Genomic DNA, 57,083 nt, shown 5'->3' on the forward strand with positions numbered 1-57,083 from the left:
CGCGCCCGATGGACGATGCGTTGGAAACCCGTGATCAACGCATTCGCCATCACCTTCGGTGACCGCTGGCCGGCCGCCGAGACCTACTGATCAACAACGCCGGAAACACCGATCATGAGATAGACCCTCCTACTCGGCTGGGACTGGTTGACGATGCAGAGCGCGAACTGGTGGGGCGCGGCGGGCCAGTGGGTCGGTGGACTGGGAACAGCAGGCGCCACCTTGATTGCCGCATACGTCCTTCTTGTGCAACAGAGAGACAAGCGTCAGGCTAAGGCGGAGGCGGTCAGCGCCTGGGTTGAAGTCAACGCAGGGTTCGTCAACCACGTCGTGATCGGAAACGGCGCACCGACACCGGTGTTCGACGTGATCGTGCGGGTGGTCTACAACGGCGCGACGATCGCGGTGACGTCGCCCGATTCTGTTCCACCGGGAGGACGCACAGTCGAACTACCAGACGGCGGTCCGGAGGTGTGGGCCTGCGCGGCGGATCTTGCGACGATGCAGCAAGGCCCCAAGGTGGACTTGCTGTTCCGCGACGCCGCCAACCTGGTGTGGCATCGACACGCGGATGGGCGCATCGAACTCCATCGCCGCCCCTATGACTGGTCAGCCGAGTACGCCACCGCCATTGAGGAAACCGACAGGGCTGAAGATCATGATGAAGCCACCAGTCGACCCATTTGACGATCCACGTTTCGACCTGACTCGCCCGTACCCCGGTGGCGATGCCGCCCGTGAACGCGACTACGAGGCTGCTCAGGAGGAGTACGAGCGAGCTGATCACCAGTACGCGCTTGCCGGTGGGCACGGGGAACACCGGCAGTACTACGCGCATCGCACCGAAGTCAGCCGAGCAGTCGACGCCCTCGCTGAGGAAACCCGGCACCACGGGCGCACCATTTCCTTGTGGCTGGTGTTGGATCACGGATTCCCGTGGCGGGACGCCTGTGACCTCGCAGATCTTCAACGGATTCTTGCGTTCCTTGCTGACCCGAAGAACAGGAATGAAGCCATGTTCATCGCCGAAGCACCACCTCGCCGCATCGACCGTTACGGGTCGAGGTGAGCGTACGAAGGCGATGAAGCCCAGTGGTGCAGACGTCTTGCGCGTGGGGAGGTAAACCGTGTGGACGTTGGGGTGTCAGTCAAGGAGGAGCTTCAGGATGTTCACTCCGAGACCAAGTACCGCGATGAAAGCCGCCCCCGAGGCACCTAGCACCACGGCGACGGGGCTCGCAGCACTGGCTGCCAAGAGGCATGTCGCGGCGCTCACGATCAGCGCCAGGAGCACGATCATCGCCAGCCATATGCTCCGTAGAGCCAGCCTACTGATTCCCATCGCTGTCGCACAGGAGATCGTGTCGAACGAGGGTTCACCGGCCGGTCCGTGCACACGATTTTCACTCATGATCCGAGGTTGACAGACAGCAAAGTACCTGGTCAAAGTTGGTGCTCGACGTTAGCGCAGCAACGTAAATGCGAACTCAGCGGTACTAAGAGACTGTGGTGCAGTAGTATCAGAACCACTGCACAGCAACATGGGAACGCTTGGGCATCAATGGGAAGTCCGACCCGGCGGCATGGAAAAGACCGCTGACCCCCATACCCCGTGACGCCACTACTCCACTACCTCCGGTCTCTCCTGCACAAAGGCCTAGGAACTTCATGGACGCCCCCGATCGGGACACTGCCCTCCTCCACCTCCGCACCGCCGTTGAACGTTCAAAACGTCAGCAGCAAGTGCCCTTCGCCAGGAACTTCCTCAGCTCCACCGACGACACCACGCCGCCGCTGGCACGGCTCATCCGAGGCGGGCGAGGAGGCGGAACCCGCCTCAAGCTCTACTTGACGATCACGATGATGGTGACCCGCAGCCCCCACGACATTCATCAGCCCCCGAGTTCTCGCCTCTGGGCACGCACCCTCGCCATGGCAGATCCTTCTGCGCCACGACGGATCACCAGCAACCTGAAATGGCTACACAACAACAAATTCATCGCCCTCACCCCACGGGCGGGAGCCATCCCAAAGATCACTTTGCTGGACCCAACCGGGACCGGCGACGCCTACGTTCGCCCACTGCTGAGCGGTGACACCTACGTCACCCTGCCGCTCGACCTGTGGAATCAGGGATGGATCTTGAAACTGTCCCCGACCGCCCTCGCGCTTCTGATGGTGATCCGCGACGTACAGCAAACAAAAGACGCCCCCCGCTACGCGAACCGACAGCTCCACGATTCCTACCAACTCTCGTGGGACACCTGGACCAGAGCCAGCCAAGAACTCGTCGGCCACGCCCTCCTGGAAACCACCCGTGTCCCACAAGGCGGCGACTTCGACTACCAGCGGATGCGAAACCTCTACCGCATCAACCTGGAACGGTTCACGAGTCAGCCCACCTGGTGAGCAACTGAGTCGCTGCCACAAAAGGTTATGGGTCCCGTCAAACGAACCACTCGAACACTTATCTACAACCGATACATGTGGTTTTTCCGATACCCATATGTGCAAGAATCACGTCCAGACCGACAGCAGTTCGTCACAGAGCTTCACCCGACGACGAGCACCACTCCATTCTGCTTCACTAGCAGCCCCAACCAGTGATCGGCGACGAGCGCCCCAGGAACAGCCTGCGCAAATACGGCTGCGTTACAGCGATCGAGTTGCAGGTGATTTACACTGTCAGGAAGACTCCCTAACAGGTCCGCTACCTGTATCCGTAGCTGGTCATGCACAGACGAGCGCCCGGTAAGTACAGAACTGGTGCGGTCGGCTATGTGTTCTCCGACAATAGTGGCGACGACGTTATGCCGGTGGTCTTCGCGGTGCAGCCCCTTGAGAAGTGGGAGCGTGTGCTGATACGGCGCCATCAGTTCAAGCACATCCTGGTAGGAAGCGGTGAAGGTAGCCAGACGCCAGAATTCGTCATCAGACTCCCTGAGCGATGCACGAAGGATTTCGAACGCTGGAGGGTTGAAGGCCCATCCTTCGAAGTCCGCTAGCGCCTCCTCGATCGCGCGAGAGTGTTCGGCACTCACTTGAAAAGAATCGATTTCGTGGACTGTCTGCCACGTATCATCTGGCTGGGCAGAAAGAAAGGAGAACTCGGTTTCGCCTTGAGCGAACCAATCATAAATTGCACAAACGATACGTCTGCGGCGAAGTCTCTCCGGGGCAGGGTCAATCACGTGCGGAACACAGTCGGGAAGCTCATCTACGGCGTCAGCTAACTGCACAATCGCGTCGAAGATGCAACCGAACTCGTGACCAGGTGATGCATCGTGCTTATCGGCGTTCGCGGCCTTCCTGATTACGTTAAGGGAATTAGTATGCGCCCACCCTCGCTGTCCCAGTTTCTGTGTCATCTCGTATAGACTGGCCTTTGCAACAGACCACTCACTCTCACTCGCCTTCAGGGTTCGTTCCCAAAGCGCTGCCGCATCCCGCGCCGCAGCGCCTATATCATCCGCGTCATACCCGTTGACCCGAAGCTCGTTCATCCGCTGAATGATCTCGCGAGTACCGTTCTCCAGATAATCTACGAGACGCATGGCACCTCCATCACTAGCAGGCGGGTCGGGGCGTACGTTCTACCGTCAGCGCGCGTAGTGCACATAGTCCGCACGTCCTTTCGCCTCTCAGGTTTGGGCACATTCCAGTACCCGTTTGTGTAGACCCTTGCTTTGACAGGTATGTTCACCTGACACTCTCGTCGTCGTATGTGGAGGGCACGTGTGCGTATCCCCGGGGCCACCTTCGGTATGACACGTCTCCCGGATCTTGGCGCACTCAGCGACCAGGAACGGACGCCGGGAACACCAGCACATCACAGTCTTGTGGCATTCATTCTTCGCTGGACTGTCGCATGGAATGTTCGTTGCGGGATGGAACAGCGCGGCTGGCTCGACGGGCGAGGCGGCGCACCAGCCTACGACAAGGCAGCGCGACGCAGCCCCAGCCTGTCTCGCACCACCGTGAAGAACATCCTTGCTGGGACCACCACGCCGGACACCGCGTCGTTGGTCGCCCTATCGACAGTCTTCGAGTTCTGGGTACTTACGGGGTTCGAGCGCAATCTAGAGGTCCTTGGGGTTCATTTCGTCTAATAGATTGGTCCAACAGATTGGTCCAATCTATTGACATACACGCTGTTCCACGCACACGTGTTTACACGTGGAATATGGTTTACTGGTCGTGGAGGTGATCCACGTGTCCGACACGTCGCTGGACCGCACGGTCCACGAACATGAACAGCGCGCTGTTGAAACACTCGGCGGACTAGTCGACCTAGCGCGGGTCGCGTCACGGCTCGGTGTGACGTGGCGTCCATCCGACGCACTCATTTCCACGTGCCGCGACCTTCTTGCGCTAGCCCCCCAACATGAACCCACGTACCACCACGAAGCCGACGACCACACCGCCCATGCCACAGCAGCGCCTTCGCCTCCGGTTGCCGAAAACACGACACGGCCGAACGGCCGCGCCCGACGTGGCGCGGTGACCGGAATGCTCCTAGAGATTTTGAGTGAGCATCCAGACGAAGACATGCGTGCCGTCGAACTGGTAGCCCCCATGAAGGAACGTGGATGGGTGCCTGGGACCAGGCCAGAGAATCAAGTCGGCAACGCGCTGGACCGTATCGCAAACGATGAGAGCAATCCGGTCGAAAAGGTCAGCCGTGGCCGCTACCGCTACGTCGTCCATAAGCCTCCCCGCATCAGCGGGGGTACCTCGGACGTCGTGTCCGAGGGCAGATACAACCCCACGGGCACAGATGACCAGTGGGGGTCGTCGACACATGAAGGAGCGGCTTATGAGCCCGCCCCGGAAGAACAACTCCGCACCTAAAGCACCTAGGAATCGTTCCCAGACAAGCAAAAACCCCGCCAAGTCGTCCAAACCATGCGGGGTCATGCAGAGTAAGTCAGCTAAAGGCTGGCTTCAACTGCACTATAGCAGCTTTTTGCCGTACGGCAAAAAGCTGCTGATCTGGGTGGTGGTCCGGCTGCTGCTGATCGTGCTGGAGCAGGCCCTGCCCGCGCCGCTGAACGTCCCCTTCACGCTCCTTCGGGCGTGGGGTGACCGCCAGTCCGGCACCTGAGGTAGGGACCTGATGGGTAGCGCAACAGTCGTCCTGTTGCGCTACCCGCACACTTAGATACCACCAGCCTTGGCTTGTTGACACTTACATCGCCGAGCTGGATTACACGTGCGCCCGGCGAACCTCCACCACAGGTTCTCCCTCGTTGCGAAGGAACTCCTCGAATTCGGCGCGTAAAGAGGAGAGCTCCACGGGGCGGCCTGCGGCACCGTCGAGGAGATCCTGGAGGTTCCAGATGGCGAGGTGTCCGAAGCGTGCGTTGAACAGCGCGACTTCGCGGATCGTGAACTCGTCGTGGAAGTCCAGGAGGGCGTAGCCGAGGATCTGGAACAGCACCTTAGCGTCCAAGGTCGCGTACCTGCTGCCGTCCGCCCGCTTACTGCCTAAGACTGTCTTGATTTCCACCAGGGTTCCGGCTGCGATCAGATCAGCGTCGGCGTTCATCAAGACAGAGCCGGTGAACGTCGGGCCAACCGACCACGTCCCCGTGCGGGTGGCTAATGCGGGCACAAGCACAGCCTCGGCTTGCTCGCGTAGGGCGGCAAGCTGGTCGAGCGCGGCGGGTGAGGCGAGGCTGAGCAGGTCATCACCGGACACCGTGGCCGGGTCGAGCATGGCGAGCACGGAACGCTCGGGTGACACGCCTCGACCGAGTTCAGTCAACAGTGACAGGGCCCAACATCCGCGAGCGACCAGTTCGGGGTCACGGGATGTGGGCTGGTGGGCGCCGTCGAACACGGGGACTGGACGGTCGTGATCCAACTCATCAAGAGCGGGAGTCGGTATGCCGAGGCGGGCGGCGAGTTCAGCCAGCGCGGTCGGCATTCGCCCACCGAAACGTTGGGCACCGACAGCGGGCAAGTCCACGTCCGGGTGGGGATCGACGAGGAAGCGAACCAGGTGATCGAAGCTGCCACCGATCGCACCAGTCCCCGCGCCCGTGGGTTCGGTACTCGCCGGGACCCGAATGGGGCCAACCGCTTCTTTGTATCGCTGGAAGATGGTCTTGGTGTGCTGGGCCGGGAAGCGTTCGACCAGCCACGGTTTCAGCGGGCAACCCTTCAGCTTCAGCGCCTCAGTGAGTGCTGGCCATCCGCTGGTCATGTGGATCTCAAACTCATCGGGCACGTGTTTCACCGTCCGTATTCGGCGTCGTAGCGCTGCTTCAGTTCGGCGGCGCGGTGTTCGTCGCAGGTGTGGCTGGGTTGTTCGGGGTCGGATCGGAGCTTGAGCAGCCGGGATCGGATCGCGTCAGGGGAACGTCCGTGATGCTCCGCCAACTCGGTGCGCAGTGCCGCAGCCTCTGCCGTGGGGGCGGCGGAAAGCCATTCGTCTCGAAGCGCAGCTTCCTCCTGCGGGGTCCAGGTGGCGTGCGATTGCCGTGGCCCTCCGGGACGAGGAGGTAGACGACGGCGAGGCGGATGTGTCCCAGCGGTGGTCTCGGGGACGAGGGGCCAAGTCTTCGCGGCGGCGCGAACATCGGTAGCGCGTGCCCGCAACTGAGTTACCTGCGTGGGGTTGCGGCGTTCGCCTTCGAGGTTGCGGGCCCGCCAATCAAGTTTGTCCGCGAAACTGTTTTCGTGGTTTCGGAACCAGTGGGCTTGTTGTCCGTGAAGGTCTTGCGGCGCGATCAGACCGATCTGGTCCGGGTGGTTCTTCGCGAGTTTCCAGGCCAGGCGTGCTGCTGCGAGAGCGTCCTCAGCGCCGTCGTGGGCCTTGTCATGGCGGACGTCGTAGTGCGCGCATAAGGCACCGAGGTTGGCCTTGCCTTGACGGCGAGGTGCGAGGTGTCGGTGGATGCACAGCGGGTCGATTACCGGTCCGCTCAACGGAAGGGTTCGATCGTGGTGGCGGCGTAGCTCGGCGTCGAGCATGGTCAGGTCGAAGGCTGCGTTGAACGCGCACAGTGGTGTCGTCGGTGTCCACACTTCACCCAGATAGGCCGCTATTTCCGTAACGACGTCGGCGGCTGGACAGCCTTCCTGTCGTGCTTGCTCCGTGGTGATGCCGTGGATGGCAGTCGCGTCCGCCGGTATCTCGACTCCGGGGTCGGCAAGCCACGTGCGGATGCGCACGACGGACGCGGTGACCACGCGGTCCCGGAGTGGGTCGACATTGGTGGTCTCTAGGTCCAACGCGGCGATCTGACCATCTCTCCATGACGTAGCGAGTTGAGTCATGCGCGAAAAGTAGCAACTGGGGCCGACAACTTTTGCCGATTCGCGAACATCGTTGATCGACATCGCCCGGATGGACGCTTCAGCCTCGGCATGGAGGTGCCGTTGATCGAAGTGTGCCTGTGACATTGCGCTTCCACTCGTTGGCGATCCAAACCGACACTGGATGGCACGAACGGGACCTCAATGCGCAAGTGTTGGGCGTGGTCGGGCCGGTCAACACCGGCAAGAGTTCGCTGCTGGACTCCTGCATGTACTGCCTGGGGCGCAAGGTGCCATTTCGTAAGGCGATGCGCCGACACGTCCGTGCGGTCGAGCTGACCGCCCGCATCGGCGACGAGGTCGTGCGGCTGCGGCGTGGACGCGGTCACCGGGCGAACCTGGTCGAGGTACGTGATCAAGGCGGGACCCTGGTGCGTCGGCTACCGGTGCGTGCAACCAAGGGCAGTTCGGAGACCCTGTCGGATTGGTTGCTGAGTTTGCTCGGGCTACGTGGCGGTCTCGCTTCCGTTCGACTCGGACGCGGTGCGGCAACACAACTCACCTTCGACGACCTCTTGGGCTACCTATATCTGCCGCAGGACTCGCTGGATCAGCACATCCTGTTCCCCGAGGCGCAGGAGGATCGGCGCAAGGCGTTGTTCGAGTTGCTGTTCGGGCTGACCAACCCAGAGTGGGAAAGACTCCAAGGTGAGAAGCGGCAGCTACAAGGACAGATACGGACCCTGCGGACGACTGTGCGCCGCCACACCGACTTTCTCGCCGAATCCGAAACCACCAATGCTGACGCGCTCGCATCCGAACTGGCTGGTCTCAAACGCCAAGAAGTCGCCGCCGCAGCCCGCCTCGCACGGCTACGAACTGACGCCCGCACGACGGATAGCGCTGGGGACAGCCTGCGCGGCCAACTGGAAGCCGCCCGGCACCGTGCCGACGCCACCGAGAAACGAGTGGACGATCTCCGCGACCAGGCACGCGAGGCACGCCGGGCGCTGGCCACCCTCGACCGCCAAGTGGGGAAACGCACCTCCTCTATCACCGTCACGTCGTGCCCTGCGTGCTCAACCGATCTCACCGCCCGGCCCACGTCCCCAGCTCATTGCCATCTCTGCACCGAGCCGATCGCCGACACGGACACCGTCGACGACCAGACATTACGAGCGTCACGCCAGCGGGCGACCGAAGCGCTCGCGGCGGCACAGTCTCGTGTCGAGCACGCCCGCCAGGAAGCCAAGGCAGCCCACAGTGAGGTGCGACGGGTACGTAACGCACTCGATCAACGGTCAGCGTCGATCTTGGCCCCGTTTACCGAAGCCATAGCGCAAGCCACTGCTGACGTGGAAGCAATCCGTGCCCGGCTGGCCATGCTCGGCCGCCTCCGCGAACCACACGACCGAATCCGGGCCATGCAACACAACATCCTGACTCTAGAGGCCCAACTAGAGGAACTGAACGCGCGCGAAGCCGACTTCGGAGAGGCGGTCGTGGCGAACCCCGACGACCTCTTCGAGTACCTGGACGGCGAGTTCCGCAAAGCCATTGGTGAGCAGGAGCTGCCGTGGTACGCCGGACGTGCGCGCCTTGACCCCACGACCTACCTGCCCCTGGTCGATGGCCAGTCCTTCGGTGATCTGGGCGGAGGCGTGAAATGCGCCGTGGCCGTCGCCTACAGCGTTGCCCTCATTTCCTACGCCATCAACTTCGGCCCCTGCGACCTCCCGATGCTGCTGGTCATCGACTCGCCCCGCAAGAACGTCGGCAACAACGCCGAAGACCGAGCCCTCGCCCACCGCATCTATCGCAACTTCCTCACCCAGATCGGCGCACGCGAAGGTTTGGTTCGCCCCTTCCAAGTCATCCTCGCCGACAACGACCTCCCTGAAGACATCGCCAAACAGATCAAGGTCATCAACTTCGACTACCCCAATGAGCCCTTCATCCCCGGAATCGACGACCCACACGGCGAAGACGACGACGAGATCGAACAGCAACACCACGACTCCGCCGACTAGATCGGCGGCCACAGCGGGCTCCTGCCTTCTGCGCCGTGTCGGCGAAGCAACGGCAGCGATGCCGCAGGTTCTGTCGGTGATGGTCGCTACGGTGCCCTCCGCACGCCACGAGACCGGAGGAACGCCGAACGTGATTACACCTGACGTCCTGAACATTAGCGTTGATCTCCGTGCCCTGACTGTCTCGATCATGGCGGTGGGTCGGTGAGTGAGCGCAAACGCAGCTACGGGCGCGGGGTGCGGGAAGCTCTGTTCATGCTCAGCAGGGGCCGCTGCTACGCACCCAACTGCCCGCAGCAGGTGCTACGCATGGTCGACGACGACCCGAGAATCAACATTCAGATCGCGCACATCCACGGACTGAAGCGCGGCAGTGCCCGGTTCGACGAGACCATTTCGGTCGATGCGCTGAACAGGTTCACGAATCTTCTCTTGCTCTGTCAGGCACACCACGGCCCAGTCGACGACAAGTCTAAGGCGGCGAAGTACCCGGTGAAGCTGTTACGGCAGTGGAAAAAGGACCGTGAAGGGGACTTCTACGACCAACTCGCCGAACTCGACGGCATCAGTGAGAACGACCTGCAGCAGATGCTGACCTCCACCGTCACAGAGGCGAAAGACGAGCTACTGGACGCGATCAGGGAAGGCACCACCATCAGCAAGGGCACCGCAGCGATGTTGAAGAAGCTGGTTGCGGAGAACTTCGATCGGCCTTATCTCGACTTGGATGCCATCGCGCTCCTGTCAGATTCCGCCAAGTCGCTGCGGCACCTTCCGGACTCGGCCGGACTGCTCTATGAAGCGTCCCGGCGGCTGCCTGACCTCGACAACGCCGCGACATTGCATAGCGCGGCCATGAAGTTGGCCAACGTGGTGGACTACGCGGGGATGCTGCGGTCGGCCGCGACCGACCTCAATGCGGCGGCCATGTCAGCGAACGAGAGCAGCGGCACCGCATACGAGATCAAGCAAGCAAGTTCAGCACTAGATGCGGCGTCGGGCGAGCTGTCCCGGGTGGTGGCGGCCATCAACGAGGCCACCCGACAAGCCAGCGCCATCGATCCCGGCAGCGGCGGCGTTCCGCATGCCGACGACAGTAGTCACTGGCTGTTTTTCAAGTGGGGCTTGGGAATTGGCGCAGGAGTCGTGGCCGCCATCGTCTTCGCGGTGCTCTTTTACCAGAACAAGGGGACCCCGTAGCTGGCAAGCGTGATGCGCCGAGGCCCCGAGCTTCCCGGACGAACGCCGCAGCTTGCGTGAGCACTCAATAAGCGCTAACTTGATTGAGTACTTATTGAGCGCTCACATTGGAGTTCCATGGCGATCCCGGCCACCGCCGTCAAGCAACGCCGCACCGAACTGAAACTGACCCAGCAGGAAGCCGCGCGACGCGCAGACGTGTCCCTCGCGACCTGGCGACGCTTCGAAAACGACACCCACGACCGCGACGACTTCGACGGATTCCGAGCTGACAAACGCAAAGGTTTCGCCCGCGCACTCAAACTCAGCGACACCTCACTCCGTCAACTCATCACCGGCACCCTCGACGACGACCCGACAGACGAGGAACTGAGCCCTGGCGCGGCCAAAATAGTCACCTTGTTCAACACGTCGTTCACCGGGAACCCACTCACCCCAGCCGACGCAATGGCCTTGTCCAACACCGTCGACTTCTCCGACTTCTGCCCCACCCGTGACGGACTCTTTCACGCAGACACCCCACTGGGCGACGAGTTCGTCTCATGCCTCAAAGGCGAAATCAGCATCCGCGACGTTCCCCTGCTGTGCGATCTGCCCGAGTTGGCCCTGACCCACGTCAACAACCACTGGCTGACGCGCATGGGGGAACGCATCATGCGGGTTGGAGCCGAACTGGGCGAAGGGCGCATCCCGCGACCGGTGTGTTTGGCCGACGAATACGCGATATGGATTGTCATCACGAACACCGACGCACCCCAGCTCGGTGGTGTCCACGACCTCTTCCCAGGGGTTCTCAGTGCCGAAGACGTGTTCGGTTACGACCCCGACTTCGACGATCCCGACGACGAATCCGAAGGGCAGCACGAGTGGATGAACCGCATGGCGGGCGCACTGCTGCCACCGGAGAAGGATCACGACTTCCGCCGCCACGACTTGACGATCATGGAGCACTACGGGCAAGGCGTGTACGACCCCACCGACCGCCGCCATCCGTTCCGCTGGTTCGACCGTGACGACCTTCGCGAGCGATGCGAATCCGAGATCGCCTTCGTTCGACTGCCCAAAGACGAGCAAGACGCTCGCACAGTGGAGGCACTCAACCGAGCATTCCCGCCGCAAGACACGTGACACGAAGCTGGATCAGCAGCCCGCTAGTGGCAATCAGGATGGTTCGCGATCGTATCCGGGGCGCACGGTTCCGCCCGGCCCACGCAACGACAACGTGTTGTTGGCACGATCGGTGACGTCGGCCCCGTTGGCGACCGAGTGGAACACGCCGAGGTACACGTAATCCCAGACACCAGGGGTGGTTTGCGCATCGCGGAGTTGCACTGCGATGGCCGCGCCGGACTTGTCGGTCAGGTGGAGGGTGGGGCCAAGGATGCTGGGTTTGATGTCGACCTTGGTCAGCTCGTAGACCCGGACGTTGCGTTTTCCTAGGGTTAGCCAGCGGGCTCCGGCTGCAAGTTTCCTGGGGCGAACCTGGATCAAGCCCATGACCGTGCCGGTACCCGCCGCGAGCCAACCGTATGTCGGACCGGAGGACGGAATGTTGAGTGCTTGCAACACAGATCCCGCGAGGGCACCGAGGACGACAGCGATGACGACCAGCTTCAGGAACGTCGTGGTACTGGTGTAGTCCCAGACGAGTGTCGGTTGGCCGGTCACGGGCGACACGGGGGCCTTCGCGGGATCGCGTGCGTGGTGAGGTTCCGCGTCGGCGGCCCATTCGGGCATCACGGGTGCGCGGGGCGGTGCCGGTTTACCGGTTCTCCCGTTCGGGATCGGGGGAAGCGCGGACGCCGCGTTCGTCGTCTCGTCTGGTTCAGACATCAGGTGATGGTGGCCTCCTTCGTGACGGGATGTCCGGCGATCTTCTGCCGGTTGAACATTCGCTGGAGTCGCACGGCCTTGTCGCGTATGCCGGTTACGCGGGGCGTGAGGTGGGCACTGTGCCAGCGAACGTCACCGGTTCAGCGCTGTGAGCCGGGGCCAGTACCAGCTTCAAGTCGCCGGACGGTGCAAGTACGTAAGCGTCGGTGAAGGTGAAGTCCTGACCTGGTGGGACCTTTTCGTCAGGGACGAGTGGGGAATCGCAGGGGCCCGCCGGGTCTTCCAACAGTTTCGCTGCGCCTGGTGCCCGTTCGGGACTGCTGACGGCCAGGTCGCGGACCCGGTAGTCGGTGGTGCTGCGGTTGAGGATTTTGATGGAGACGATCGCTCCGTGGCTGGTGCCGGTCGGGTAAGCATTTGAGCTGGGTGTGCATGGTTGCGCTCCGAGCACCTCGATGCTGATGCCGTCTGGCCAGGTGTTGTGTCCCCATGCGGTGTAGTCGGCGCTGCCCTCGGTGGTGCTGGCGCAGCCTGCGACGACCCCGGCGATCGTCGCCAGAGCCAGGGCGACGGTTGGGTGGCGCATGCGGTCAGTGTTCACGACGGTAGAACCGTCCCCAACGCTCGTCCTCGGGATCACCTTCCGGCTGCTCGCGGGGTGCAGTGTTTCCGTCGAGGGGATCGGGGTGGTCGGCGAACCAGGCAGGGTTGGCGGGGTTGCGCAGCACGTTCTCTGGCCAGGTGGGGTACGCCTCGCGGAATTGGGCGGCGGACATGTCCGCCATCCCGGACTTCGCCATCGTCTCCTGAAGCAGCGGGTCGGCCATCAGCTCCCACACCTGGATGTCGCTGAGTCTGGTCACGTCGATGTCGCGGGGACCGTCCGGGAAACGGAGCTGCGGCACCTGGTCCAATTCCAGCAGGTCCCGCGCATTCGGGTCGACCCTGGCACCGGCCGCTACGGAGTGCAGGATGCCGTTGTAGACGAGGTCCCACATCCGCCGGTCGGACTGCCACTCCCGAAGGGCCAGGCCGATGTTGTCCTCGTCGTCGGCCAACCCGAGGGTCATGACGGTGGGGCCGCTCCCGAAGTTGATCTGGCGAAGCCGGTAGAGCTTGATGACGTGGTTGCGTTTGTGGATGCCGTACCAGTAGTAGTCGTACTGGAACCAGTCCGCCCCAGCGGAGAGCACTTTGTACGTGAACGGCCCGGTGATCAGCCAGGCCACGACGACGAACACCAGCCACACCGGCCAGGCGGTGGCCCATTCGAATGGCGGGTCCCCGTCGAGGACCCGGATCAGTGTGAACCCACCGGCAAGGAGTGCGAGGCTGACAACGAAGAGCGCGACCTTTCCGCGTTTACTTTCCTTGTGCCACGCCAAAATCGACCCCAAGCCCGGGGGCTGATCCGGCTTGTGCGATCCCCGGATTTCCCGGTCCGGATCGCGCTCTGGGTGACGGTCCGGGCCTGCGTATCCGCGCCCGTGCGGGGGGAACGGCTCACCCGTGTCCCGGTCCGGACGTGGCGGTAGCCCACCGGATCCCGGTGGACCGGGAGTGTGGGTCACCTGCCCATGCCCTCGTACTCGATCTTGTCGATCTGCTCGGGCATCGGCTTCTCGTCAGGCATGTAGTAGTCCACCACCTCGCCACCGGCGAATCCGCCGATCAGACTCCCGATTCCACCGCCCAGGACCGTACCCCAGGGCCCCAGCGGTGTGCCGATAGCGCCGCCGACGACGCTGCCCGCCGCGCCCCCGCCCACAATTCCGGCCGAGCTGGCGACAGCCTTGCCCCACGTCTGCTCCCCGGTCGCCGCACCCCAGATTTCGTTGCCGACCACCAGGCCGGTCCCGATGTAGGGCAGCTTCTTCAGGGTGCTGCTGACCGCTTTAGTGCCGAGCGCGGCATCGTCGACCGGCGCGGCAATGTTGGGGTTGCCCTTCCCCGGGTATGCGGCGGATGCCGTCCGGACGTTCTCCGGGATGTGCTTCAGCAGCTTGTCAAGCGAGTCGATCTTCTCCCGGTACCGCTTCTCCTCCAGCCCCGATTTGGCCGCGTCGACCAGCGCGCGGGATCGCTCGGGGGAGGGGAGTTTCCCGGCGGCGAGTTGCTGGAACGCGAGCGCGTTCTCCCCGGCGCGGGTGGCTTTCAGCAGCGAATCGTGGCGCGCGTTTTCGGCGGACCCGATCCGCCCGATGACCGCCGACGCGCTGGTCCTCCCGATCGTCCAACTGTCGATGTTGGCGCTCTTTTCGGGGTTCAACGCATCCCACAAACGCTGGTGGGCCTCTTTTTCCTTGTTGCGGGCGTCGGTGAAGATCGACAGGCACGTGTTGTAGACGTCGACCTTGCGGTTGAACTCCCCGACCAAAGCTTTGTAGCCGTCGATAGCTGCCTGCTTCGCGGTGATCTCGCCGCCGGAGTCGCCGGGCATCATCGGGCCCATCGTCAACTCCGGCGGCACTCCCGGGCTGTCCGGCCGCCGCACGATCGGCCCCTCAATTTCGAGTCCACCGGCCGCCGCTTTCCCTAGCACGTCGTCCATTTGCCGGTAGACGCCTTCGAGTCCGTTCGCGAACTCGTCGAGGGCCCTGGAATACAGGGGCAGCGTGTAGCAGAGGTCGTGCAGCGGGTCCAACGTGTCCGTCACCGACCCGGCGAACGCATCCCGCGACGGACCGCCCCAGGTGGCTTCGGTGCCGTCCCGGCTCTGCCGGTAGAAATCTTGAGCGCTTTCGGCGTACCCGGCGTTGGTTGTGAGGCGGCCAGCGGCTTCCCGGCACATGTCGATGGAGCCGTTGACGGTGGTGTTGAGGTCCTGCGCGGTCATCACTCTCTCCCCTGGATGGACGACGGTCAGCCCGGCGCGGGCGGTTCAGGTGTACGCCCCGGAGTTGCCGCCTTCGGCTCCGGTGGCTGCTCCGACGGGGCCGGAGCTGGCGCGTCCTCGAACGGGTTAGCCTGCGCCTGTTGCTGCTGCTCACGGTTGACCTGGTCGATCGTTTTCACCGCAGCTTCCGAGTTCGCACTATCGAGCCGGAGGCGACCCTCATTCGAGTTCTCGATGTCGGCGTAGGACCCATCGGCGGCATCGACCTTGGCCGCGATCTCCTCACCGATCTGCGCCAGCGCGGCACTGCCCTGAGAGATCCGCACCAGGGCGGCCCCGACGACTTCGGAGGAGAACCCTGCATCCACAGCGTCCGGAAGGTTATCGGCCAGCAAGTCGAGGTAGCCGACACCGACCCGTAAATCTTGTGCGGCCTTCGTCAGCGCGCCTTCGTCGTGGTGGAAACCGCCACTCATCGTGCTCCCCGTCTGCGATCGTTGGCCATCAGATGTTCCTTCGGCTCCAGTCGCGCACCGGAGCGCTGTGCTGCGCGTCCTCCGTGAACGGGACGTCGAGGACGATCCCGGACGCGCCGGACTGGACGGCGACTTCGTCAAGGCGGTGAGCTTCGATCGCCGCCGCAGCCTGATGCGGGCCACACGCCGCCACCAGCGCAGGCAACGACGAGTACGCCAGCAGCAGCGGCTGCCCGGGTTTGCGGCAGTACAGCTCGGCGTCGACCTGACGGTCACCTTCCTGGACGGGGCGGGTCGCGATCCACAGCAGACCAGTGGTGGCCATGTCGTCGCCAGTCAGCTCCAGGTGCTCCATCGGCTCGATCTCACTCGGATCCGGCGCTGGGTAGCGGACGCCGTCCGGATGCCACGCATCCAGCGCGACGAGGACAGCGCTGTCGAGGGTTTCACCGAACTCGATGATGTCGTCGGCCGTGGCACGCACATACGGTTGCCCTTCGCCGCACGACGCGACCAGCCCTGCCATGTGGGAATAGGCCCACAGCACGATCTCGTTGCGGGCGGTCTGGTACAGCTCCAGCGGACCTTCCGGGACGGTCAGTACGTAGAGTCCCTCGTTCGGGTGTTCGGTGAGTTCGTCGAGCGAGAGCATCGCGGCCCGGTTAAACGCACGCAGCTCGCCGGTCCGGCGGGCTGCCGGTCCGCTGCTTGGGTCCCCCAAGGCTGTCCCTCCCTGTGGTGCTGCTCGGTCATCCCCCGAGTGCTCAGTGTAGCGACCACGCCGGACAGGCAAGCCGTTTCTGCGAGCATCGCTCCGACGAAACCCCGTTGCTTGGAACGGGGTTTGCGCAGCGTGTCCCCAATCGGGGCAAACCCTCCCTCAGCGCCACCCGAGTGGAGTAGCGCTGCCGATCGCGCACCACCTCCCGGTAGAAAACGGCTCCTCGCTGCCCAGCGGCACCTTGAACGACCCTGCTGGTTTCCCAGCGATCCGATCGTTGACTCGCCTCCGTCCGCTTCGTCACCAGCGCATGCGCAACTCTTCCCGCAGATCATGGAGTTCGTCGGCCACGACCTGGGTGGGGGTGCGCATCGCGTTGGCCTGTGCTCGGCCGACGTGTTCGCGTTCCCGGGCAGCGACGGCAGCCGGATGCCAATGCCTGGCGCGCACTTTGCCGTAATGCCGGAGGCGTCCGATGATCGCGCCCAGGCCGAGCCCGACGCCTGCGGCGAGCACCGCCAGAATTGCGACCCCGAACGCGGTGGCCCCGGCGCTACCGGTGGCTCCGTACAGGGATGGCCACCAGATGGCGATCGTGGGGAGGACGCAGGCGGGGACGGTCCACGCCTGCGCCCCGGTGACCAGACTGCGCCGGTCCGGTACCTCGGGCGGTTGCGGTGGCGTCGGTGGGCCCCACACCGCTTGAGCAGGCCCCGGATCTGCCGGTGTCTGTGGTGGGGCCGTCGCGGGTTGCGGAGACACGGTGTTGCCTTGGGCGCGGGCACAAGCACGGCGGTATGCCCCAACTGCCGATGCCACGAACTCGATGTCATCGTCTCCTACGCCTCCCGCAGGGGCGGCTACCTGCATCCGCTCCCGATAGCTGGGGTCATCCGCCCCGGGCATCCCAGCCTGAATCCATCCCGCGATCACGTGCGCTTCCGCCTCGTCGACGGGTGTGGGCTGGTAGTAGGAGGCACGGGGTGACCCCGGATCGTCCAGGCAGTTCTTCGTCTTCAGTCCGGTCGAGATCGCCCTTCGGGCTGCGGGCATGTACTGCCCGTCGCGGCGCACCACGGCCATCGCCACAGCCAGCACCTCCACGGTGCTTGTTCTCGGTACGTCCATCCCCAGGCCCCCTCAGTACCCGGTGGTCGTGGTCGGTGGTGCGGGCGGCACACCACACAGGACGGTGCCTTCGACCGACACGGCGGGGTGGATGTCACCTTCATCGTCGGTCCACACCGACAACCCCTTGGCGTCGATCTGGACGGCTTGAGGCGTCCACTGCCCGCTGTTCTGCACGGGCTGCATGGTTTGTCCCTCGGCCGCGACAGTGACTTGGCCGTCCCTGGTGACGGTGACACTCGTGTCGCTGGACGGGCTCTTGATGACCACCTGGGTGTTGGTGCAGGTCACCTCGCCGCCGATGGTGGTGTTGCGCCCGTTCCCCACTTTGTTGTGTCTGGTGCTTAGCTCGCCCCAGTTGAGGTCGATGCCGTCAGCGACTCGACCGATTTTCGGCGGGCCCTCGTCAGCGGCCGGGGAAACCCCCTGTTGGGGAAGCTCCTCTGGTTGGTCGTTGCCGCATCCGGCGATGGCGAGTGCGGTTGTGAGTGCGGCGAGGGTTGTGACGGTCCCACTGAAAGCCCCTTGTGTCCTTAGCATCTTCACCTCTTTGGGTTCGGGTTCGTGGCCCCGGCGAGGTTACTAGCACGTAGTCCGGTTTTCCATACTGCCCGTGGAGATCGCCAGCGGATCACATGGGCCGTGCCTGAGCCGAGCCCCTACCGCCCCATCCCGGATGCTGACTACGACGCGCTCCGGGCAGCGTTCGAAAAACACCGCAAGGACCAGCAATTATCGTTCGATGCGCTCGTGCGCATGACGGGCATCGCCCGCTCCTCCATCATCGACATCGCCCAGGGACGGACGCGTGGCAGCCTGGAAAGTTGGCACCGTTTGGCCCATGCCTTAGATGTCCCACTGGCCGACCTGATGCGGCAGCTTTGCGCGGACCACGGCACGGAAGGAACGTCCTGAGTGGTGTTCGTCAGCCGTGGAATTCCGAGTCTTGGGCACCAGAATTCATGGGCAGTGCGCCGACGAGCGACCGTGGTCCACGCCGCCGCATTCAACAATCCACACCGGCTGGGGTAGGGCTGTGGGTATCACTACGGGGAAATGGCGTGAAGGCGAGTTCGCCCGGTGGCAACCAGCGTGGGATGGCAAGGCAGTAACTCCGGAATATGTCTTCCTGAAGCACCGGGAGCAGCTTGAAATAGACCTCGCGCCGCGCCGCGAGGTCCTACCCCTCGAACCATCAGTCCTTCCCGAGGACTGGGCCGCGTTCCGGGACAGCCATGTCATGCGGCGCAACTTCCCGGAAGGAATCAGGACAGCCGGGTGGGTAGCTCAGGTGTACCTGGGCTGGCTCAACGAGGAGCAGCGTTTGGTTGTTCATCGTCGCCGAACCCACCAGAGCGGCCGCTATGGCGGCGACCTGAATCTGCTTGGGCTGGAGCGGGAGCACCCTCGGGATTTGGCGGCGAAGTGGGTGGGAGCGGTCGTCGACATTGGGCCGAGTTCGATCTTCGACACGATCGCGGGCCGTCGGTGGCCGACACTGCGGGAGGCGATGGCGCTGCATGAGCCTGCGGTCCGGCGCAATATGCCATCCGAGGTTCAGCAGACGTACCCGTGAACACGGGGCCCAGTTGTATCTGGGTGATCGTGGCGGGGTACAGGGATGACGGCTTTAGGGGGACCGTCACGGCGCAAATTGCCCCTTGAGCCGCAGGTCAGCGTGGGTAACTGTGGACTCATGCGATCTTCTATCCCGCCCGAACGCGACCGCCTCGCCGTGCTGCGTGCCCGCGTCGCGACGCTCGTCGCCGAGGGCCTGGAGATCGAGCACGCCACCCGTACCCCCGGCGCCGACACGACCGCCACGGCCCACATCTGGCACGGGTTGGCCGCCGTACTCGACGGTGCCGCCGTGCAGCGCGCCCACCGCCTGCCGCGTCCTGGTACCCAGCGCCGCCTCATCTACGACCTCGTGCCGACCACCGAGGTGATCACACCAAGCGCGCTGCGGGCCCGGCTCGCCGCGCACGGCGTGGATGTGTCGACGAAGCGGGCGTCGACGTTGCTGTCGAACCTGGCGCAGATCGGCCTACTGGTCCACGTCGACCGGGGGCGCTATGCCCGCACTCCCGCTGGTGCGCTGCGCGCCGCGATCCCGAAGGCCAGACGAGAGGAGTAGTTCGTGTCGACGGCCCTTCTGGGGCTGTCGGGGATGCGACAACCGCATAGCGGGAAAGAAAAGCGCCCCGGTCATCACACCGGAGCGCCCTGCAACCAAAGAATCTGCGTTCAGGGTAGCGAGGCACATTCTTGCCCGCAAGCCACCGAGGCCCGCAAGGGTCGCTCGGCTGGTGCCGCACGCCCTGACACAGCCCACACTCGATCATTCAGTCTTGCCCTGCGCTGGCGGCTTCGGTGCCCGGTGGGGCCACAACTCCTCCTTCAGGACGGCTTCCAGTTTGGCGAGGGTGGCGGTGTCGATGTAGATCGTCCCGGCCAGCAGGCGGCTGATCGTCCCTTGGTCCATATCCATTTTCTCGGCGACCTTGTGCTGACTCAGGCCCTGCGTGGTCATGGCGGCGCGCACATTCCGGGCGAGTTGCTGGGCTGCGCGGGCTTCGTCGGGAGCGTTGGACTTCAGGGGGCCGTCGGGCCATTCCCCACTGGCCAGGGACTCGTTTGGCGGCTTTACGGAGCGTCTGCGGGGCACGCGGTCAGGGTAGCTGTCCGGATCGATGGGCCGAAGGGTTGCTTGCTTTCTGTCGGAGTGCACCGGCATAGTGATGAATCAATTCATCGCTACGTACGCCGGGAGGTTGCCCTTGCACCTGATGACGGTCCCCCTGTCCACCAGCTCATTCAGCTCATCATGAGCGCGCTTTCCCAGGCCCTCACACAGATTCGCGCAGCTTGGGCTGCACAGATCGCGGCAGGTGAGTTGAGCGCATCCACTGTCGCCCAGTGGAGCGTTTTCGCCGGGCAGCTCGAAACCCTCGCCGCCCAGCTCGGCATCGTCAGCCTCGACGACATCGACCCCGATTTGGTCGACGACATCGTCCGCAGTCCCCTTCAGGACAGCAAAGGGCGGCTCCGTGAACCCGCACTGCCCACACAGCACGGCAGAAGGGTGGCCCTGCGAAACGCCTACCGCACGGCCCGCGCCCTCGGGCTCACGGACGCGGACCCTGCCCGCGACACCGACCTCCCCGCGAAACCCGTCGAAACCACCATCCGACCGCTCACCGATACCGAAGCGGAGCGGGTGAAGTCCTGGGCGGTGTACCGGTGGGACAAGCTGGGCCGCCGCCACGGCGCGATGGCCGCGCTCGCCCTCACCGGCGCGCACGTCGCCGAGGTCGGCGGTGTTTACCCGGACAACGTGGACCTGGACCGTGGTGTGGTCCGCCTCCCCGGCTGCGGCCAACGTATCGACGCCCGCACTCTCGTCCTCGACTCGTGGTCGGCGCTGGCCCTGCATGACCGGCTCGCCGACATCGACGACCGCAACCTCCCTGTCGCCGGGCTGGTCGGGGACTGGGTGCAACGGAAAAACCTCGTATCGACCGCGCTCCGGCGGGTTTTGACCAAGGCGGGACTTGGCGGCGACCCCACCCTCCGCCCGGCCTCGCTCCCGGCTCACGCCGCACGCGCTGCGTTTCTGCGCCACTGGCAGATCGAGGACGCCGCAAGGGTTCTCGGTGTCCGCAGCCTCGACGCCGCCGCCCGCACCATCCGCTACGAGTGGCGGGTGAGCGCGTAACCCATGGCCCGCCAGCGCGTCCAGACACTCCCACTCGGCGAGGGCACCACCCTCACCGACAAGGATGTGCGCGCGCTGAACCGGCTGTCCATTATGGACATCGACCGGGTGATGGCTGTGGTCACCGACCCACATGTGTACGAACTCGCCACGGTGTTGCCTGACCAGCAGCCTGGTCGGCCGGGACGGCCCCGCAAACACCCCACGTACATGTACATGATCTTTCATGCGCTGATCATGGTGTACGGCTCCGCCCGGAAAGCCGAAGGCGCGATGCTCAACGAGTTCTACTGGGGCGCAATCAAATCCGGTGTCGCTGGGGTCCTCGGCATCGACGCCGCGCGTCGTCTCGGTGGTCAAGGGATGGGTCGCCACGAGTACAACCACGCTAAACGCACCTGGCTGGCGCTGGCCCGTGCCCGCGAACTCGGCCATCTCAGCCCGGATGCCAAGACCGATTTCGCGAACCCGCAGCGCTCCACCTACCTCGCCGGGGATGGCACCGTCACGGCCTCACCAATCCGTGGCAACACAGCGGACAAACGAAACCTCCGACGTCAGGACACGGGTGCAGACTGGTATGTCGAAGGTGGTGAAGACGGCGACCCCAAGTACGGGCCGAAATTTGTGTTGTTGTCGGTCCGCAGCGACGACACCAACTCCCGCGTCATCGTCGGATGTCGCTATCAACAACCCGGGAAAGGCTACGGAGGGGAAGCCGGACTCGCCACGAGGATGGTCGAAGACCTCGCACGCCGCGCAGTCGGGGGTGTACAGGGTGTCGTGTACGACGGGGCGCTACGAGGTGCCCACCGCGACCGGCTGATGAAGGCGGGGCTGGTCGTCGTCAACAAACAACACGGCGACACCCCACCCACCAAACTGGAAACCGTCTATCCCGACACGCCCCGCGCCCGGCCAAGGGAACTGTGGGCGGCAGGTGGGGACCTATGCACCCCCGCGACAGTCCTCACCCGCACCGACCAACCCCGCACCCTCGTCCCCGTGAAGCAACACAAACTGGAGCGCCGCCGCAACAAAGACGGCACCTGGCGCTGGTACCGAGCCATCCACGTCGACGGCGGCCGCCCCATCCGCGTCCGCATCGACACCACACCCAACGACCGTGAACGCGGTTTCAACCGGGCCGAACACGTCCGCCAAATCCCACCCTCCACCCAGGACCAGCCGAACCCGCTGTTCGACACGATCTACGGGTGGCGGCCCTCCGCCGAAAACCTGCACTCGGTGCTGGATCGCCGTTTCTGGAACGGCCGCATCCCCGCCTACAGCCCCACCAGCCAACGCCTCGTCATGCTGTCGTTCATGATGGCGGAGAACGCGATGGCTAGACAGATTCATCTACGCCGCCAACAGGCCCGGACCCGCGCACCCGCCATCCAAATCGCCGCCTGAACCACGCCACGACGCTACGGCACAGGCGCGGCCTTCAACGGGAAATCTGGGACGGTTTTCCAAAACAGCTTCTGCTCGAACTCCAACGCCAGCACCGTCGCAACATGCCTGGCACCTGCTACATAGACACGTGCGCAGGTGATAGCCCCGTGCAGCCCGAGCGAATGTTTGCCGTCACTGTTCCGCCTCAACACCGACGACGCGGGCGGGGTCTTGTTCTTCGTCGGCCCTGGCCACACCTCCGGCCCCCACCCACTCGCTAAGCCATGAGTGAGACAGTGCCGCACCTGCATCCACCCCGCCGCCTCAGCCTTCGTCGCCTCCCAGTTCAACGACCTGGGCAACCAAAAGGACTTCCCAACCCCAGGCGGGCTCCACACATCAACGCTGAAATCAACGCCGATCTTGCCTCTCAGCTCAGGAAACTCGCGCCGCACCAACTCATCCACCACGCCGACGTCAGGATTGTTGATGCTCAGCTTCTTCGCGATCTGCCCAAAGCTCTGCCCCTGAAGGTAGAACACGGTCGCCAAGAAGTCCTCCACAAACCCTTCGAACGCCGAGATCACCCCCAGCGTGATCGCCGGAGCCAACGCCGCCGCGTTACCCGGATGCCCCTGCTTCCTCGGGTGCAGCGCCATCAACTTCGACGGCGTGAACAACGCCCGCGCAAACCTGTCCACACACGTCTGCATCTGCGGCGTCAACGCAGCAGTCACCATTCCAGCACCCCCAGGGCAGCGTCGATCACATCGTCGTCACCAGCATGGCACCCCAGCACCCACCCCGGTTAACAAATGCGGACCCGCGCGGCCAGCAGGACCACACCCGACCTGCGTAAACCCAGACAACAACGACACCATCACGCCCACACATACCATCGTGCCTGGTCAGCGATTTTCAACCACAAACTCAACCAGTCCCCATCCACACCTGGTTGTCCACAGAGCTGTGGACAACCACGAAACCTGTGGACAACTGCCGGACGGGTCAGGCCGAAGAGGGGTGGCGGGCCGCAAACAGGGATATCGGACGTCGTGGCAGACAGGTCGCCGGACAGCAGGAAAGGGACGTGCGGCTGGTGCTCCTCCCCAGGCCACCGGTGCCGCACGTCCCCGTCGAGGTGCCCCCCTCGAGCCCCCCTGCTCCCCTCACGAAGAAACATTACGGACGGCCCCGAAAACCGGGCAGCGTAGAACTACTCAACTCTCCCGCGGGCAAAGCCGCACCCTCGCGCCGCACCGGTCAGAACAGAAGTTGCGCGATCGCGTAGATGACCACCCCGGCGAGCGCGCCGACCACCGTGCCGTTGATCCGGATGAACTGCAGATCCCGGCCGACCTGCAGTTCGATCTTGCGCGAGGTCTCCTCCGCGTCCCACCGTTCCACCGTGTCGGTGATGATCGTCGTGATCTCACCGGAGTAGTTGCGCACGACGTACGCCGCCGCACCCTCGACCCATCCGTCCACTTTGGACCGCATGGCGTCGTCGGACATCAGCTTGCCGCCCAGGCTCTCCAGTCCCGCGCGTACCCGCTTGCGCAGCTCGCTCGACGGGTCCTCGGCAGCCGTCAGCAGCATCTCCTTCGCCGTAGCCCACGCCGAACCGATCAGCTTCTGCACCTCGTCGTGCTCGATCACCTGCTGCTTGACCTGCTCGGCCCGCGCCATCGTGTCCGGGTCGGTCTGCAGATCCTGCGCGAACTCCACCAGGAACTTGTCCACCGCCAGCCGCATCGGATGGTTCACGTCGGTCTTCACCGCCCACGCGAACGCCAGCACCTCGCCGTACACCTTGTCGGCCAGCATCTCGTCCACGAACTTCGGCGACCACGTCGGCGCCCGGTCCGACACCACCCGCAACATCGTCTGGTGGTTGTCTCGCACCCACTCGTAGGCGCGATCGCACATGAGGTCCACGAGCTTGTGATGCGCCCCGTCGGAGAACACCCCGCCCAGCAACTTGCCCAGTGGCGGCCCCCACGGCTGGTCCACCACCCGGCGCACCACCGCCTGCTCCATCACGGCCTGCACGTCCTCGTCCCGCAGCACCGTCACAGCGCCGCGCACGACCGTCGACAGCTCCGCCGTCACCCGCTCCGAGTTCTCCGGCTGCGACAGCCAGCCGCCGAGCCGCCTCGACATGTCGAGGCGGTGCAGCTTGTCGCGCACCACGTCCTCGGCCAGGAAGTTCGAACCGACGAAATCGCCGAGGCTGCGCCCCAGCGTGTCCTTCTTGCGCGGGATGATGGCCGTGTGCGGGATCCGCAGCCCCAGCGGATGCCGGAACAACGCCGTCACCGCGAACCAGTCGGCGAGCGCACCGACCATGCCCGCCTCCGCGGCCGCCCGCACGTAACCGACCCAGCCGGGCCAGCCCGCGGACTGCGCCCAGCTCGCCAACAGAAAGACGACACCCGCCCCGACCAGGAACGACAGTGCCACCAGCTTCATCTTCCGCAGACCGCGCTGCTTCGCCTCGTCGTCCGCGAGGCCGCCCGCGAGCCCGCCGGGGGGCCGTGCCGGGCTACTCGTGTTACTCGCCGTCAGTTGCTCCACCACCCCATTGTCCGTGAGGATCAGCCAACATGCGCGAACCCGCTCTCGTTCCCCGGCTCCGGCCGTTCACCTCGACCATCTTCGCGGAGATGACGGCACTCGCCGTCCGCACCGGAGCGGTCAACCTCGGCCAGGGATTCCCGGACACCGACGGTCCCGCCGGAATGCTCGACGCCGCACGTGACGCCCTGTACGGCGGCGCCAACCAGTACCCGCCCGGACCCGGACGCCCCGAGCTGCGGCAGGCCATCGCAACGCACCGTTCGCGCTACGGCACGCACTACGACCCGGACACCGAGATCCTGGTCACCGCCGGCGCCACCGAGGCGATCGCCGCCTCCCTGCTGGCACTCACCGAGCAGGGCGACGAGGTGATCGTCATCGAGCCCTACTACGACTCGTACGCCGCCGCCGTCGCCATGGCAGGCGCCACCCGCCGCGTCGTCTCCCTCACCGAAACCAGTGACGGCGGCCGGTTCGCCCTCGACGTCGGCGCCGTCCGCGCCGCCGTCACGCCGCGAACCCGCGCGATCCTGGTGAACTCGCCGCACAACCCCACCGGCACCGTGTTCACCCGCGCCGAACTGGAAGCGCTCGCCCTCGTCTGCGTCGAGCACGACCTGATCGCCGTCACCGACGAGGTGTACGAGCACCTGGTCTTCGACGACGCCGAGCACATCCCGCTCGCCACCCTGCCCGGGATGCGGGAGCGGACCGTGAGCATCTCCAGTGCGGGCAAGACGTTCAACTGCACCGGCTGGAAGATCGGCTGGGTCTGCTCCACACCCGAACTCGTCGGCGCGGTGAAGGCCGCCAAGCAGTTCCTCACGTTCGTCTCCGGCGGACCGCTGCAACCCGCCGTCGCGTACGCCCTCGACCACGAACTCGGCTGGGTGGAGGACCTGCGGAAGTCACTCGCCGGGAAACGGGACCGGCTCGCCGCGGGCCTCACCGAAGCCGGATTCGCCGTCCGCCCGTCCGCCGGGACCTACTTCGTCTGCGCCGACGTCCGCCCGCTCGGGTTCACCGACGCCGCCGACCTCGCGTTCCGGTTACCCGAACAGGTCGGCGTCGCGGCCGTCCCGGTGCACGTCTTCACCGACCATCCCGACGACTGGCGGCACATGCTGCGCTTCGCCTTCTGCAAGCGCGACGAGGTGCTGGACGAAGCCGTCGCCCGCCTGCACACACTGACCTGACCGGATCAGCAGAGGTCGGACGCCTCGAAGCCCGCGGCGACCAGGCGCCTGCGCATCCGGTCGAAACACCGTCGCCGCAACGGCCCCACGCTGCCCGGTGCGACGCCGATCTCCGCCGCGAGCTGCGCGTACGTCAGCTCCGGGCGGTTCACCAGCAACGTCAGCAGCCGGCGTTCGTTCTCGGGCTCCGCTTCAGCCGCCCGCCAGAACGCCGCCGCCCGCTCGGCCGCCAGCGCCCTGACCTCCGGCGAGGCCGAGGCGTCCGTGGCGGGCTCCGGCGGTGCGGGAATCTCACGCCGTCGCTGCGCCAGCAGCCGCAGCGACTGCCTGCGCGCCGTGGTCACCAGCCAGCCCGGCAGGGAAGCCGGTTCGCGCAGCGTCGGCAGCGCGTCCGCGAGCGTCGCCCAGGTCGTCTGGCAGACGTCGAGCGCGTCCGCCTCACCCAGCCGGTACCCCCGCGCGACGCGCAACAGCAACGACGTCGTCTCGCGTACCAGCGACGCCCAGGCCAGCTCGTCGCCGCGCCCGGCCCTGCGCACCACCTCGGCCAGATCCATTCCGGCCACCACCTCTCGTTCTCCGACCGCTCGTCACGGCCCGTCGCATCCGGCTACCGCTACAGACGGGCGACAAGCGGGATACGCTCCGCGAACAGCGAGGTCAGAACGAATTTGAGTAGTAACCCGCATAGCCGGTGCGCGGGTGTCACCGAATCGAGTCGGCACACCCTGAGTAACCTTGCGCCTGGCGGATGCCCGGGGCCGGTAGCTCTGTTGCGCCGTACGGGGTGGATCGCACGGCAGCGAGGTGGAACACTCGCGAAGAATGCTAGAAATATCGCAGTCCCGGGGGATGTGACCAGGTCATACAGCCCCGGCAAGATCAGCGGAATCCTTGCCGACGCGCGGACGGTGGTGGTGGGCGGTGAGCAGTACCGAACCGGCGTGCCCCGCCGTCCACACGCTGTCGCGGCCGCTGGCCAGGATGTTCGCATTCGTGCTCGCCGCCGCCGGTGCCTGGCTGCTCGGTGCCGTCTTCGCGGCGACCGCCTCCGCCGAGTCGACCGGTCCGCTCGACGGTCCGGCGGCCCCGGAGGTCACCGCGCCCGCCGTCGCTGAACCCCGCCCGCCCGAGGCGGCGGTTCCCGAGCCGCACGGCGACGAACCGCACGGCGACGAGCTACCCGGCGACGAGCCGGCGGGAGACCAGCCCGCTGCGGACGGCGCGAGCCAGGACGGTGCCGGCCAGGACGGTGCCGAGTCCGCCCCCAGCACGCTCCCGGCCACCGGCGCAGCCGCGGGGAACCCGAAGCCGGAGGCTCCAGCGGGCACCCCAGCAGCGGAAACCCCGGCGGCGGGCGACGAAGCCGGCCAGGTCTCCGCGAGCACGACCAGCGCCCCGGCAACCGCGGACGCCGTGACCGCCCCGGTGACCACAAGTACGCCGGCCACCGCAAGCACCCCGGCCACAAACGTCGCGGCCGTGCCGGACCGGCCCGCCGCCAAGCCCGGCCTCCTCGGCGGCCTCGCGGGCACGCTCGGCGGGGTCAGCGACACCATCAACAGCACGCTCGGCGGGGTCACGAACACGGTCAACGGCACGCTCAGCGGGGTCAGCGACACCATAAACGGGGCGCTCGGCGGGATCGCCGACGTGCTGCCCGTTCACATCACGCCGCCCCGCCTGCCGAACATCCAGCTCCCGACGCTGCCGGAGTTCCCCCGCCTGCCGAATCTGCCGAAGCTGCCCGGTTTCCCCGAGTTGCCCGGCCTGCTGCCGGACGGCCCCGGCGCACCGGACGTGCCCGGGCCAGGCGTTCCCGGTGGGACGCCCCCCGTCGCCGGACCGCCACCGGCGACCCCGGATGAGGCACTCCCCGCACCCGCCCCGGCCGCACCCCCTTCGACCGCGGGCACCACGACGCCGCAGGGCTCCGCGTACCTGCGCACCGTGTCGGCGGCCGAACAGCACGGCGCGAAGTCGCTGACCGCGCAGGCCCCCGCCGAGCGCGGTGACGACGGCACCCGCGCGGGCGGCGGCTCGTCCGGTGGTTCGGGCGAACGTCCCAGTCCGGTGTCGCCGTGCGCACCGGCCACCTCGACCTCTCACGCGGGACCCGGCCACGACACCGGATCGGGCAGGCCGCAGCACGCCGTGCTCGCCGCCGCCGCGGACCTCACCCAGCTTCGGCTGATGGGCACCAGCCGCGACCACTCGGCTGACGGTGCGGGCAGGGACTCCGGCCTGCCGACGACGTCCCCCGACTGACGCCGAACCCGGTCGCCGCAGGCGATCCACGTCCAGTTCAAGATCAACTTCAGTGTTCCGTGCCGCGGGTACCGCGAAGTCGTTGACCTGAAGTGTCCCGGGGTTTCCCACACCGATCACCGAACTTCCCGCTCGGCCGACCGCGTCCGGCCGTGTCGGGCCCTCGGTCCCGGTGCCGCGTTGCCCCCGCGGCACCGGGACCACCCCGAGCACGTATCCGGACGCCGCCGCTCACCGCGCCGAGCGGCGGCACACACCCCGGATACGTCCAGTCGCAGGCGCTTCCCGGCACGTCGAGGGGCGGTGCCGGGAAGCCGCCGCGACGAACCCGCTCCAACCGGAGCCGGGAGAACACAAGCCGGTGCGCTGGACGCGCGGCCCGCTCCGTCCCTGGAGTCGCGGGTACGCGCTCCCAGCGCACCGGCTTCTCCATGCCCGCCCGAGCTGCCGCCCGCACATCCGCCCCGAATGTCCGGCGGCAGCTCAGGCCACCGGCACGTCCCAGCGCCCGGCTCCCGAACCACGGACGGACGTCCAGGCGATACCGAGCCGCCGCACCGCCTCGGCGAGCCGGTCCGCGGGCTGGGCGAAGGGCAACCGCATCCAGCGTTCGAGGCCGCCGTGCGCGGCGAAACGTGAGCCGGGTGCGAGGTGCACGCCGTGACCACCTGCCGCGACCGCGAGCCGCGTGCTCATCGCCTCCGGCAACCGGCACCACAGTGAAAGTCCGCCCTCGGGTACCCGGAACGTCCAGTCCGGCAGATGCGTGCGGACGGCGCCGACAAGGGTGTCGCGCAGCAGCCGGATCTCCTCCCGGCGTTGTCGCAGCACCGGTTCCTGGTCGGCGAACAACTCGGCGAGCACGAGCTGATCCAGTACCGGCGAACCGAGGTCGACGGAGAAGCGGGCGGTGCTGAGCCTGCCGATCAGCTCGTTCGACGCACGGATCCAGCCGAGGCGCAGCCCGCCCCAGTACGACTTCGATGCCGAGCCGACGGTGATCGTCCAGTCCGGGGCGAACGCCGCGAGCGGAGGCGGACCGTCCAGCGGATCACCCGTGAGATCGAGTTCCACCAGCGTCTCGTCGACGACGGTAGGGGTGCGCGAGCGGGCCAGCACCGAGCCGAGCCGCTGCCTGCCCTCCGCGTCGAGCCGCAGCCCCGTCGGGTTGTGGAAGTCGACGTTCAGGTAGGCCAGCCGGGGCCCGGCCTGCCGGAGCGCGGCCTCGATCCCGGCGAAATCCCAGCCCGCCGGGATCGCCGTGGCCACTTCGCCGGGTCCCTCGGCGTCCCCGATGAACGGCCCGATCCCGACCGGCACCGTGATCGCGTGCGAGGCGCGGATGGCTTCGAGTGCGTTGGGATAGCTGGGCTGCTCCACCAGCACCCGGTCGCCGGGGCCGGCGAGCATCCGCAGTGCCACGACGAATGCCTGGTGCGCGCCGTTGGTGATCATCACCTGCTTGCGGGTGGTCGGCAGGCCGCGCGCGGTGTACCGCTCGGCGATACGTTCCCGCAGATCGCGCAGGCCGAGGTCGCAGTAGCCGTGCCGGGCGAGTTCCTCGCCGAGGTGCCGTCGTGACCGGTCCACCGCGGCGGTCAGCCCGGGCACGGCGTTCGGCGAGGCGCGGGCGAGGTCGATCGCCTCCTCGGTGACCGGCAGCCCCGGTTCGCGGGTGCCGCTGGGCGAGGTCACCCAGGAGCCGGCGCCGCGCCTGCTGGCGACCAGTCCGTCCTCCCGCAACCGGTCCAGTGCGGTCACCACGAGCGTTCGGCTCACGTCCAGCGCATCGGCCAGTTCGCGTTCGGCGGGCAGCCTGGTCCCGGTGGGCAGTTGACCGTCGAGCACCTGGAGCTCCACGGCGGCGGCGAGATCCGCGGCCCCGCGCCGGGAACCGTTCTGCCGCCAATTCCCGAGCAGGCCGGCCAACCGGGTGCCCGATACCCGTCCACCTGGCGGGATCTGCGTCGTCATAAGTCCAATTGTTCCCCATTGGCTATGGATAGACCAGCCAAAGATGCGGATAGTGACGGTGTGGCTCGCTCAAACACCCGGTCCGTGGACCTCCGTCCGGTCGGCGTCACCGTCGACCCCGCGCGGCGGCTGACCCAGCTCACCCTCGGTCTCGCCCTCTATGGCGCCAGCCTGGCGATGCAGACCCGCGCCGCGCTCGGCCTGAGCCCGTGGGACGTGCTGCACGAGGGCCTGACGAAGCTGACCGGACTGAGCTTCGGCACCATCACGGCGATCGCCTCGATCGGCGTGCTGCTGCTGTGGATCCCGCTGCGCCAGCGTCCCGGGATCGGCACCGCCGCGAACGTCGCGATCATCGCCGTGACCGTCGACCTGGTCCGGCTCGTCCTTCCCGAGCAGCACGAGCTGGGCTGGCAGATCACGCTGCTGGTCGGCGGCATCGTGCTGAACGGCGTGGCGACCGCCGTCTACGTCGGCGCCCGCCTCGGCCCCGGCCCGCGCGACGGCCTGATGACCGGACTGGCGGCGCGTACCGGCTGGTCGGTACGGGTGGTGCGCAGCCTGATCGAGCTGACCGCGCTGGCGGGTGGCTGGGCGCTCGGCGGCACCTTCGGCGTCGGCACCGTGCTCTACGCCCTCGCCATCGGCCCGATGATCCAGGCCTTCCTGCCGATGGTCACCTGGCGGGACCGGCGGCGCGGCTGACCGGAGAGTGCTGCGGGTCGGCTCGTCTGCCTGCGGGGCGGTGTCGTAGGCGGGCCGGGGTTGGTGCTGCGGGTCAGCTCGCCTGCCTGCGGGCCAGTGCCGAACGCAGGTCGAGGTAGCCGATCTCGTGGGCGGCGAGGACGTCGGCGACCGCCCCCGTCCCGTTCAGCAGCGCGAGCAGGACGTGCTCGGTGCCGATGCTGCGGTCGCCGAGCGCGATCGCCTCGCCGAGTGTGCGTTTCAGGGTCAGCTTCGCCTCCCGGTCGAACGGGAGGTGCCCTCGGCGTCGTCCGGGTTCGCGTGGCCGGGCGAGTGCGCCGGGGCCGTGCTCACGCTCGACCGCGTCGACGACCTGCCGCACGTCGATGCCGAGTTCGCCGAGTGCCCGCGCGTCGGCGGGGCCGAGTCCCGCCTGCCGCCGGATCCGGTCGAACTCGGCGGCGAGCGTCCGGTCGCCACCGAGCCGGTCGGCCAGGTAACGGGCGGCGTAACCCTGCCCGTCGAGCAGGGCGAGCAACAGGTGCTCGGCACCGATCTCGGGTGCGTGCGCGGCCCTGGCGGACTCCTGCGCGCCGACCACCGCGAGCCGCGCGTTCCGTGAGAAGCGTTCGAACATGGCTACCTCCCGTGCTTCTTGTGCACCGCCTGCTTGCTGACGCCGAGCTCGGTGGCGATCTCCTGCCACGACCAGCCCCGCACCCGCGCACTGCGGACCTGTACGGCTTCGAGTTGTTCCAGCAGTCGCCGCAGTGCCGCGACGGCGCGCAACCCGACGGCGGGGTCGCGGTCGCCGGCGCTGGTGGCGAGGCTCGTGGCATCCGTCATGTCCGTCAACTTACGTTGACGTGACGCCCGTCGTCAACCCCGGTTGACGGCTACTACTGTCGGGGCGTGCCAACGATCGAGGTGGCCGAGCGAGCCGGTGTCGGCGAGGACGGGGAATCCCGGCCGAGCGAGGACCGGGTGGCCGTGCTGGACAACGCCGTCGTGCTGCTGGACGGCGCGACCTCGGAGAACCCCCGGCTGCCTGCCCCCGGCTGGTACGCGGGCGTGCTGGCCGACCGGATCACCCGGGAGCTGCGCGAAACCCCGGACGCCGATCTGGACAACACCCTCGCCCGCTCCATCGGCGGTGTCGCCAACGAGCACGGCCTGCGCAAGCGGCACGCCCCGTCGAGCACGGTGGCCATGCTCCGCTGGAACGCGAGCACTCTGGACGCCCTCGTACTCGCGGACAGCCCGATCGTCGTCTTCACCCGCCCTGCGCCGGAGGCCGAGGAGACGGTCACCGTGCTGGGCGACTACCGGCTCGCCCGGCTGCGCGAGGCCGGACGTCTCGGTGACGGTTCCGAGGTGGCGAACCTGCGCAACACCGAGGAGGGCTTCTGGGTCGCCGAAGCCGACCCCGCCGCGGCCGAGCACGCGATCACCGCGAGCTGGCCCAGAGCGGAGATCAGCTCGGTACTGCTCGCCAGCGACGGGGTATCCGTCGGCGTCGACGAGTACGGCCTCTTCGACTGGTTCCGCTTGCGTGAGCGCGCCCGTTCCGACGGCCCGCAGGCCGTGCTCGACATCGTCCGCGCCGCCGAGGGCGAGGACCCGGATCGCGTCCGGTGGCCCCGCCGGAAGCGGCACGACGACCAGGCTCTGGTTCTTGTGGATTTCACCCGATAAGAGGGTCCATATCAGGGCAATCCCCCGATATGCCCGCGGAGTATTTCCGCCATTCTTGACGTTATGCGGGACATGGAGGCGGAGCGATCAGAGGCGGCCGGCCAGGCGGTCGCCCGGACACGTCCGTGGGTGCTGGCATCGGGCGCCGCGATCGGGTGGGCGTTGTTCACCATGATCCTTCTGCACCTCGTCAGCTCACACGATCCGGTGCGCGACACCATCAGCAGCTACGCGGTCACCAACAACGGCGGCGGCATGCTGGAGGCGAGCGTGCTCTCGCTGGCGATCGGATCCTTCACGCTGCTGGGCGCCCTGCAGGCGGCGGGCGTCCCGGTCACCCGCACCGCCCGCACCCTGCTCTCCGCCTGGGCAGTGGGACTGGTGACGGCCGCGCTGTTTCCCGCCTCGTTCGGCGAGCGGGTGGACCCGGCGAGCGGCCGGATCCACCAGTACGCCTGCCTGATCGCCTTCCTCAGCCTGCCGGGCGTCGGCTTCTCCCTCGCCGACCGGATGCGCGAATCGCCCGCGCTGCGGCGGATGCGCACCGTTCTGCTGCGGCTGACGTGGATCGGCGTCGGCATGCTCGCCCTGTTCGGGATCAGCTACGTCATCGCGGCGTTCCCGAGTGTGCCGGTGCTGGCCGAGGTGTCGTCCTGGCTGCCGGTCGGGTTCGCGCAGCGGCTGGCGCTGGCCGCCGATCTGGCGCTGCTGACCGGAATGACCTGGGCGGCCGTCTCGACGGCGAAGCTGCCCCGCTCTGGCGGGCTCACCGAACCCGCCGAACTCGGCACGAGCTGAGCGGGTGCCTCAGGCCAGTGCGTCCACGGCCTCGGGCGCGTAGGCGAACAGGCCCGGCATGCCGCCGGTGTGCACGAAGACCACGTCCTCGCCGCCGTACCGGCCGTCCAGCAGCGAGGCGGCGGCCTTCCCGGTGTAGACGGGTTCCAGGACCACACCCTCGGTCCGGCCGAAGGTGCGCAGGGCCGCCCAGCCGCGCTCGGTCGGCACGCCGTAGCCGGGGCCGAAAACCGTGTCGTCGTAACGGATGTGCTCCGGTGGCGGAGCGTCGACGCCGAGCAGCCTGGCCGTCTCCCCGGCGAGGCGGGTGACCTCGGCGGCCGTCTCGTCCGCGGGCATGCCGACGCAGCCGACGTCCACCCGGTGCGCCACGCCGAGCGCGGCGAAGCCGACCGCGAGACCCGCAGCCGTGCCGCCGCTGCCCATCGGCACGAGCACACGGGCGGCGTCCACGCCGCGGTCGGCGAGTTGCCCGGCGAGTTCCACGGCGGCGGCGACGTAGCCCAGCGAGCCGACGGAGTCCGAACCGCCGACCGGGATCGTGGCGAGACGGCGGCCGTCCGCCTCCGCCTCGGCGCGGACGCGCTCGTAGGCAGCCGCCGTCTCCCCGGCGTCGCGGCAGACGTGCACGCGGGCACTGAAGAGGTGGTCCAGCAGCACGTTGCCGGAGGTGTCGTAGGCGGCGCCCGCGCGGGGCACTTTCGCCGTCAGGACGAGTTCGCAGCGCAGGCCCAGCCGGGCGCAGGCGGCCGCCGTCTGCCTGCCGTGGTTGGTCTGCACCGCGCCGAAGGTGACGACGGTGTCGGCGCCTTCGGCCACGGCGGCACCGAGCAGGAACTCCAGCTTGCGCAGCTTGTTGCCCGCGGCGCCGAGGGGATTGACGTCGTCGCGCTTGAGCAGCACGGCTGCCCCCGCCACCTCACCGAGCCGCGGCGCATCCTGTAGTGGCGTCGGCCACACTCCGAGGGTCGCGCGCGGGAACCGCGCGAGGTCGAGCGTCATCCGCGCCTCCGAATCGACGTGAGAATGCTTCATGTTCGCCTGGCCCGGACGGGAAGTCCGTGTCATCGTTCCTACAGCAGACACCGACGGAGACGCCATGACCCCGACGCTCGCCAACGCCGGACTCGCCACGCTCGCGCAGCGGCTCGCCCGCCGTGAAGTGACCTCGGCGGACCTCGTCGCGGACACCCTGCGCCGCATCGACGAAGCGCAGCCCACGCTCAACGCCTTCCGGCACGTCCGTACCGAGGCCGCGATCCGGGAGGCCGCCGCTGCCGACCGCGGGCTGGACGCGGGCGAACGCGCCCCACTGCTCGGCGTGCCGGTGGCGATCAAGGACGACACCGATCTGGCCGGATACCCGACCGCGTTCGGCTGCCCAGGGGAGTTCCCGGTCAGCGAGACCGACGCCGAACTGGTCACCAGGCTCAAGGCGGCGGGTGCGGTGATCGTCGGCAAGACGAACACCCCGGAGATCGGTCAGTGGCCGTTCACCGAGGGCAGCGCGTTCGGTGCCACCCGCAATCCGTGGAACTCGGACTTCTCCGCGGGCGGTTCCTCCGGCGGTTCGGCGGCGGCCGTCGCGGCCGGGCTGGTGCCCGCCGCGATCGGCTCCGACGGCGCCGGGTCGGTCCGCATCCCGGCCGCCTGGAACAACCTGGTCGGCATCAAGACACAGCGCGGACTGGTCAGCACCGCCCCCGAGGCGGAACTGTTCCACGGGCTGACGGTGCACGGCCCCCTTGCGCGCACGGTCGGCGACGCGGCTCTGCTGCTGGACGTGATGGCCGACGCGGGAACCCGTTACCGCACCGCGGCGCGGCGCGAGCCAGGCCGGTTGCGGGTCGGCCTTTCCGCGCGGATCCCGTTCACCGGCACCGACACGTCCCTGCACCCGGAGGTGCGCGCGGCGGTGGCGCGGCTGGCCGGATCGCTGCGCGCGCTGGGCCACGAACTCGTCCCGGTCCGGCCCCGCTACCGGCTGGCCGGCCTGCACTTCCTGCCCCGGTCACTTGCCGGGGTGCACGCCTGGGCCGGACGGACGCCGGACGCCGCGCTGCTCGATCCGCGCACCCGCGCCAACGCGCGTACCGGGCGACTGCTCGGCGGGCGGGCGCTGCGGCTGGCCCGCGCCGCGGAACCGTTGCTGCACAAGCGGATCGGCGCGGTGTTCCAGGACGTCGACGTGCTGCTGGTGCCCACCACCGCCACGCCGCCGTTCCGGGTCGGCACCTTCGACTCGCTGACCGGCTGGCAGACCGACCAGGCGATGATCGCGGCCTGCCCGTACGCCTGGCCGTGGAACCTGCTCGGCTGGCCGGGTGTGAACGTCCCGGCCGGACCGGACGGTGACGGGCTGCCGCTCGGGGCGCAGTTGCTGGGTCCGGAGTCGAGCGAGGAACTGCTGATCTCCCTTGCCGCGCAACTGGAATCCGTCGAACGCTGGCAGGACCGCCGCCCGGCGGGATGACCCCTGAGGCCGGAGAATCGGGCGTGGCGCGGTGACACCGGCGAAAACGAGGAGGCCCGATGAATGCCGGGACTGACGACGGAACGGGCATGGGCGGCACCGGTACGGCGACGGTGAACGGGATCCGGATGCACTACCGGCGGCAGGGGGACGGTCCGCTGCTGCTCCTGCACGGCTGGCCGCAGACCTCGCACTGCTGGCACCGGATCGCGGGCGAACTCGCGCGGACGCACACCGTCGTCGCCCCGGACCTGCGCGGGTACGGCCGCACGGACAAGCCGGTCACCGGTTACGACAAGCGGACGATGGCGGCGGATCTCGCGGAACTGGTGCCCGCACTGGGTTTCCACACGGCGAGCGTGGTCGGGCACGATCGCGGCGGCCGGGTCGCGCATCGCTGGGCACTCGATCGTCCGGAGCAGATCGACCGGCTGGCCGTACTCGACATCCTGCCCACCCGGGAGATGTGGCGGCGGATGGACGGCGACCTGGCGAAGGGGTACTGGCACTGGCTGTTCCACCTCCAGCCGGACCTGCCCGAGTTGCTGGCGGGCAAGGACGTCGCCGCGTACCTGGGCTATTTCTTCGAGCGCTGGACGTACCAGCGGGGCGGTCTGGACGAGGCGTCCGTGGCCGAGTACGTGCGCGCCTTCTCCGCACCGGGCGCGCTGCGGGCCGGGTTCGACGACTATCGCGCCTCCTTCCCGGCCGACGCCGAGCACGACGACGCGGACGCCACGGCCGGCCGCGGGGTGGACGTCCCACTGCTCGTGGTGTGGGGTGGCGACGGGCTGGTCGGTGCCTATCCGGTGCTCGACATCTGGCGCGAGTACGCCGCCGAGGTCACCGGCACGCCGATCGACCGCTGCGGCCACTTCCTCGCCGAGGAGCAGCCGGGGGCCACGCTCGACGCGCTGCGCCCGTTCCTGGCGGGCTGAGCACCGGCGGTCACCGCGGGGCTTGGGTGGCGAGGACCGGGTCACGCCGGCCTGGGTCTCGGTTCGCTCGTTTACTCCGGGGCGCGGGTGGCGAGGACCAGTTGCAGGTGGGTGAGCAGGCGGGCGCGCGGATCGTCGAGGTCGATCCCGCTGACGGCGGTGGCGCGGCGGATGCGATGCCGCAGGGTGTTCGGGTGGACGTGCAGCGCGGTGGCGGCCCCGCGCACGTCGCCCATCGAGTCGAGGAACGCCAGCAGGGAAGCGGAAAGCTCGGTGCCGTGGTTGCCGTCGTAGGTGCCGAGCGCCGCGACGGCCGGGTCACGCAGATCCGGGTTGCCCTCCAGCATCGCCAGCGTCTCGCTCAGCAGTACCTCGGCGCGCAGGTCGGCGATGGTCGCCACGTCTGGGTCGCTTCCCTGCTGGTCGTCTCCCTGATGGCTCTTTCCCTTGCGCCCCATGGCATCCACCACCCGGTCCGCCTCGCCGCGAACCCGGCCGACCTGCGCCAGTCCGGGTAACGGCGAACCGATCCCGGCCCGCACGCGGACGCGGACCCGCCGCCACAGCACCCGGACGATCTCCTCGGCGAGCGACCGGAGTTGCTGTTCGGCCCGCGCCGGGACGTCCGGCAGCAGGGCGTACACCCGCGAGCCCACCGTGGTGACGAGCGCGGCCCTGCGGAAGGAGGTGACCTGCACCGAGACGGCGTTCACCAGCTCGGCGCGGTTCAGCTCGGTGGCCGAACCGTCGCCACCTGGCCGGGCGTCGAAGGCGATCACGGCGACCGGGCGGGCCGGGTCCAGGCCGAGGTTGCCTGCCACCAGGTCGGGACTGATCCGGCCGTCCAGCAATCCGGAAGCCAGGTCCTGCCGGGACCGCCTGCCGGGCACCGCCTCGTTGCGCTGCCGCAGCAGGTGGGTGGCCGCGACCCGGGCCGCACCGAGCAGGGCGCTCTCCGCACGTTCGGCGATCGGCTCGCGGCCCTCCTGCACCCAGATGGTGCCGAGGTGCTGGGTGCCCGCCCGGATGCCGATGGCGAGCCTGCGGCGGATGCCGAAGTCGGGCCGCTCGGCGATGCGGACGACCTCCTCGCCGACCCGGAGTCGTTGGAAGACGCCCCATTCCCGCAGTTTCGCCAGGTACTGCTCGGGACCCTCCCAGCCGAGGATGGAGAGCCTGCGCAGCTCGTCCACCTCGTCGTCGGATCGCGAGTAGGCGAGTACGCGGTTGCCGGCGTCCTCGATGGTGACGCTGCCCGCGGTGAGCACCGCCAGGGTCTGCGCGAGGGAGAACAGATCGTCCGTGCCCTCCTCGCCCTCGATCGCGGCGGCGCCGAGCACCTCGCGCATCAGCGTTTCGAGCTGGTCCCAGCGCACGTCGGGACGGACGGCCAGCAACGCGATCCCGGCCTCGGCGGCGGCGGTGCGCAGCTCGGAACTGTTGCCGGAGGCCTGCTGCTGGGCGGGGTCCACCTTCACCGCCGCGGCGGTGGCTCCCCGGCGGGCGGCGGCCCGGACGTACCGGATCGCCTCGCGTCCGCGCGCGCCGATGACCAGTACGAGTTCCTCGGGATAGCTGCCGAGTTCGTCGTCCGGGTCGAGGATCGTGATGCCGGAGACGGTGGCGTCCAGGCCGGCGTCGGCGGGGTGCAGATCGAGCAGCGGATCGCCGATGGCATGCAGGAGCTGACGCAGGGTGGTTCCGCTCACGGACGGTCCACAGGCTTGGCCGATCGAACAATCCTCACCCCGAAAGAGTATCCGATCAGACAACTCGGCCACTGGGTGTGCCGCCTAACGTTCCTTCGACGTCCACAGCGTGGAAACCAGCCGTCAAAACTCAGCCGTCGAGAGGGTCAGCACATGGAGTCGATCACCCAGCCGCCCGCGCCCCGCAACGAGCCGGTACGCGACTACGCCCCGGGCAGCGCCGAACGGGCGAGCCTGCAGGCGAAGCTGGCCGAGCTGGCGGGTGAGCGGTTCGAGCTGACCTCGACCATCGACGGTGAGCAGCGCCTCGGCGGCGGACCGGAGATCGACGTCGTCCAGCCGCACGACCACGGCCACGTGCTCGGCACCATGCGCGGCGCCACCCGCGCCGACGCGAAGGACGCCGTCGCCGCCGCGCTCGGTGCCGCGAAGACGTGGCGGGAGCTGCCGTTCGACGAGCGCGCGGCGATCATCCTGCGCGCCGCGGACCTGCTCTCCGGCCCGTGGCGCGACACGATCAACGCCGCCACGATGCTCGGCCAGTCGAAGACCGCGATCCAGGCGGAGATCGACTCGGCCTGCGAGCTCGCCGACTTCTGGCGCTTCAACGTGCACTTCGCCCGGCAGATCCACGCCGAGCAGCCGATGAGCTCGCCCGGCGTGTGGAACCGGCTGGACTACCGGCCGCTGGAAGGCTTCGTCTACGCGATCACCCCGTTCAACTTCACCGCCATCGCCGGAAACCTGCCGACCGCGCCCGCGTTGATGGGCAACACCGTCCTGTGGAAGCCCTCGCCGACGCAGGGCCTGTCCGCGCACCTGACCATGCGGCTGCTCGAAGCCGCCGGGATGCCCCCCGGCGTCATCAACCTGCTCACCGGTGACGGGCTGGAGGTCTCCGAGGTCGCGCTCGCCGACCCGGCGCTGGCCGGGATCCACTTCACCGGCTCCACCCGTACCTTCCAGCACCTCTGGTCGACCGTCGGTGCGAACATCGCCGGCTACCACGGTTACCCGCGCATCGTCGGCGAGACCGGCGGCAAGGACTTCGTGCTCGCCCACCCCAGCGCGAACGTCGACGTGCTGCGTACCGCGCTGGTCCGCGGCGCCTTCGAGTTCCAGGGACAGAAGTGTTCCGCCGCCTCACGGGCGTTCGTGCCGAAGTCCCTGTGGGGCAAGCTCCGCGACGACCTGGCGTCCGAAGTGGACGCTCTGTCGATGGGCGACGTCACCGACTTCGCCAACTTCATGGGCGCGGTCATCGACAAGCGCAGCTACGACAAGCTCGACGCCGTGCAGCGGATGGCGCACGCCGACGACACGGTGCGGGTGCTCGCCGGTGGCACCGCGGACGACTCGCGGGGCTACTTCGTCCGGCCGACCGTGCTGGAGGGCTCCGACCCTTCACACGAGATCTTCTCCACCGAGTACTTCGGTCCGGTACTCGCGGTGCACGTCTACGAAGACGACGACTTCGACCGCGTTCTGTCCGATGTGGATACAGGCTCGCCGTACGGGCTGACCGGCGCGATCATCGCCGACGACCGTGCGGCGGTGAACCGGGCGAGCCAGGCACTGCGCTTCTCGGCGGGCAACTTCTACGTCAACGACAAGCCGACCGGCGCCGTCGTCGGCCAGCAGCCGTTCGGCGGCGCCCGCGCCTCCGGCACCAACGACAAGGCGGGCTCGATCTACAACCTCCTGCGCTGGGCCAGCCCGCGCACGATCAAGGAGACCTTCGTGCCGCCGACCTCGTCCGGCTACCCCCACCAGGGCTGATTCCCGCCCGTCCGAGGAAGGAACCCCATGCTTCGTTCCGCGCTGATCGCCGCCTCCCGGTCCAACGGCTGCCGCACCGTCGTCGAGCGCACCCCGGTGCTGCGTCCCATCGTCGATCGCTTCATCGCGGGCGAGGGGGTGGACGGCGCGGTGCGGGCGGCCAAGGTGCTCGCCGCCGACCGGTACGTCTCGCTCGACCATCTCGGCGAGGACACCCTCGACCGTGCCCAGGCCGACGCCACCGTGGACGCCTACCGGGCCGTGCTCGGCAAGCTCGACGAGGCCGGTCTGTCCGCCCGGGCCGAGGTGTCGGTGAAGCTGTCCGCTCTCGGCCAGGCACTGCCCGTCGACGGGGACCGCGTCGCCCTGGACAACGCCTGGCGCATCTGCGAGGCGGCGGCCGCCGCGGGCACCACCGTCACGGTGGACATGGAGGACCACACGACCACCGATTCGACGCTGGGGATCGTGCGTGCGCTGCGCGCGGACTTCCCCTCGACGGGCGCGGTGCTCCAGGCGTACCTGCACCGCACCGAGGCCGACTGCGCCGAACTGTCCGGCCCGGGATCCCGGATCCGGCTGTGCAAGGGCGCCTACGACGAACCCGCGTCCGTCGCGTATCGGCAGAAGTCCGATGTGGACGCCGCGTACGTCCGCTGTCTGAAGATCCTGATGGCGGGCGAAGGTTATCCGATGGTCGCCACCCACGACCCCCGGCTGATCGAGATCACCGAGGACCTGGTCGACCGGACCGGGCGTTCGAGTGACGACTTCGAGTTTCAGATGCTCTACGGAATCCGCCCGAACGAGCAGACAGAACTGGCCAGGCGCGCACGGAAGATGCGGGTGTACGTGCCGTACGGCGGCGAGTGGTATCCGTACTTCATGCGCAGGCTGGGTGAACGCCCTGCCAACCTGGCGTTCTTCTTCCGCTCGTTCGTGTCCAAGGGCTGACCGCGGCCCTGCGTGGCCGCGACGGCTGTCCGAAAGGTGAGAGACGACATGTCCACCAGTGCACGGGGCACGACCGGAGTCTTCCGGCGTAAACCCATCGACACCATCGCCGACACCAGCGGCGGGGGCCTGCAGAAAACCCTGGGCCTGCGACAGCTCACCGCGATCGGCGTCGGCGGCATCATCGGTGCCGGCATTTTCTCTCTCGCCGGACAGGTCGCCAACGAGACCGCCGGGCCCGCCGTCCTCATCTCCTTCCTGATCGCCGGTATCGCCAGCGCCGCGGCCGCTTTCTCCTACGCTGAGTTCGCCGGGCTCATCCCGCGCGCCGGATCCGCCTACACCTACGGGTACGCCGTTCTCGGCGAGATCGTCGGCTGGTTCATCGGCTGGGATCTGTTACTGGAATACACCGCCATCGTCGCCGTCGTCGCCATCGGAATCTCCGGCTACTTCAACGACCTGCTCGGCTTCCTGGACATCTCGCTGCCCACCTGGATGATCGGTGCCCCCGGCACCGAACCGGAGGGTGTCGCCTCCGGCAGCTACAAGATCAACCTCTTCGCCGCGCTGCTGTGCCTGCTGATCGCCTTCATTCTCAACCAGGGCATGAAGAACGCGGCCCGCTTCGAGACGCTGCTCGTCTACCTCAAGGTCGGCGTGGTCCTGCTGATCGTCGTCGTCGGCGCGTTCCACATCAACACCGGCAACTACGACCCGTTCGCTCCCTTCGGCCTCACCGGAGCGTTCACCGGCGCCGCGACCGTGTTCTTCGCCGTCTTCGGTTACGACGCGATGTCCACCGCCGCCGAGGAATCCATCGACTCGCAGAAGCACATGCCCAAGGCGATCCTGTACTCGCTGGGCATCTCGATGGTCCTCTACGTGCTGGCCTGCCTGGTCCTCACCGGGATGGTCAACTACAAGGACGTGGACGGCGAAGCGGCGTTCTCCAGCGCCTTCGCGAACATCGGCCTGGAATGGGTCGGTCTGATCATCGCCGTCGGCGCGATCCTCGGCATCCTCACCGTTCTGTTCACCTTCATGATGGGCGCCACCCGCGTCGGCTACTCGATGAGCCGCGACGGTCTGCTGCCGAAGTGGTTCTCCAAGACCCACGCCACCAAGAAGGTCCCGTCCCGGATCACCTGGATCCTCGGCGGTGCGTCCGCGGTCATCGCCGGGCTGCTGCCCATCGGTGAGGCGGCGGAGCTCACCAACATCGGCATCCTGCTGGCGTTCGTGGTCGTCTGTATCGCCGTGATCGTCCTGCGCTACAAGCAGCCCGACCTACCGCGCGGGTTCAAGTGCCCCGGCATGCCCTTCGTGCCCGCCATCGGCGTCATCTTCTCGCTGTGGCTGATCACCTTCCTCAACCCCGAGACCTGGCTCCGTTTCGCCGCCTGGTTCGGCGTCGGCCTGATCATCTACCTCGTCTACGGCCGCCGTAAGTCGCTGCTCGCCCCCGGCAACAGCCCGGACAGCGAGACGCAGTCGTGACGGGCACGCCGATCGTGTACGGCGCGAGCTGGTGCCCGGACGTCCGGCGCAGCAGGGCACTGCTCGACGGCCGCGGGATCGCCTACGAGTACGTGGATGTCGAGGCCTCGGAGCAGGCGGACGCCGCCGTGCGGGTCTTGCAGGACGGCGCCCGCCGCATCCCGACCATCGTCTGGCCGGACGGCGGCCACCTGGTGGAGCCGAGCGACGAGGAACTCGCCGCGTATCTCGACCGCTGACCGGAAACGAACACCGAACGGGTCCCTTCGCCGAGAGGGGGCCCGTTCGGCGTACACGGGGCTTGACCTTCGAGTTACCTGAAGGTCGATGATGGGGCGGTGCCGGAGCCCGAACTGATCACGATCGGCGTTCTCGCCCGTTCCAGTGGTCTGACGGCGAGCGCCCTGCGGTTCTACGCGGACAGCGGGGTGCTCGAACCGTCCACTGTGGATCCAACGTCCGGGTACCGCTACTACACGCCCGCGCAGGCCGAGCGCGCCGTGCTGATCCGGCGGCTGCGCGAGATGGAGATGCCGCTGGACCGGGTCGCCGAGGTGCTCGCGGCCGGCGCGCAGGCGGCGTCGGCGATCATCGACGAGCACCTCGCGCACCCGGCCGACCGAGTGGAGCGAGCGCGGGCCACGGCGGCGGCCGTTCGGGCGGCGCTGGCACCGGCGTCCGGCCCGCCGCCGGTGCGGCTCGGCGGGGCGGTGTTCACCCACGCCGTCGAACAGGTGCTGACCGCCACCATCCACGAACCCGGTCTGCCGGTGCTCAACGGCGTGCACCTTGAGGCGCGGGCCGATGGTCTCGTGCTCACGGCGACCGACCGCTACCGGCTCTCGACGCGCACGCTGGTGGTGGAACTGCCCGGCGGCGAGGGCTGGTCGGTGACCGCGGACGCCGACGGCCTGCGGCTGCTGATGCCGTGGACGCGGCGGCAGCACTCGCTCGCCGTGCATCCGTCCGGCGGCGGGCTCCGGATCGCCACGGACACCGAGGCCAGGGACTGCCGGACGCTGGCAGCGACCTTCCCGGACTGGCGGCTGCTGCTGGCTTCCCTGCCCGAGACCCGCACCCGCGCGCTGATCGGCCGCGACGCCCTCCGTCGCGTCCTGGAGGAGCAGCCGGAGCGGCGGGTCCGGTTCCGGCTGCCCGCGGGCGGTGCGGCGGTGACGGTCCGGTCGGCCGGGGCGGAAACGCGGTCGATCCCGGCCGTGCTGACCGGGCCGGCGATCGATATCGACTTCGACCTGCCCAGCCTGTACCCGGCGATCAGCACGGCGGTCGGCCCGGACGTGCTGATCGACCTGGCGGCACCGGACCTGCCGGTGGTGGTGCGCTCCGCCGCCGACGGCGACCTCACCACGCTGGTGATGCCGCTGGCCCCCGACACCACCGTTCCGAGCACGGAAGGCAACCGAGAATGAGCCCCACGGAAACGAGCGCGGCGACCGAATCGCCCGATCCGACGATGACCGAGATCGGCGCGGCGCTGGCCCTCGCCGGCGCGGGGGACACCGCGGCCGCGGGGGAAAGCCTGCTCCGGATCTGGGACCGGATCGGCGCGGCGGGCGACCCGTTGCACCGCTGCGGACTCGCCCACTATCTCGCGGATCTCTTCGAGGATCCGGCGCAGGCGCTCGTCTGGGACGTCCGCGCACTGGACGCCGTGGAGGCGCTGACCGACGAACGGGCGCGGCGGCACCACGACAGTCTGCGGGTGGCCGGGTTCCGCCCGTCCCTGCATCTCAATCTCGCCGACAACTTCCGCCGTCTCGGCTCCTTCGACGCCACGGCCGAGCACATCGCCGCGGTGCGGCGGCACCAGGACACCCTGGCCGACGACGCGTACGGGGCGATGATCCGGCAGGCGACCACCGAGGTGGCCGCGGCGATCGAACAGCGGTCCACCGAGCCACGGCCCGGCGCCCCTGGAGCGGTCAGCGACCGGTGAAGCGGGCTTCCCGCCGTTCGACGAAGCTCTGCACGCCCTCGGCGGCGTCCTCGCTGGCGACGACGCCGGGCAGGACGCCCTTGAGGTGTTCGGCGGCGGCGCGCTCGGAGCCGGAGCGCAGGGCGACGCGGGCGTTGGCCAGCGTGCCCGCGACGCCCAGCGGCGCCTGCGCGGCGATCACCTTGGCCAGTGCCACCGCCCGGTCGAACTGCTCGCCCGCCGGGACGACCTCCTGCACCAGCCCGATCCGGTGCGCCTCCTCGGCACCGAACTCCTCGCCGGTGAGCAGGAAGCGCATCGCGTTGCCCCAGCCGAGCTGGGCAGGGGCGCGCAGCGTCGCCCCGCCGAAGGGCAGGATCCCGCGGCCGATCTCGAGCTGCCGGAACCGGACGTCGTCTGCGGCGACGACGATGTCGCAGGCGAGCGCCAGTTCGATCGACAGCGTGTAGGCGATCCCTTGCACGGCAAGGACGACGGGTTTGCCGACGGGTTCCTTCCACAGGCCGAACGGATCGTGCCTGCCGTCGCCGGACAGCGCGTCCGGGCCGTGCTCGGCGACGGCGGGGAAGACGTCGGCCAGGTCGAGCCCGGCGCTGAAGTGGTCGCCGTGTCCGAAGAGGACGGCGACGCGGGCCTCCTCGTCCTCGGCGAGCCGGTCGTAGGCGGCGCCCACCTCGGCGATCGTCTGCAGGTCCCAGGCGTTGCGCTTGGCGGCACGGTCGATGCCGATCAGCATCACGTGTCCGTCGCGTTCGACGGTGACGCGGTGGGTCATGCACGCTCCTCGGCTAGGCGGATCGTCAGGCAAACCCTGTCACACGGTGACGCCCTGGCGAACGCTGCGCGACCGGTGACCTTCCCCTCACCCGCCACCATGGCCGCCTTCCCACCGCAATACGTCGACATATTGCGAAGCATCGTGCACAAGGCATCGCAATACGTCGACATATTGCGGGCGGAAGCGCCCGGAGAGGGTCAGTCGGCGCGCCACTCGTAGGTGAGTTCGTAGCGGTCGGCGGGCAGCACCATGTCGTTGCACTCCATCGGTGTGCCGTCCGCGCGGCGGGCGACGCGGGTCACGGTCACCACCGGGGTACCGGCCGAGAGCTGGAGATGCACCGCCTCGTCCGGGGTCGGCATGCGCGCCCCGACGTACTCGGCGAAGTCGGCGATCACGTGGCCCGCTTCCTCGAGACGGGCGTATGCGCCACCCGGGCCGGTGTCGACCTTCTCCAACGCGGAACCGCGGGTGAATTCGCGTGGCAGCCGGGATACCGCGAGCTGGACCACGAGCCCGTCGGCGCGCATAACCCTGTCCCGGACGGTGATGTCCGAGCCGACCTCGACCGCCAGATGTTCGGCGACGCGCGCGTCGGCCTTCTCGAAGCGGACCTTCACCGAGGACGAGGGCGTGAACCCCTGCTCCGCCGCATCGGCCAGGAACGCCCCCTGATTCCGTTCCCGGGCGGCACGGGACAACCTCGATCTGGCGAGCCGCCGGATCCGCGCCGGCGGCGTCACGAAGACCCCACGGCCGTGCTCCGCCGTCACGATTCCCTCGGTGCGAAGCACGTTGACGGCATCACGGATCGTCGGGCGGGACACGCCGTAGGAGCCGACCAGTTCGCGCTCACTGGGAAGTCTTGCGCCGGGGCCGTAGTCGCCCTCGGTGATCCGCTGCGGAGGTCCGCGGCGACCTGCCGGAAGAGGGGAAGGCCGCTGGTTCGGTCGATCACCATCGCACCATTCTCCTCACGAGCTGTCGTCTTGACCAGTTACGGCTCCACGTGCCAGGGCAACTGGTCAGGACAAGTTGACCAGTTGATTGGAACGCGATGCTTTGGGCGACATTGCTGCTGTCTGTTTTCTCTCCGGCGATCTGGCTGGCGGCGAGCTTGTCCAGGTGGGCCACACGCGCTCGTCGGTCGACCGACGAACAGCTCGAAGCCGAGCAGCTCGACAGAATGCTTCCGGCCTTCCGGATGGCCAACGACCTGTGCCAAGCGGTGAGGCGATGACCCCCGCCGTCGGCGACACAGAGGTCGAGGAATGCGCGGCTGAGTGGTTGCTGCGACTTGTCGCGTCCACCATCGCCATCGCTGACCAGCTTGAACGACTGAGCTGCAACGTGCCGGACGATGCCGGCGAACACGTGCGCCGTGCGCTCAGCGGCATCGAGCACGACCTGCTGCCAGGGCTGGATCGGGCCCGGCTCGCATTGTTACGGCGGGGGTGGGCGGTCACGGCTTCAGGGTGACTTTTCCGGTGGTGCGGCGGGATTCCAGCGCACGGTGGGCGGTGGCGGCCTCGGCGAGCGCGAACGGTTCGCCGACGAGCGGCGTGAGCCTGCCCGTCGTGAGCGCCCGCAGCGACTTCTCCTCCAGCGCCCGCAGGCTGCCTGCCCGTTGCCACAGCCGGGGTCCGAGTGGCGAGACGGCGCTGAGCCCGCGCGACATGAGCAGTTCGCCGGTGACCGGCGCGGCGTACCCGGCCGACCAGCCGAACAGCAGCACGCGCCCGCCCGGCCCCAGCAGTTGCAGTGCGTGCCCGGCGGGTTCGCCACCGACACCGTCCAGCAGGACGGTGACGGCCCTTTCGCCCAGTTCCGAGCGAACCAGCGTTGGCCAGCCGGGGTCGGTGTAGTCGACGGCGATGTCCGCGCCGAGTTCACGCACCAGGCCGGCCTTCGCCTTCCCGCCCGCGAGCCCGACGACGGTCGCACCGAGGTTGCGGCCCTCGCGCACCAGCAGCGAGCCGATACCGCCGGCCGCGGCGGTGACCAGTACGACGTCGTCGGCGGTCAGTTCCGCCACGTCGAGCAGGCCCACGGCGGTGCGGCCGGTACCGATCATGGCGACCGCGGAGCCAGGCGAGACGTTCTCGGGCAGCGTGTGCACCGACGCCAGGTCGGCCACGGCGAGTTCGGCGTATCCGCCACTGGCCTGGCCGAGGTGCGCGACCACGCGCGCGCCCAGCCAGGATCGCGGGACCCTGTCGCCGAGCGCGTCGACGGTTCCGGCGACCTCCCGGCCCGGCGTCATCGGCAGTTCCGGCAGCGGGAAAGGGCCACCCCCGGTACCGCTGCGGATGGCCGTGTCGATCAGGTGCACCCCGGACGCGGCGACGGAGATGCGCACCTGCCCGGCAGCGGGCAGCGGATCGCGAACCTCCTCGAAGAGCAGGTTCTCCGCGGGCCCGAACTCGTACTGCCGAACAGCGCGCATCATCTTCTCCGTGAACTCCGTCGATGCCGTACGGGACGACGCCCGCCCGTACCGGCGGAGACCACGGTAGAAGCTGAAGTTATGTAGAGGTCAACCGTTCGCCGCGGATCAGCGGGACCGGCGCCGCCCGGAACGCGCTCCCGCCGAGAACGCGGCAGCGCCCCCGGCACCGGGCGACGGGGCAGCGGCGCGGCGCCTGCCGCCACCGGAACCCTGCCTGCTTCCGCCGGAACCACCGGAACCGCCGGAACTCTGCCTGCCGCCACCGGAGCCGCCACGGGACGCGGCCTGCTCGCCGCCGCGGCGCCCGCCCTGCTTCTCGCCACGCGCGGCCGCCGGACGACGGGGCCTGCGCGGCTGCGCGGCCTCCTTCGGCGGCGGGGTGACGAAGATGCGCTCGCCGGGGGCCAGCTCCGCCAGCAGCGGGTGCTGCGGATCCAGCCGCGTGGTCCTGGGACGGATGCCCGCCTTGCGCGTCAGATCGCGCACGTCGGCCACCTGCGCGTCGGTCATCAGCGTGACCACCGTGCCGGAGGCGCCCGCGCGGGCCGTGCGACCGGAACGGTGCAGGTACGCCTTGTGCTCGGCGGGCGGGTCGGCGTGGATGACCAGGCTGACGTCGTCGACGTGAATACCGCGGGCGGCGATGTCGGTGGCTACCAGTGCGGTCGCACCACCGCCGGAGAACGCGTCCAGATTGCGGGTCCGGGCGGTCTGCCCGAGGTTGCCGTGCAGCTCGACCGCCTGCACCCCGGCGGCGACGAGCTGCTTGGTGAGCTTCTTCGCGCCGTGCTTGGTGCGGGTGAACACCAGCGTCCGGCCGGGGGCCGCGGTGAGGTCGACGAGTACCGGCAGCCGTGCGTCCGCGCCCACGTGCAGCACGTGGTGCGTCATGGTCGCCACGGGCGACTCGGCCGAGTCGACGCTGTGCGTGACCGGGTTGGTCAGGTACCGCCGCACCAGGACGTCCACGCCGGAGTCGAGGGTGGCGGAGAACAGCATCCGCTGCCCGTCGGCGGGAGTGGCGTCGAGCAGCTTCCGGACGGCGGGCAGGAATCCGAGGTCGGCCATGTGGTCCGCCTCGTCCAGCACGGTGATCTCGACGTCGTCGAGCCGGGCGTGCCCGGTGGACAAGTGGTCGAGCAGCCGACCGGGGCAGGCGATCAGCACGTCGACCCCGGCGCGTAGCGCGTTGATCTGCGGGTTGGGCCGCACCCCGCCGAACACCGTCATGGTGCGCAGTCTGAGCCGCTTCGCCAGCGGGGCGATGGACGCCTCGATCTGGTTGACGAGTTCACGGGTGGGCGCGAGCACCAGTGCGCGAGGCCTGCCGGGCCTGCGGCCGCTGCCGGACTGCGAGAGCCGGGCCAGCAGTGGCAGCAGGAAGGCGTAGGTCTTACCGGATCCGGTGCGGCCGCGGCCGAGTACGTCTCGGCCCGCCAGGGAGTCCGGCAGGGTCGCGGCCTGGATCGGGAACGGGGTGTCGACGCCGGTCTCCGCGAGTGCGGATACCAGGTCGGCGGGAACGCCCAGCTCGGCGAACGAGGGGGCGGGCATGTCTTCGGGGCGGCGTGCCGCCATAGAGGGCTCCGAACATCGAAGGGTCGTCCTGCCCGGCGCAGACCATGGTGGCCGCGGCGCGTGGTGGTCGACATGGAGATTCGGCCCGAGGCAGAACTGAGCGGGCCTGTGCGTACTGTACGACGGCGGTCACGGTCCCGCATCCATCGGGCCTCGGTTACCCCGTGACACCGCGTTCCCGGCCGGGCGCTCGTGGTCGCCGCGGCAAGTTCGTCCACATCGGACTGTTCTTTGACGGCGCAGTTACCGGGAGCTACAGGGCGAGCGAAATCGTTGCTGTTCAACGTGTTCGAGTCGGTGTGCGCTCGCCGTTTCGATCGTCCACTGTGTCCGTCCCAATAGGACTGACGTGGATTCTTCCGTTTGTGACGATGAGTGACCGGTCGACAACGTATCCTTTGTCACAAAGGAACGTACGTAACCCGGACGACGTGGGGTACTGTCAGTGTGTCGAGCGCGACTCACTCGCCGGTGAAAGCCGGTTTCGCCTCGACGATCGACCGGACGCCGAGACGCGGCCGGAGAACGGGAGCACCGGCACGCCGGCCGGTCCGGAACGCACCGCACATGCGGGGCCACGGAGTGCACGGCGAGCACATGCCGGGCGCTGGTTACCACGTAACGATTTGCCATTCGCGAAGGTTTTTCCGACGAGGCAAGGAGCCCGATGAATCCGGCAACACGAAGGACTCGCGACGTCGCGGGCGGCGAGTTCGAGCGCGCTCGCGCCCAGGCCAAGAGCTTCGAGAACATCCAGCGGGACAAGGCGAGCCGTACGGTCGCGGGTCATTCGATCGACGCCGAGGACTGCAGCAGTCTGCTCGCCATGCTCGGCCTGCACGATGCCGTCCGTCAGTACGGTGAGCCCGCACAGGTCGTCACCCCGGCCGCCGAGCCCGCACCGTCCTTCCTCGGTGGCACCACGCTGCGCACCGACCTGCTGCCCTCCGCGCGCCGGCTTCCGTAGCGTCTCCGCCGCGCCGCCGGTCCTCCTGGGGTACTCGCCCGCGTGGTGAGGTCCCGGAGGGCCCGGCGGGCCAGGGCCCCGCGTGACCACCTACCGCGACGCCCGCCATCGAACGGTCCAGCCCGCACGGCCGAATGGCCGTATCTCGGTGCCGAGTCGTCTGCTCCGCGTCGACGATCGCGCAGTATTCCCGGTCGTTATCGCGTTGAGATAGCCATATGCGTAACGTTTGCCCCGGACCTATACCTATATCAGGTGACACCCGTCCGAATGGGCCGTGTCGGCGGGGTGACGGTTCACCCGCACCCCGGATGACCGAGCGACGCACTGAGGCTGGAGAAACACCGTGGCCGTGATCGGGTACGCCCCCGGCGCGTACGACCTGTTCCACATCGGGCACCTGAACATCCTGCGCCATGCCCGCGCGCACTGCGACCGGCTGGTCGCGGGCGTGGTGGACGACGAGGTGATCGTCCGGGCGAAGGCGCGCCTGCCGATCGTGCCGCTGGCCGAGCGGCTGGAGATCGTCGGCAGCATCCGCCACGTGGACGAGGTCGTGGTGGACCGGCACGTGGACAAGTTCGAGTCGTGGCGGGAGTTCGGCTACGACGTGCTGTTCAAGGGGGACGACTGGCGCGGCACCCCGCGCGGCGAGTCACTGGAACAGCGACTCGGCGCGGTCGGCGCGACGGTCGTCTACTTCCCGTACACGATGCACACCTCCAGTACCGCGCTGCGCAAGATGATCACCGAGAGCGCGTGAACAGCCCGCGCCCGGAGATGGGCCACTTCCCGGCCGCGGACCGGCGACCTCACGTTAATATCACTCGAACGAGTGAGCACCCGTTCTTGTGAACGGCCATCGACGCTCACCGCACCCGATCACTTCCCGCGCGGCGCACCCGTCGCGCGGACGACACGACGACCTTGGGAGCACCAGCGTGGCTCGACGGCAGCGTCCCGGTTCGGCACCGGACCCGGTTTCCGCGACGGCCGGAAGGGCACCGCGGCCTCGCGTGCGCGGCCTGATTCTCACCTGCCTCACCGCGGCACTGCTCGCCTCGCTGATGGTCGCGGCACCGGCCGCGTTCTCCCAGCAGTCGCTGCGCGGCGGGACCTCGGCCGCCGACGCCGCCGCCTCCTGCTGGGAGGTCAAGCAGAAGACCCCTGCCGCCGCGAACGGCAACTACTGGCTGCAGACACCGAAACTCGTCGCGCCGGAACAGTTCTACTGCGACATGACCACCGACGGCGGCGGCTGGGTGCTGATCGGCCGCGGCAGGCAGGACTGGCGCCCGGAGTATCAGGGGCAGGGCACCCCGGCCCAGGTCCGCGACGCGGTGACCGGGCCGGCCGCTTTCGGAGTGCGCACCCTGCCCTCGCCGACGGTCGACGCGCTGCTCGACGGTGGCCGGGTGGACGCGCTGGCCGACCCGGTCCGCCTGCGTCGCGCCACGAACACCGGCGGTACCGCCTGGCAGGAGTCGCGCTTCCGCTTCGCCAACCGGGACCGCTGGGCCTGGTCCTTCGGTGCCGAGCATCGGGTCGGCGCGTTCACCTTCGACGGAGCGGCGGGCAGCGGCGGGCAGACCGTCAGCTTCGGCCTGGACGACGCGCTGCGTCGCGTCGACACCCGGGACGACCAGGCCGGGCAGGGCTGGGTGCGCGGCTGGTCCTACGGCTCGCAGGTGAAGGGAACGAACAGCGCCGACAGCCATCTTTACTCGGCCACGAACGGCGCGGGATTCGCTCGTCCGTTCACCCAGATGTTCTTACGCCCCAAGCTGCTCAGCTCCGACATCAGCTACCCGGCCGTGCCGGACGGCGGTACCGCGAAGCAGCCGCTCTCCCCGCTGCTGCAGAGCGGAGCGGAACCGCAGGAGTGGGGCGTCACCGGCAGGGCCACGGCCAACACCGGTGAGCTGTACACCGAATCGCAGGACGCCACCCAGGTCGGCAACACGGTCTTCGTCGGCGGCAACTTCAAGTTCGTCCAAAAAGGACAGAACCCGGCGCCGGGTGACCAGATCCAGCAGAGCTACCTGGCCGGCTTCGACGTGAACACCGGGCAGTGGGTCCCCTCCTTCCGCCCGGTCTTCAACGGCCAGGTGAAGACCCTGGCACCACTGCCCAACGGGAAACTGATCGCCGGCGGCGAGTTCACCACCGTCAACGGCCAGCCCGCGGTGGGCGTCGTCGCGCTCGACCCGGTCACCGGGGCCATCGACCCCGACTGGAAGCTCACCGTGGAAAGCAGGCTGACCTGCTGCACGGTGAAGATCCGGACGCTCGACATCGAGGGCGACTGGCTCTACATCGGCGGCTCGTTCACCCACCTCAAGGGTGGCAAGCAGGCGCAGCCCGCCTTCGCCCGCAACGCGGGCCGGGTGTCGCTGGCCGACGCCACCGCCGACGCGAGCTGGAACCCCAACTTCAACGGCTCCGTGTTCGACCTCGATCTCGGCTCGGCGGGCGAACGGTTCTACGCCGCCGGGCACATGACCTGGTCGAACAACCAGACCACGGACAACGTCGCGATACTCGGCACCGGGGCGGGCGCACCGCTGGTGCCCGGGATGAAGCCGCCGAAGTTCAGCAACGCGACGCACTACCAGCAGGCGATCGTCGAGGCCGGCGACCGCGTGTGGGTCGGCGGCTCGCAGCACAGCATGTTCAGCTACGCCAAGGACGACTTCACCTCGCTGTCGGGCAACATCACCAAGGCGGGCGGGGACATCCAGTCCGCCGAGGTCTACGACGGCGTCGTGTACGCGACCTGCCACTGCCGGCACTGGGCGTACTCCGAGTCCTACACCTGGCCGGAGGTCGGCACGAAGTGGACGCAGGCCGACAAGATCGACCTGGTCGGCGCCTGGGACGTGGCGACCGGGAAGATGCTGCCCGAGTTCACCCCGTGGTTCAACGCGAACTACGACCAGGGCCCGTGGGGCTCGTTCAAGGACAGCACCGGCAAGGTGTGGTTCATGGGTGACATGCGGCAGGCCCGCCGCACCAACGGCAGCTTCCAGTGGGTCGGCGGGTTCGCCCGGTTCGCTCCGCGCGACACCGTCGCCCCCAGTACGCCCGGCGCGCTCGGCAGCACCGACGCCGGCAACAACACCCGGCGGCTGAGCTGGGGCGGGTCCACCGACGACCGGGGCGGCCTGCGCTACGAGGTGCTCCAGGGCGACCGGGTGGTCTCCACCGGCACCGCGACCTCGCTCGTCGTTCCCGCACCGACCCAGGCGCAGCGCTACTTCGTCCGCGCCGTGGACACCGCGGGCAACCGTTCCGCCAGCACCCCGGTGCACTCGATGAATCCCGCGGCGGCCGCCCGATGAGCGGGCCGGGCAGCGCGACCGCCACCTGGGCGCTCGCCGACTGGCCCGGCGTCAGCGTCGTCATCCCGACCCGGGACCGGCCCGAACTGCTGGCGCGGGCGGTCCGCGGTGTGCTGGAACAGGAGTACCCGGGCGACATCGAGTGCATCGTCGTGTTCGACCGGTCGGAGCCGCAGGACGTGCCGGTGCCGGTCACCGGTCCACATCGGACACTGCGCGTCACCGGCAACGAGCGGACCCCCGGGCTGGCCGGCGCGCGCAACACCGGCATCCTGCTGGCCGCACACGAGGTCGTCGGGCACTGCGACGACGACGACGTCTGGCTGGCGGGCAAGCTGACCCGCCAGCTCGAACTGTGGCGGCGTTCGGCGGACGCCCCGGTCGTCGCCACCGGCGTGACGATCCACAGCGAGACCGGCGAGCACCGCAGGCCCGCACCGGAACGGGCCAGCTTCGCCGAGTTCCTCGAATCCCGGATCATGGAGATCCACTCCTCGACGCTGCTGGTGCGCAAGGCGGACCTGCTCGGCCGGATCGGCCTGCTCGACGAGGAACTGCCGAACTCGTTCGGCGAGGACTACGACTGGCTGCTGCGCGCGGCCCGGCACGGCGACGTCGTCAGCGTCCCGGAACCGCTGATCGCGGTGAACTGGAGCAGGCCGTCCTTCTACATGAGCAAGTGGAAGGCGATGGCCGACGGGCTGACCTACATCCTGCGCAAGTTCCCCGAGTTCGCTGGCACCCGCACCGGACGCGCCCGGCTGGAGGGGCAAATCGCGTTCGCGCACGCCGCGCGCGGTGCGCGGGGGCAGGCGGTGCGCTGGGCGGTACGCACCCTGCGGCACGATCCACGACAGCTCAGAGCGTTCGGTGCGCTGGCCGTCGCCGCACGGCTGACCAGCGCGGACGGCCTGGTCCGGCGAGTGCAGGCGCGCGGCCGAGGTCTGTAGATGTCGCTGCTGCAGCAGTCCCCGGCCGTTCCGGCACCACCGCCCGTCACCCGGCGGCCGCTGCCCTCGTGGCCGATCGACGTGCTGCTGTGGGGTTTTCCGGTCTACTGGCTGCTGGGGCTCACCCCGTTCATGGTCATCCTGATGGCCGCGGTGATGGGTGTGCTGCTGGTCGTCCGCCGGGGACTGACCATCGTGCCGGGGATCGCGCCGTGGCTGGCGTTCGTGACCTGGGCGGTGCCGTGCGCGCTGATGCTGGACTCTGGTCTGCGGCTGGTCGGTTACGCCCAGCGGACGTCGAACTACCTGGCCATCGCGGTGATCCTGCTCTACGTGGTGAACGCCCGCGAGCACCTGACCACTCGCCGGATCATCGGCGGGCTGACCCTGCTCTGGGTCACCGTCATCGCGGGCGGCTACGCCGGGATGCTGTTTCCCACCGGGCGGCTGACCACTCCGGTCGGCCTGCTGCTGCCGGAGTCGATCACCGGCAACGAGTACGTCCGCGATCTCGTCTTCCCGCCGCTGGCCGAGGTGCAGAAGCCGTGGGGCGCGACCGAGGCCTACATCCGACCGTCCGCGCCGTTCCCCTACACCAACGGCTGGGGCAGCGCGATGGCCCTGCTGACCCCGGTGGCGCTGGCCCAGATCCTGCTCGCCCGCTCGACGATGCTGCGCGTCTTCCTGGTGCTCTGCCTCGCCGCCGCGGTGGCCCCGGCCGTGGCGACGCTCAACCGCGGCCTGCTGCTCGGTGTCGCGCTGAGCGTCGGCTACGTGGCCGTGCGGCTGGCGCTGCGCGGCCGGGTGGCCCCGTTCCTGGCGCTGGTTGCCGCGATGGGCGCGGCGGGAGCGGCGGCGCTGTCCGGTGGGCTGCTGGAGCGGCTGAGCGAACGCGCCGACTACGGCAGCACCGACGACCGCGGCACGCTCTACCAGGAGACCTTCGACCGCACCCTGAACTCCCCGCTGCTCGGCTACGGGGCACCGCGTCCGTCGGAACTGCTCGACATCTCCGTCGGCACCCAGGGCCAGTTCTGGATGGTGATGTTCTCCTTCGGCTTCGTCGGGCTCGGCCTGTTCGTCTGGTTCCTCGCCGGAGCCGTGCTGCGTACCTGGCGGGCACCCGCCACCTGGCGGCTGTGGCTGCACTCCTCATTGCTCACCGCGTGCACGTTGATCTTCTTCTACGGCCTGGACACCATGCAGTTGCTGACGGTGGCGCTGCTGGCCGCCGTGCTGCTGCGCGACCCGGCGGCGACCCGTCCGCGCCGGGTGCCCGCGTGAGCGGCGGCGGCAGGCTGGCGAAGGCCGGGCTGGTGAGCCTGCTCGGCGGTGGCACCGGGGCGATTCTCGGGCTGGTGCTGGCGGTGGTGGTCGGGCGCGGGCTCGGCGACACCGGCACCGGGTACTTCTTCCAGCTCGTCGCGCTGTTCATGATCCTCGCCAACGTGCTGGAGCTGGGCGCGGACACCGGGCTGGTCCGGGAGCTGTCCCGGCAGGTCTCCCTCGGCAGGCACGCCGATCTGCGGCGGACGGTGCTCGTGGCGCTCGGGCCGGTGGTGCTGCTCGGGGCGGTGGTGCTCGCCGTGGTGTGGCCGGCCGCGCCCTGGCTCGCCGGGCTGCTCACCGACCCGGCCGGGCAGCCGGTGCTGACCGGGCTGATCCGGCAGACGGCGCCGCTGGTGCTGCTCGCCTCGCTGGTCGCCGTGCTGCTCGGCGGGACACGTGGGCTGGGCGGGGTGCTGCCGTTCACCGGGGTGCACAACATCGGTCTGCCGGTGGCGCGGGTGGCGGGCGTGCTGGTCGTGCTGGGCGCCGGTTTCGGTCTGGTGGCGGCGGTGCACGCCTGGGCGTGGCCGTTCGCCGTGGCGGCCGTGGTCGCCGGGGTGATCCTGCTGCGCCAGCTCCGGCG

Annotated in this window: 56 protein-coding genes and 1 pseudogene (1 of these 57 running past the window's edge); 32 read left to right on the forward strand and 25 right to left on the reverse strand. The window is 68.3% G+C overall.

Annotated elements, in window-relative coordinates:
- The first annotated feature begins 147 nt into the window (after nt 1-147).
- Nucleotides 148-687 (forward strand): hypothetical protein, encoded by a 540-nt coding sequence (locus CFN78_RS28890; RefSeq protein ID WP_133116464.1) that lies wholly within the window; start codon nt 148-150, stop codon nt 685-687.
- Nucleotides 659-1,069: a hypothetical protein gene (locus CFN78_RS28895; RefSeq protein ID WP_133116465.1), complete on the forward strand. Its 411-nt coding sequence runs from the start codon at nt 659-661 to the stop codon at nt 1,067-1,069. Before CFN78_RS28890 ends, CFN78_RS28895 begins: the two co-directional genes overlap by 29 nt.
- 75 nt (nt 1,070-1,144) lie before the next feature.
- Here CFN78_RS28895 and CFN78_RS25540 read toward each other — a convergent pair whose 3' ends face one another.
- Entirely contained in the window at nt 1,145-1,411 is a 267-nt protein-coding gene (locus tag CFN78_RS25540) for a hypothetical protein (RefSeq protein WP_133116466.1), read from the reverse strand.
- A 257-nt stretch (nt 1,412-1,668) separates the two neighbouring features.
- On the opposite strand from CFN78_RS25540, the gene CFN78_RS25545 reads away from it, so the two are divergent.
- Nucleotides 1,669-2,409 (forward strand): hypothetical protein, encoded by a 741-nt coding sequence (locus tag CFN78_RS25545; protein WP_094865587.1) that lies wholly within the window; start codon nt 1,669-1,671, stop codon nt 2,407-2,409.
- 143 nt (nt 2,410-2,552) lie between these two features.
- On the opposite strand, the gene CFN78_RS28900 is transcribed toward CFN78_RS25545, so the two are convergent.
- Entirely contained in the window at nt 2,553-3,554 is a 1,002-nt protein-coding gene (locus tag CFN78_RS28900) for a hypothetical protein (protein WP_133116467.1), read from the reverse strand.
- Nucleotides 3,555-4,966: 1,412 nt separating this feature from the next.
- On the opposite strand from CFN78_RS28900, the gene CFN78_RS29365 reads away from it, so the two are divergent.
- Nucleotides 4,967-5,104 (forward strand): hypothetical protein, encoded by a 138-nt coding sequence (locus CFN78_RS29365; protein ID WP_165777708.1) that lies wholly within the window; start codon nt 4,967-4,969, stop codon nt 5,102-5,104.
- Between the two features lie 102 nt (nt 5,105-5,206).
- On the opposite strand, the gene CFN78_RS28905 is transcribed toward CFN78_RS29365, so the two are convergent.
- Together CFN78_RS28905 and CFN78_RS25570 are read right to left on the reverse strand one after the other, a co-directional pair.
- Entirely contained in the window at nt 5,207-6,232 is a 1,026-nt protein-coding gene (locus tag CFN78_RS28905) for a hypothetical protein (RefSeq protein ID WP_133116468.1), read from the reverse strand.
- A gap of 5 nt (nt 6,233-6,237) precedes the next feature.
- Nucleotides 6,238-7,410, reverse strand: a complete 1,173-nt coding sequence (locus CFN78_RS25570) for an exonuclease domain-containing protein (protein WP_240519689.1) — start codon at nt 7,408-7,410, stop codon at nt 6,238-6,240.
- Between CFN78_RS25570 and CFN78_RS28910 the strand changes: the two genes are divergently transcribed.
- From CFN78_RS28910 to CFN78_RS25585, 3 genes are all read left to right on the forward strand, one after another.
- Nucleotides 7,404-9,293 (forward strand): hypothetical protein, encoded by a 1,890-nt coding sequence (locus CFN78_RS28910; RefSeq protein ID WP_133116469.1) that lies wholly within the window; start codon nt 7,404-7,406, stop codon nt 9,291-9,293. The two genes, CFN78_RS25570 and CFN78_RS28910, sit on opposite strands and share 7 nt — an antisense overlap.
- 204 nt (nt 9,294-9,497) lie before the next feature.
- Complete coding sequence (locus CFN78_RS25580; RefSeq protein WP_133116470.1) at nt 9,498-10,493, forward strand: hypothetical protein; 996 nt, start codon at nt 9,498-9,500, stop codon at nt 10,491-10,493.
- A gap of 117 nt (nt 10,494-10,610) precedes the next feature.
- Nucleotides 10,611-11,621: a helix-turn-helix domain-containing protein gene (locus CFN78_RS25585; RefSeq protein WP_094865594.1), complete on the forward strand. Its 1,011-nt coding sequence runs from the start codon at nt 10,611-10,613 to the stop codon at nt 11,619-11,621.
- Between the two features lie 33 nt (nt 11,622-11,654).
- Here CFN78_RS25585 and CFN78_RS25590 read toward each other — a convergent pair whose 3' ends face one another.
- From CFN78_RS25590 to CFN78_RS28920, 8 genes are all read right to left on the reverse strand, one after another.
- Entirely contained in the window at nt 11,655-12,326 is a 672-nt protein-coding gene (locus CFN78_RS25590) for a hypothetical protein (protein WP_133116471.1), read from the reverse strand.
- 94 nt (nt 12,327-12,420) lie between these two features.
- A complete protein-coding gene (locus tag CFN78_RS25595) occupies nt 12,421-12,927 on the reverse strand; it encodes a hypothetical protein (protein ID WP_133116472.1) in 507 nt (168 codons plus the stop codon).
- A complete protein-coding gene (locus CFN78_RS25600) occupies nt 12,917-13,723 on the reverse strand; it encodes a hypothetical protein (RefSeq protein WP_133116473.1) in 807 nt (268 codons plus the stop codon). Before CFN78_RS25600 ends, CFN78_RS25595 begins: the two co-directional genes overlap by 11 nt.
- Before the next feature lie 170 nt (nt 13,724-13,893).
- Nucleotides 13,894-15,162, reverse strand: coding sequence for a hypothetical protein (locus CFN78_RS25605; RefSeq protein WP_094865598.1), 1,269 nt, complete (start codon nt 15,160-15,162; stop codon nt 13,894-13,896).
- Between the two features lie 26 nt (nt 15,163-15,188).
- Entirely contained in the window at nt 15,189-15,638 is a 450-nt protein-coding gene (locus CFN78_RS25610; protein WP_094865599.1) for a hypothetical protein, read from the reverse strand.
- 28 nt (nt 15,639-15,666) lie between these two features.
- Entirely contained in the window at nt 15,667-16,359 is a 693-nt protein-coding gene (locus CFN78_RS25615; RefSeq protein WP_133116474.1) for an SAV_915 family protein, read from the reverse strand.
- Nucleotides 16,360-16,659: 300 nt separating this feature from the next.
- Nucleotides 16,660-17,448, reverse strand: a complete 789-nt coding sequence (locus tag CFN78_RS28915) for a hypothetical protein (protein WP_133116475.1) — start codon at nt 17,446-17,448, stop codon at nt 16,660-16,662.
- Nucleotides 17,449-17,499: 51 nt separating this feature from the next.
- Nucleotides 17,500-18,033, reverse strand: a complete 534-nt coding sequence (locus CFN78_RS28920; protein ID WP_133116476.1) for a hypothetical protein — start codon at nt 18,031-18,033, stop codon at nt 17,500-17,502.
- Nucleotides 18,034-18,129: 96 nt separating this feature from the next.
- Between CFN78_RS28920 and CFN78_RS25630 the strand changes: the two genes are divergently transcribed.
- The 3 genes from CFN78_RS25630 (at nt 18,130) to CFN78_RS25640 (ending at nt 19,624) form a co-directional block, all read left to right on the forward strand.
- The gene (locus CFN78_RS25630; protein WP_205660650.1) at nt 18,130-18,402 is read left to right on the forward strand and encodes a helix-turn-helix domain-containing protein; all 273 of its coding nucleotides are present in this window, start codon (nt 18,130-18,132) and stop codon (nt 18,400-18,402) included.
- A gap of 121 nt (nt 18,403-18,523) precedes the next feature.
- Entirely contained in the window at nt 18,524-19,063 is a 540-nt protein-coding gene (locus CFN78_RS28925; protein ID WP_133116477.1) for a hypothetical protein, read from the forward strand.
- A gap of 120 nt (nt 19,064-19,183) precedes the next feature.
- A complete protein-coding gene (locus CFN78_RS25640) occupies nt 19,184-19,624 on the forward strand; it encodes a hypothetical protein (protein ID WP_133116478.1) in 441 nt (146 codons plus the stop codon).
- A gap of 204 nt (nt 19,625-19,828) precedes the next feature.
- Here the strand turns inward: CFN78_RS25640 and CFN78_RS25645 are convergent, their stop codons facing one another.
- Nucleotides 19,829-20,155: a helix-turn-helix domain-containing protein gene (locus tag CFN78_RS25645; RefSeq protein WP_165777709.1), complete on the reverse strand. Its 327-nt coding sequence runs from the start codon at nt 20,153-20,155 to the stop codon at nt 19,829-19,831.
- Nucleotides 20,156-20,314: 159 nt separating this feature from the next.
- Between CFN78_RS25645 and CFN78_RS25650 the strand changes: the two genes are divergently transcribed.
- On the forward strand, nt 20,315-21,205 hold the full coding sequence (locus CFN78_RS25650) for a hypothetical protein (protein ID WP_133116479.1): 891 nt from the start codon (nt 20,315-20,317) through the stop codon (nt 21,203-21,205).
- 3 nt (nt 21,206-21,208) lie between these two features.
- Nucleotides 21,209-22,621 carry a PAS domain-containing protein gene (locus CFN78_RS25655; RefSeq protein ID WP_094865607.1) on the forward strand — a complete coding sequence of 471 codons (1,413 nt, stop codon included), beginning with the start codon at nt 21,209-21,211 and terminating at the stop codon, nt 22,619-22,621.
- A 14-nt stretch (nt 22,622-22,635) separates the two neighbouring features.
- On the opposite strand, the gene CFN78_RS25660 is transcribed toward CFN78_RS25655, so the two are convergent.
- Both CFN78_RS25660 and CFN78_RS25665 read right to left on the reverse strand, forming a co-directional pair.
- Nucleotides 22,636-23,343 (reverse strand): hypothetical protein, encoded by a 708-nt coding sequence (locus CFN78_RS25660; RefSeq protein WP_240519690.1) that lies wholly within the window; start codon nt 23,341-23,343, stop codon nt 22,636-22,638.
- Nucleotides 23,344-23,866: 523 nt separating this feature from the next.
- Entirely contained in the window at nt 23,867-25,180 is a 1,314-nt protein-coding gene (locus CFN78_RS25665) for a DUF445 domain-containing protein (protein WP_094865693.1), read from the reverse strand.
- A gap of 29 nt (nt 25,181-25,209) precedes the next feature.
- Between CFN78_RS25665 and CFN78_RS25670 the strand changes: the two genes are divergently transcribed.
- Nucleotides 25,210-26,379 carry a pyridoxal phosphate-dependent aminotransferase gene (locus tag CFN78_RS25670; RefSeq protein WP_094865608.1) on the forward strand — a complete coding sequence of 390 codons (1,170 nt, stop codon included), beginning with the start codon at nt 25,210-25,212 and terminating at the stop codon, nt 26,377-26,379.
- 5 nt (nt 26,380-26,384) lie between these two features.
- Here CFN78_RS25670 and CFN78_RS25675 read toward each other — a convergent pair whose 3' ends face one another.
- The gene (locus tag CFN78_RS25675) at nt 26,385-26,936 is read right to left on the reverse strand and encodes an RNA polymerase sigma factor (RefSeq protein WP_240519698.1); all 552 of its coding nucleotides are present in this window, start codon (nt 26,934-26,936) and stop codon (nt 26,385-26,387) included.
- A gap of 367 nt (nt 26,937-27,303) precedes the next feature.
- Here CFN78_RS25675 and CFN78_RS25680 point away from each other — a divergent pair, with 367 nt between their 5' ends.
- Nucleotides 27,304-28,647: a hypothetical protein gene (locus CFN78_RS25680; RefSeq protein WP_094865609.1), complete on the forward strand. Its 1,344-nt coding sequence runs from the start codon at nt 27,304-27,306 to the stop codon at nt 28,645-28,647.
- A gap of 483 nt (nt 28,648-29,130) precedes the next feature.
- Here CFN78_RS25680 and yczR read toward each other — a convergent pair whose 3' ends face one another.
- Nucleotides 29,131-30,621 carry a MocR-like transcription factor YczR gene (yczR, locus tag CFN78_RS25685; RefSeq protein ID WP_165777710.1) on the reverse strand — a complete coding sequence of 497 codons (1,491 nt, stop codon included), beginning with the start codon at nt 30,619-30,621 and terminating at the stop codon, nt 29,131-29,133.
- A gap of 24 nt (nt 30,622-30,645) precedes the next feature.
- Between yczR and yczE the strand changes: the two genes are divergently transcribed.
- Complete coding sequence (gene yczE, locus CFN78_RS25690; RefSeq protein ID WP_094865611.1) at nt 30,646-31,326, forward strand: membrane protein YczE; 681 nt, start codon at nt 30,646-30,648, stop codon at nt 31,324-31,326.
- 73 nt (nt 31,327-31,399) lie between these two features.
- Here yczE and CFN78_RS25695 read toward each other — a convergent pair whose 3' ends face one another.
- Nucleotides 31,400-31,942: a Clp protease N-terminal domain-containing protein gene (locus CFN78_RS25695; RefSeq protein WP_094865612.1), complete on the reverse strand. Its 543-nt coding sequence runs from the start codon at nt 31,940-31,942 to the stop codon at nt 31,400-31,402.
- Between the two features lie 2 nt (nt 31,943-31,944).
- Nucleotides 31,945-32,151 carry an RNA polymerase sigma factor sigma-70 region 4 domain-containing protein gene (locus CFN78_RS25700; RefSeq protein WP_094865613.1) on the reverse strand — a complete coding sequence of 69 codons (207 nt, stop codon included), beginning with the start codon at nt 32,149-32,151 and terminating at the stop codon, nt 31,945-31,947.
- Nucleotides 32,152-32,217: 66 nt separating this feature from the next.
- Between CFN78_RS25700 and CFN78_RS25705 the strand changes: the two genes are divergently transcribed.
- Entirely contained in the window at nt 32,218-33,000 is a 783-nt protein-coding gene (locus CFN78_RS25705) for a hypothetical protein (protein WP_094865614.1), read from the forward strand.
- Nucleotides 33,001-33,063: 63 nt separating this feature from the next.
- Nucleotides 33,064-33,798, forward strand: coding sequence for a DUF998 domain-containing protein (locus CFN78_RS25710; protein ID WP_094865615.1), 735 nt, complete (start codon nt 33,064-33,066; stop codon nt 33,796-33,798).
- Nucleotides 33,799-33,807: 9 nt separating this feature from the next.
- On the opposite strand, the gene CFN78_RS25715 is transcribed toward CFN78_RS25710, so the two are convergent.
- Nucleotides 33,808-34,800 (reverse strand): D-cysteine desulfhydrase family protein, encoded by a 993-nt coding sequence (locus CFN78_RS25715; protein ID WP_094865616.1) that lies wholly within the window; start codon nt 34,798-34,800, stop codon nt 33,808-33,810.
- A gap of 97 nt (nt 34,801-34,897) precedes the next feature.
- On the opposite strand from CFN78_RS25715, the gene CFN78_RS25720 reads away from it, so the two are divergent.
- Together CFN78_RS25720 and CFN78_RS25725 are read left to right on the forward strand one after the other, a co-directional pair.
- Nucleotides 34,898-36,271, forward strand: coding sequence for an amidase (locus CFN78_RS25720; protein ID WP_094865617.1), 1,374 nt, complete (start codon nt 34,898-34,900; stop codon nt 36,269-36,271).
- A gap of 59 nt (nt 36,272-36,330) precedes the next feature.
- Nucleotides 36,331-37,209: an alpha/beta fold hydrolase gene (locus CFN78_RS25725; protein ID WP_240519691.1), complete on the forward strand. Its 879-nt coding sequence runs from the start codon at nt 36,331-36,333 to the stop codon at nt 37,207-37,209.
- Between the two features lie 71 nt (nt 37,210-37,280).
- On the opposite strand, the gene CFN78_RS25730 is transcribed toward CFN78_RS25725, so the two are convergent.
- Nucleotides 37,281-38,918 carry a PucR family transcriptional regulator gene (locus tag CFN78_RS25730; RefSeq protein WP_094865618.1) on the reverse strand — a complete coding sequence of 546 codons (1,638 nt, stop codon included), beginning with the start codon at nt 38,916-38,918 and terminating at the stop codon, nt 37,281-37,283.
- A gap of 153 nt (nt 38,919-39,071) precedes the next feature.
- Between CFN78_RS25730 and pruA the strand changes: the two genes are divergently transcribed.
- The 6 genes from pruA (at nt 39,072) to CFN78_RS25760 (ending at nt 45,108) form a co-directional block, all read left to right on the forward strand.
- Complete coding sequence (gene pruA / locus CFN78_RS25735) at nt 39,072-40,697, forward strand: L-glutamate gamma-semialdehyde dehydrogenase (RefSeq protein WP_094865619.1); 1,626 nt, start codon at nt 39,072-39,074, stop codon at nt 40,695-40,697.
- A gap of 27 nt (nt 40,698-40,724) precedes the next feature.
- Nucleotides 40,725-41,651, forward strand: coding sequence for a proline dehydrogenase family protein (locus tag CFN78_RS25740; RefSeq protein WP_094865620.1), 927 nt, complete (start codon nt 40,725-40,727; stop codon nt 41,649-41,651).
- 48 nt (nt 41,652-41,699) lie between these two features.
- A complete protein-coding gene (locus CFN78_RS25745; protein ID WP_094865621.1) occupies nt 41,700-43,151 on the forward strand; it encodes an amino acid permease in 1,452 nt (483 codons plus the stop codon).
- Nucleotides 43,148-43,390, forward strand: coding sequence for a glutaredoxin family protein (locus tag CFN78_RS25750; RefSeq protein ID WP_205660651.1), 243 nt, complete (start codon nt 43,148-43,150; stop codon nt 43,388-43,390). The genes CFN78_RS25745 and CFN78_RS25750 overlap by 4 nt, the downstream gene beginning before the upstream one ends.
- A 99-nt stretch (nt 43,391-43,489) precedes the next feature.
- Entirely contained in the window at nt 43,490-44,581 is a 1,092-nt protein-coding gene (locus tag CFN78_RS25755; protein WP_094865622.1) for a DNA polymerase III subunit beta family protein, read from the forward strand.
- A complete protein-coding gene (locus tag CFN78_RS25760) occupies nt 44,578-45,108 on the forward strand; it encodes a hypothetical protein (protein ID WP_094865623.1) in 531 nt (176 codons plus the stop codon). Before CFN78_RS25755 ends, CFN78_RS25760 begins: the two co-directional genes overlap by 4 nt.
- Here the strand turns inward: CFN78_RS25760 and CFN78_RS25765 are convergent.
- Together CFN78_RS25765 and CFN78_RS25770 are read right to left on the reverse strand one after the other, a co-directional pair.
- Nucleotides 45,095-45,883 (reverse strand): crotonase/enoyl-CoA hydratase family protein, encoded by a 789-nt coding sequence (locus CFN78_RS25765; protein ID WP_094865624.1) that lies wholly within the window; start codon nt 45,881-45,883, stop codon nt 45,095-45,097. The two genes, CFN78_RS25760 and CFN78_RS25765, sit on opposite strands and share 14 nt — an antisense overlap.
- A gap of 200 nt (nt 45,884-46,083) precedes the next feature.
- Nucleotides 46,084-46,844 (reverse strand): annotated as a pseudogene (locus CFN78_RS25770) (GntR family transcriptional regulator).
- 278 nt (nt 46,845-47,122) lie between these two features.
- On the opposite strand from CFN78_RS25770, the gene CFN78_RS25780 reads away from it, so the two are divergent.
- Nucleotides 47,123-47,365: a hypothetical protein gene (locus CFN78_RS25780; protein ID WP_094865626.1), complete on the forward strand. Its 243-nt coding sequence runs from the start codon at nt 47,123-47,125 to the stop codon at nt 47,363-47,365.
- Here CFN78_RS25780 and CFN78_RS25785 read toward each other — a convergent pair.
- The gene (locus CFN78_RS25785; RefSeq protein WP_094865697.1) at nt 47,349-48,332 is read right to left on the reverse strand and encodes a zinc-binding dehydrogenase; all 984 of its coding nucleotides are present in this window, start codon (nt 48,330-48,332) and stop codon (nt 47,349-47,351) included. The genes CFN78_RS25780 and CFN78_RS25785 overlap by 17 nt on opposite strands.
- Before the next feature lie 108 nt (nt 48,333-48,440).
- Complete coding sequence (locus tag CFN78_RS25790) at nt 48,441-49,913, reverse strand: DEAD/DEAH box helicase (protein ID WP_420807928.1); 1,473 nt, start codon at nt 49,911-49,913, stop codon at nt 48,441-48,443.
- Between the two features lie 667 nt (nt 49,914-50,580).
- On the opposite strand from CFN78_RS25790, the gene CFN78_RS25795 reads away from it, so the two are divergent.
- The 6 genes from CFN78_RS25795 to CFN78_RS28930 form a co-directional block, all read left to right on the forward strand.
- Entirely contained in the window at nt 50,581-50,880 is a 300-nt protein-coding gene (locus CFN78_RS25795) for a hypothetical protein (protein ID WP_094865627.1), read from the forward strand.
- Nucleotides 50,881-51,226: 346 nt separating this feature from the next.
- On the forward strand, nt 51,227-51,643 hold the full coding sequence (locus CFN78_RS25800; RefSeq protein ID WP_094865628.1) for an FAD synthase family protein: 417 nt from the start codon (nt 51,227-51,229) through the stop codon (nt 51,641-51,643).
- A 253-nt stretch (nt 51,644-51,896) separates the two neighbouring features.
- Complete coding sequence (locus CFN78_RS25805; RefSeq protein WP_094865629.1) at nt 51,897-54,221, forward strand: delta-60 repeat domain-containing protein; 2,325 nt, start codon at nt 51,897-51,899, stop codon at nt 54,219-54,221.
- Complete coding sequence (locus tag CFN78_RS25810) at nt 54,218-55,171, forward strand: glycosyltransferase family 2 protein (protein ID WP_094865630.1); 954 nt, start codon at nt 54,218-54,220, stop codon at nt 55,169-55,171. The genes CFN78_RS25805 and CFN78_RS25810 overlap by 4 nt, the downstream gene beginning before the upstream one ends.
- On the forward strand, nt 55,172-56,455 hold the full coding sequence (locus CFN78_RS29370) for a hypothetical protein (protein WP_094865631.1): 1,284 nt from the start codon (nt 55,172-55,174) through the stop codon (nt 56,453-56,455). It begins immediately after the preceding gene.
- Nucleotides 56,452-57,083: the start of an oligosaccharide flippase family protein gene (locus CFN78_RS28930; protein WP_165777711.1), read on the forward strand. It continues 898 nt past the right edge of the window; 632 of the gene's 1,530 nt are visible here — the first part of the coding sequence; it begins with the start codon at nt 56,452-56,454; its stop codon lies off the right edge, out of view. Before CFN78_RS29370 ends, CFN78_RS28930 begins: the two co-directional genes overlap by 4 nt.

The organism is Amycolatopsis antarctica (assembly GCF_002262875.1).
GTDB classification, from domain to species: domain Bacteria; phylum Actinomycetota; class Actinomycetes; order Mycobacteriales; family Pseudonocardiaceae; genus Amycolatopsis; species Amycolatopsis antarctica.

Excerpts from the sequence above, each read along its gene's own strand:
- CFN78_RS28895 (WP_133116465.1), top strand. The coding sequence starts at position 659 with ATGATGAAGCCACCAGTCGACCCATTTGACGATCCACGTTTCGACCTG.
- CFN78_RS25540 (WP_133116466.1), bottom strand. The coding sequence starts at position 1,411 with ATGAGTGAAAATCGTGTGCACGGACCGGCCGGTGAACCCTCGTTCGAC.
- CFN78_RS25545 (WP_094865587.1), top strand. The coding sequence starts at position 1,669 with ATGGACGCCCCCGATCGGGACACTGCCCTCCTCCACCTCCGCACCGCC.
- CFN78_RS28900 (WP_133116467.1), bottom strand. The coding sequence starts at position 3,554 with ATGCGTCTCGTAGATTATCTGGAGAACGGTACTCGCGAGATCATTCAG.
- CFN78_RS25570 (WP_240519689.1), bottom strand. The coding sequence starts at position 7,410 with ATGTCACAGGCACACTTCGATCAACGGCACCTCCATGCCGAGGCTGAA.
- CFN78_RS25585 (WP_094865594.1), top strand. The coding sequence starts at position 10,611 with ATGGCGATCCCGGCCACCGCCGTCAAGCAACGCCGCACCGAACTGAAA.
- CFN78_RS25590 (WP_133116471.1), bottom strand. The coding sequence starts at position 12,326 with ATGTCTGAACCAGACGAGACGACGAACGCGGCGTCCGCGCTTCCCCCG.
- CFN78_RS25605 (WP_094865598.1), bottom strand. The coding sequence starts at position 15,162 with ATGACCGCGCAGGACCTCAACACCACCGTCAACGGCTCCATCGACATG.
- CFN78_RS25610 (WP_094865599.1), bottom strand. The coding sequence starts at position 15,638 with ATGAGTGGCGGTTTCCACCACGACGAAGGCGCGCTGACGAAGGCCGCA.
- CFN78_RS25640 (WP_133116478.1), top strand. The coding sequence starts at position 19,184 with ATGCGATCTTCTATCCCGCCCGAACGCGACCGCCTCGCCGTGCTGCGT.
- CFN78_RS25650 (WP_133116479.1), top strand. The coding sequence starts at position 20,315 with ATGAGCGCGCTTTCCCAGGCCCTCACACAGATTCGCGCAGCTTGGGCT.
- CFN78_RS25655 (WP_094865607.1), top strand. The coding sequence starts at position 21,209 with ATGGCCCGCCAGCGCGTCCAGACACTCCCACTCGGCGAGGGCACCACC.
- CFN78_RS25660 (WP_240519690.1), bottom strand. The coding sequence starts at position 23,343 with ATGGTGACTGCTGCGTTGACGCCGCAGATGCAGACGTGTGTGGACAGG.
- CFN78_RS25670 (WP_094865608.1), top strand. The coding sequence starts at position 25,210 with ATGCGCGAACCCGCTCTCGTTCCCCGGCTCCGGCCGTTCACCTCGACC.
- CFN78_RS25675 (WP_240519698.1), bottom strand. The coding sequence starts at position 26,936 with ATGGATCTGGCCGAGGTGGTGCGCAGGGCCGGGCGCGGCGACGAGCTG.
- yczR (WP_165777710.1), bottom strand. The coding sequence starts at position 30,621 with ATGACGACGCAGATCCCGCCAGGTGGACGGGTATCGGGCACCCGGTTG.
- yczE (WP_094865611.1), top strand. The coding sequence starts at position 30,646 with ATGGATAGACCAGCCAAAGATGCGGATAGTGACGGTGTGGCTCGCTCA.
- CFN78_RS25695 (WP_094865612.1), bottom strand. The coding sequence starts at position 31,942 with ATGTTCGAACGCTTCTCACGGAACGCGCGGCTCGCGGTGGTCGGCGCG.
- CFN78_RS25700 (WP_094865613.1), bottom strand. The coding sequence starts at position 32,151 with ATGACGGATGCCACGAGCCTCGCCACCAGCGCCGGCGACCGCGACCCC.
- CFN78_RS25710 (WP_094865615.1), top strand. The coding sequence starts at position 33,064 with ATGCGGGACATGGAGGCGGAGCGATCAGAGGCGGCCGGCCAGGCGGTC.
- CFN78_RS25715 (WP_094865616.1), bottom strand. The coding sequence starts at position 34,800 with ATGACGCTCGACCTCGCGCGGTTCCCGCGCGCGACCCTCGGAGTGTGG.
- CFN78_RS25720 (WP_094865617.1), top strand. The coding sequence starts at position 34,898 with ATGACCCCGACGCTCGCCAACGCCGGACTCGCCACGCTCGCGCAGCGG.
- CFN78_RS25725 (WP_240519691.1), top strand. The coding sequence starts at position 36,331 with ATGAATGCCGGGACTGACGACGGAACGGGCATGGGCGGCACCGGTACG.
- pruA (WP_094865619.1), top strand. The coding sequence starts at position 39,072 with ATGGAGTCGATCACCCAGCCGCCCGCGCCCCGCAACGAGCCGGTACGC.
- CFN78_RS25740 (WP_094865620.1), top strand. The coding sequence starts at position 40,725 with ATGCTTCGTTCCGCGCTGATCGCCGCCTCCCGGTCCAACGGCTGCCGC.
- CFN78_RS25745 (WP_094865621.1), top strand. The coding sequence starts at position 41,700 with ATGTCCACCAGTGCACGGGGCACGACCGGAGTCTTCCGGCGTAAACCC.
- CFN78_RS25760 (WP_094865623.1), top strand. The coding sequence starts at position 44,578 with ATGAGCCCCACGGAAACGAGCGCGGCGACCGAATCGCCCGATCCGACG.
- CFN78_RS25765 (WP_094865624.1), bottom strand. The coding sequence starts at position 45,883 with ATGACCCACCGCGTCACCGTCGAACGCGACGGACACGTGATGCTGATC.
- CFN78_RS25780 (WP_094865626.1), top strand. The coding sequence starts at position 47,123 with ATGACCCCCGCCGTCGGCGACACAGAGGTCGAGGAATGCGCGGCTGAG.
- CFN78_RS25785 (WP_094865697.1), bottom strand. The coding sequence starts at position 48,332 with ATGCGCGCTGTTCGGCAGTACGAGTTCGGGCCCGCGGAGAACCTGCTC.
- CFN78_RS25790 (WP_420807928.1), bottom strand. The coding sequence starts at position 49,913 with ATGGCGGCACGCCGCCCCGAAGACATGCCCGCCCCCTCGTTCGCCGAG.
- CFN78_RS25795 (WP_094865627.1), top strand. The coding sequence starts at position 50,581 with ATGAATCCGGCAACACGAAGGACTCGCGACGTCGCGGGCGGCGAGTTC.
- CFN78_RS25810 (WP_094865630.1), top strand. The coding sequence starts at position 54,218 with ATGAGCGGGCCGGGCAGCGCGACCGCCACCTGGGCGCTCGCCGACTGG.
- CFN78_RS29370 (WP_094865631.1), top strand. The coding sequence starts at position 55,172 with ATGTCGCTGCTGCAGCAGTCCCCGGCCGTTCCGGCACCACCGCCCGTC.